The organism is Rhizobium sp. LjRoot30 (genome assembly GCF_964253915.1).
Classification (GTDB): Bacteria; Pseudomonadota; Alphaproteobacteria; order Rhizobiales; family Rhizobiaceae; genus Metarhizobium.
Genome location: NZ_CAXUSG020000011.1, coordinates 115,344 through 173,014, shown reverse-complemented (window position 1 = coordinate 173,014; position 57,671 = coordinate 115,344). Strand labels below are relative to the sequence as shown.

47 protein-coding genes (1 of these 47 only partly in view) are annotated in these 57,671 nt (G+C 62.5%); 26 read left to right on the top strand and 21 right to left on the bottom strand.

Annotated elements, in window-relative coordinates:
• A protein-coding gene (locus tag ACSQ3I_RS20970) for a helix-turn-helix domain-containing protein (RefSeq protein WP_436002047.1) crosses the window boundary here: on the bottom strand, positions 1 to 23 show its 5' portion. The gene continues 853 nt to the left of window position 1, outside the view; 23 of the gene's 876 nt are visible here — the first part of the coding sequence; its start codon is at positions 21 to 23; the stop codon falls past the left edge of the window.
• A gap of 189 nt (positions 24 to 212) precedes the next feature.
• On the opposite strand from ACSQ3I_RS20970, the gene ACSQ3I_RS20965 reads away from it, so the two are divergent.
• Both ACSQ3I_RS20965 and ACSQ3I_RS20960 read left to right on the top strand, forming a co-directional pair.
• Entirely contained in the window at positions 213 to 2,426 is a 2,214-nt protein-coding gene (locus ACSQ3I_RS20965) for a TonB-dependent siderophore receptor (RefSeq protein ID WP_436002045.1), read from the top strand.
• Positions 2,427 to 2,435: 9 nt separating this feature from the next.
• Entirely contained in the window at positions 2,436 to 4,031 is a 1,596-nt protein-coding gene (locus tag ACSQ3I_RS20960; protein WP_436002043.1) for an alpha/beta hydrolase-fold protein, read from the top strand.
• A gap of 112 nt (positions 4,032 to 4,143) precedes the next feature.
• Here the strand turns inward: ACSQ3I_RS20960 and ACSQ3I_RS20955 are convergent, their stop codons facing one another.
• From ACSQ3I_RS20955 to ACSQ3I_RS20940, 4 genes are all read right to left on the bottom strand, one after another.
• The gene (locus tag ACSQ3I_RS20955; RefSeq protein WP_436002041.1) at positions 4,144 to 4,440 is read right to left on the bottom strand and encodes a DUF2218 domain-containing protein; all 297 of its coding nucleotides are present in this window, start codon (positions 4,438 to 4,440) and stop codon (positions 4,144 to 4,146) included.
• Positions 4,441 to 4,483: 43 nt separating this feature from the next.
• Positions 4,484 to 6,832, bottom strand: coding sequence for a TonB-dependent receptor (locus tag ACSQ3I_RS20950; protein WP_436002039.1), 2,349 nt, complete (start codon positions 6,830 to 6,832; stop codon positions 4,484 to 4,486).
• Positions 6,833 to 6,945: 113 nt separating this feature from the next.
• Positions 6,946 to 7,872 carry a FecR family protein gene (locus ACSQ3I_RS20945; protein ID WP_436002037.1) on the bottom strand — a complete coding sequence of 309 codons (927 nt, stop codon included), beginning with the start codon at positions 7,870 to 7,872 and terminating at the stop codon, positions 6,946 to 6,948.
• Between the two features lie 155 nt (positions 7,873 to 8,027).
• Entirely contained in the window at positions 8,028 to 8,543 is a 516-nt protein-coding gene (locus ACSQ3I_RS20940; RefSeq protein ID WP_436002035.1) for a sigma-70 family RNA polymerase sigma factor, read from the bottom strand.
• A 414-nt stretch (positions 8,544 to 8,957) separates the two neighbouring features.
• On the opposite strand from ACSQ3I_RS20940, the gene ACSQ3I_RS20935 reads away from it, so the two are divergent.
• The 5 genes from ACSQ3I_RS20935 to ACSQ3I_RS20915 all read left to right on the top strand — a co-directional run bounded on the left by ACSQ3I_RS20935 (position 8,958) and on the right by ACSQ3I_RS20915 (position 14,859).
• The gene (locus ACSQ3I_RS20935) at positions 8,958 to 10,538 is read left to right on the top strand and encodes an ATP-binding protein (protein WP_436002033.1); all 1,581 of its coding nucleotides are present in this window, start codon (positions 8,958 to 8,960) and stop codon (positions 10,536 to 10,538) included.
• 6 nt (positions 10,539 to 10,544) lie between these two features.
• Positions 10,545 to 11,174, top strand: coding sequence for a response regulator transcription factor (locus ACSQ3I_RS20930; protein ID WP_436002031.1), 630 nt, complete (start codon positions 10,545 to 10,547; stop codon positions 11,172 to 11,174).
• A gap of 88 nt (positions 11,175 to 11,262) precedes the next feature.
• Entirely contained in the window at positions 11,263 to 11,631 is a 369-nt protein-coding gene (locus ACSQ3I_RS20925) for a response regulator transcription factor (protein WP_436002029.1), read from the top strand.
• Between the two features lie 190 nt (positions 11,632 to 11,821).
• Positions 11,822 to 12,856: an agmatine deiminase family protein gene (locus ACSQ3I_RS20920; RefSeq protein ID WP_436002027.1), complete on the top strand. Its 1,035-nt coding sequence runs from the start codon at positions 11,822 to 11,824 to the stop codon at positions 12,854 to 12,856.
• The gene (locus ACSQ3I_RS20915) at positions 12,853 to 14,859 is read left to right on the top strand and encodes an amidase (RefSeq protein WP_436002025.1); all 2,007 of its coding nucleotides are present in this window, start codon (positions 12,853 to 12,855) and stop codon (positions 14,857 to 14,859) included. The genes ACSQ3I_RS20920 and ACSQ3I_RS20915 overlap by 4 nt, the downstream gene beginning before the upstream one ends.
• A 337-nt stretch (positions 14,860 to 15,196) precedes the next feature.
• Here ACSQ3I_RS20915 and putA read toward each other — a convergent pair whose 3' ends face one another.
• Entirely contained in the window at positions 15,197 to 18,883 is a 3,687-nt protein-coding gene (gene putA / locus ACSQ3I_RS20910) for a trifunctional transcriptional regulator/proline dehydrogenase/L-glutamate gamma-semialdehyde dehydrogenase (protein WP_436002023.1), read from the bottom strand.
• A 169-nt stretch (positions 18,884 to 19,052) separates the two neighbouring features.
• Here putA and ACSQ3I_RS20905 point away from each other — a divergent pair, with 169 nt between their 5' ends.
• Positions 19,053 to 19,526, top strand: coding sequence for an Lrp/AsnC family transcriptional regulator (locus tag ACSQ3I_RS20905; protein ID WP_436002021.1), 474 nt, complete (start codon positions 19,053 to 19,055; stop codon positions 19,524 to 19,526).
• A gap of 25 nt (positions 19,527 to 19,551) precedes the next feature.
• Here ACSQ3I_RS20905 and ACSQ3I_RS20900 read toward each other — a convergent pair whose 3' ends face one another.
• Positions 19,552 to 20,463 (bottom strand): hydrogen peroxide-inducible genes activator, encoded by a 912-nt coding sequence (locus ACSQ3I_RS20900; protein ID WP_436002019.1) that lies wholly within the window; start codon positions 20,461 to 20,463, stop codon positions 19,552 to 19,554.
• Positions 20,464 to 20,617: 154 nt separating this feature from the next.
• On the opposite strand from ACSQ3I_RS20900, the gene katG reads away from it, so the two are divergent.
• Positions 20,618 to 22,792 (top strand): catalase/peroxidase HPI, encoded by a 2,175-nt coding sequence (katG, locus tag ACSQ3I_RS20895; protein WP_436002017.1) that lies wholly within the window; start codon positions 20,618 to 20,620, stop codon positions 22,790 to 22,792.
• Positions 22,793 to 22,837: 45 nt separating this feature from the next.
• On the opposite strand, the gene ACSQ3I_RS20890 is transcribed toward katG, so the two are convergent.
• A complete protein-coding gene (locus tag ACSQ3I_RS20890) occupies positions 22,838 to 23,941 on the bottom strand; it encodes a DNA topoisomerase IB (RefSeq protein ID WP_436002122.1) in 1,104 nt (367 codons plus the stop codon).
• Between the two features lie 665 nt (positions 23,942 to 24,606).
• Between ACSQ3I_RS20890 and ACSQ3I_RS20885 the strand changes: the two genes are divergently transcribed.
• The 5 genes from ACSQ3I_RS20885 (at position 24,607) to ACSQ3I_RS20865 (ending at position 28,132) form a co-directional block, all read left to right on the top strand.
• Entirely contained in the window at positions 24,607 to 24,999 is a 393-nt protein-coding gene (locus ACSQ3I_RS20885) for a GFA family protein (protein ID WP_436002015.1), read from the top strand.
• A gap of 149 nt (positions 25,000 to 25,148) precedes the next feature.
• On the top strand, positions 25,149 to 25,490 hold the full coding sequence (locus tag ACSQ3I_RS20880) for a YciI family protein (protein ID WP_436002013.1): 342 nt from the start codon (positions 25,149 to 25,151) through the stop codon (positions 25,488 to 25,490).
• A 133-nt stretch (positions 25,491 to 25,623) separates the two neighbouring features.
• On the top strand, positions 25,624 to 26,331 hold the full coding sequence (locus ACSQ3I_RS20875) for a FadR/GntR family transcriptional regulator (RefSeq protein ID WP_436002011.1): 708 nt from the start codon (positions 25,624 to 25,626) through the stop codon (positions 26,329 to 26,331).
• Complete coding sequence (locus ACSQ3I_RS20870) at positions 26,328 to 27,347, top strand: zinc-binding alcohol dehydrogenase family protein (RefSeq protein ID WP_436002009.1); 1,020 nt, start codon at positions 26,328 to 26,330, stop codon at positions 27,345 to 27,347. The genes ACSQ3I_RS20875 and ACSQ3I_RS20870 overlap by 4 nt, the downstream gene beginning before the upstream one ends.
• Positions 27,348 to 27,349: 2 nt before the next feature.
• Entirely contained in the window at positions 27,350 to 28,132 is a 783-nt protein-coding gene (locus ACSQ3I_RS20865; RefSeq protein ID WP_436002007.1) for an SDR family NAD(P)-dependent oxidoreductase, read from the top strand.
• Between the two features lie 37 nt (positions 28,133 to 28,169).
• Here ACSQ3I_RS20865 and ACSQ3I_RS20860 read toward each other — a convergent pair whose 3' ends face one another.
• On the bottom strand, positions 28,170 to 28,346 hold the full coding sequence (locus ACSQ3I_RS20860; protein WP_436002005.1) for a hypothetical protein: 177 nt from the start codon (positions 28,344 to 28,346) through the stop codon (positions 28,170 to 28,172).
• 222 nt (positions 28,347 to 28,568) lie between these two features.
• Between ACSQ3I_RS20860 and ACSQ3I_RS20855 the strand changes: the two genes are divergently transcribed.
• Entirely contained in the window at positions 28,569 to 29,540 is a 972-nt protein-coding gene (locus tag ACSQ3I_RS20855; protein WP_436002003.1) for a flagellin, read from the top strand.
• Between the two features lie 66 nt (positions 29,541 to 29,606).
• Here ACSQ3I_RS20855 and ACSQ3I_RS20850 read toward each other — a convergent pair whose 3' ends face one another.
• Positions 29,607 to 31,043: an aldehyde dehydrogenase family protein gene (locus tag ACSQ3I_RS20850; RefSeq protein ID WP_436002001.1), complete on the bottom strand. Its 1,437-nt coding sequence runs from the start codon at positions 31,041 to 31,043 to the stop codon at positions 29,607 to 29,609.
• 311 nt (positions 31,044 to 31,354) lie between these two features.
• Here ACSQ3I_RS20850 and ACSQ3I_RS20845 point away from each other — a divergent pair, with 311 nt between their 5' ends.
• Positions 31,355 to 32,248: a helix-turn-helix domain-containing protein gene (locus ACSQ3I_RS20845; protein ID WP_436001999.1), complete on the top strand. Its 894-nt coding sequence runs from the start codon at positions 31,355 to 31,357 to the stop codon at positions 32,246 to 32,248.
• 84 nt (positions 32,249 to 32,332) lie between these two features.
• On the opposite strand, the gene ACSQ3I_RS20840 is transcribed toward ACSQ3I_RS20845, so the two are convergent.
• On the bottom strand, positions 32,333 to 34,465 hold the full coding sequence (locus ACSQ3I_RS20840; RefSeq protein WP_436001997.1) for a TonB-dependent siderophore receptor: 2,133 nt from the start codon (positions 34,463 to 34,465) through the stop codon (positions 32,333 to 32,335).
• A gap of 325 nt (positions 34,466 to 34,790) precedes the next feature.
• Here ACSQ3I_RS20840 and ACSQ3I_RS20835 point away from each other — a divergent pair, with 325 nt between their 5' ends.
• From ACSQ3I_RS20835 to ACSQ3I_RS20815, 5 genes are read left to right on the top strand one after another with little or no spacing between them, the layout of a single operon-like run.
• Positions 34,791 to 35,786 carry an iron-siderophore ABC transporter substrate-binding protein gene (locus ACSQ3I_RS20835; RefSeq protein ID WP_436001995.1) on the top strand — a complete coding sequence of 332 codons (996 nt, stop codon included), beginning with the start codon at positions 34,791 to 34,793 and terminating at the stop codon, positions 35,784 to 35,786.
• Positions 35,783 to 36,826, top strand: coding sequence for a FecCD family ABC transporter permease (locus ACSQ3I_RS20830; protein WP_436001993.1), 1,044 nt, complete (start codon positions 35,783 to 35,785; stop codon positions 36,824 to 36,826). Before ACSQ3I_RS20835 ends, ACSQ3I_RS20830 begins: the two co-directional genes overlap by 4 nt.
• Positions 36,823 to 37,860: a FecCD family ABC transporter permease gene (locus tag ACSQ3I_RS20825; RefSeq protein ID WP_436001991.1), complete on the top strand. Its 1,038-nt coding sequence runs from the start codon at positions 36,823 to 36,825 to the stop codon at positions 37,858 to 37,860. The genes ACSQ3I_RS20830 and ACSQ3I_RS20825 overlap by 4 nt, the downstream gene beginning before the upstream one ends.
• Positions 37,860 to 38,687 carry an ABC transporter ATP-binding protein gene (locus ACSQ3I_RS20820; RefSeq protein ID WP_436001989.1) on the top strand — a complete coding sequence of 276 codons (828 nt, stop codon included), beginning with the start codon at positions 37,860 to 37,862 and terminating at the stop codon, positions 38,685 to 38,687. The genes ACSQ3I_RS20825 and ACSQ3I_RS20820 overlap by 1 nt, the downstream gene beginning before the upstream one ends.
• Positions 38,684 to 39,754 (top strand): DUF2218 domain-containing protein, encoded by a 1,071-nt coding sequence (locus tag ACSQ3I_RS20815; RefSeq protein WP_436001987.1) that lies wholly within the window; start codon positions 38,684 to 38,686, stop codon positions 39,752 to 39,754. The genes ACSQ3I_RS20820 and ACSQ3I_RS20815 overlap by 4 nt, the downstream gene beginning before the upstream one ends.
• A gap of 103 nt (positions 39,755 to 39,857) precedes the next feature.
• Here the strand turns inward: ACSQ3I_RS20815 and ACSQ3I_RS20810 are convergent, their stop codons facing one another.
• The 9 genes from ACSQ3I_RS20810 to ACSQ3I_RS20770 form a co-directional block, all read right to left on the bottom strand.
• Complete coding sequence (locus ACSQ3I_RS20810) at positions 39,858 to 41,354, bottom strand: aldehyde dehydrogenase (protein ID WP_436001985.1); 1,497 nt, start codon at positions 41,352 to 41,354, stop codon at positions 39,858 to 39,860.
• Between the two features lie 48 nt (positions 41,355 to 41,402).
• On the bottom strand, positions 41,403 to 42,530 hold the full coding sequence (locus tag ACSQ3I_RS20805; protein ID WP_436001983.1) for a zinc-dependent alcohol dehydrogenase family protein: 1,128 nt from the start codon (positions 42,528 to 42,530) through the stop codon (positions 41,403 to 41,405).
• Between the two features lie 51 nt (positions 42,531 to 42,581).
• A complete protein-coding gene (locus ACSQ3I_RS20800) occupies positions 42,582 to 44,078 on the bottom strand; it encodes a sugar ABC transporter ATP-binding protein (RefSeq protein ID WP_436001982.1) in 1,497 nt (498 codons plus the stop codon).
• A 1-nt stretch (position 44,079) separates the two neighbouring features.
• Positions 44,080 to 45,174 (bottom strand): strictosidine synthase family protein, encoded by a 1,095-nt coding sequence (locus ACSQ3I_RS20795; protein ID WP_436001980.1) that lies wholly within the window; start codon positions 45,172 to 45,174, stop codon positions 44,080 to 44,082.
• On the bottom strand, positions 45,174 to 47,294 hold the full coding sequence (locus ACSQ3I_RS20790; RefSeq protein ID WP_436001978.1) for an ABC transporter permease: 2,121 nt from the start codon (positions 47,292 to 47,294) through the stop codon (positions 45,174 to 45,176). The genes ACSQ3I_RS20795 and ACSQ3I_RS20790 overlap by 1 nt, the downstream gene beginning before the upstream one ends.
• A 91-nt stretch (positions 47,295 to 47,385) precedes the next feature.
• Positions 47,386 to 48,414, bottom strand: coding sequence for a sugar ABC transporter substrate-binding protein (locus tag ACSQ3I_RS20785; protein WP_436001976.1), 1,029 nt, complete (start codon positions 48,412 to 48,414; stop codon positions 47,386 to 47,388).
• Between the two features lie 51 nt (positions 48,415 to 48,465).
• The gene (locus ACSQ3I_RS20780; protein ID WP_436002120.1) at positions 48,466 to 49,389 is read right to left on the bottom strand and encodes an ABC transporter permease; all 924 of its coding nucleotides are present in this window, start codon (positions 49,387 to 49,389) and stop codon (positions 48,466 to 48,468) included.
• Positions 49,390 to 49,847: 458 nt separating this feature from the next.
• Entirely contained in the window at positions 49,848 to 50,789 is a 942-nt protein-coding gene (locus ACSQ3I_RS20775) for a LysR substrate-binding domain-containing protein (protein ID WP_436001974.1), read from the bottom strand.
• A 109-nt stretch (positions 50,790 to 50,898) separates the two neighbouring features.
• Positions 50,899 to 52,038, bottom strand: a complete 1,140-nt coding sequence (locus ACSQ3I_RS20770) for a CaiB/BaiF CoA transferase family protein (protein ID WP_436001972.1) — start codon at positions 52,036 to 52,038, stop codon at positions 50,899 to 50,901.
• A gap of 206 nt (positions 52,039 to 52,244) precedes the next feature.
• Between ACSQ3I_RS20770 and ACSQ3I_RS20765 the strand changes: the two genes are divergently transcribed.
• The 4 genes from ACSQ3I_RS20765 to ACSQ3I_RS20750 all read left to right on the top strand — a co-directional run bounded on the left by ACSQ3I_RS20765 (position 52,245) and on the right by ACSQ3I_RS20750 (position 56,577).
• Positions 52,245 to 53,105 (top strand): HpcH/HpaI aldolase/citrate lyase family protein, encoded by an 861-nt coding sequence (locus ACSQ3I_RS20765; protein ID WP_436001970.1) that lies wholly within the window; start codon positions 52,245 to 52,247, stop codon positions 53,103 to 53,105.
• Position 53,106: 1 nt separating this feature from the next.
• Entirely contained in the window at positions 53,107 to 54,465 is a 1,359-nt protein-coding gene (locus ACSQ3I_RS20760; RefSeq protein WP_436001968.1) for an MmgE/PrpD family protein, read from the top strand.
• 105 nt (positions 54,466 to 54,570) lie between these two features.
• Positions 54,571 to 55,725 carry an acyl-CoA dehydrogenase family protein gene (locus tag ACSQ3I_RS20755; protein ID WP_436001966.1) on the top strand — a complete coding sequence of 385 codons (1,155 nt, stop codon included), beginning with the start codon at positions 54,571 to 54,573 and terminating at the stop codon, positions 55,723 to 55,725.
• Between the two features lie 9 nt (positions 55,726 to 55,734).
• Positions 55,735 to 56,577: an FAS1-like dehydratase domain-containing protein gene (locus ACSQ3I_RS20750; RefSeq protein WP_436001964.1), complete on the top strand. Its 843-nt coding sequence runs from the start codon at positions 55,735 to 55,737 to the stop codon at positions 56,575 to 56,577.
• 45 nt (positions 56,578 to 56,622) lie between these two features.
• Here ACSQ3I_RS20750 and ACSQ3I_RS20745 read toward each other — a convergent pair whose 3' ends face one another.
• On the bottom strand, positions 56,623 to 56,850 hold the full coding sequence (locus ACSQ3I_RS20745; RefSeq protein ID WP_436001962.1) for a hypothetical protein: 228 nt from the start codon (positions 56,848 to 56,850) through the stop codon (positions 56,623 to 56,625).
• A 268-nt stretch (positions 56,851 to 57,118) separates the two neighbouring features.
• On the opposite strand from ACSQ3I_RS20745, the gene ACSQ3I_RS20740 reads away from it, so the two are divergent.
• Complete coding sequence (locus ACSQ3I_RS20740) at positions 57,119 to 57,322, top strand: cold-shock protein (RefSeq protein ID WP_436001960.1); 204 nt, start codon at positions 57,119 to 57,121, stop codon at positions 57,320 to 57,322.
• Positions 57,323 to 57,671 lie beyond the last annotated feature (349 nt).

Genomic DNA, 57,671 nt, shown 5'->3' with positions numbered 1-57,671 from the left:
TCGGGGAGGATCCTCTGTGGCATTGCGGTCATTTCCATGTCTGAAGCCATTGCCGCTTCCGGCCAAGCCTGCCGTTTGCGCGTAGTTTTTTGCCGTTTGCGCCAATGTCTTTGCGGTCGACAGCAACTCTATCCTAACCATATACATGAGGCCGCCAATCAAGTTTACCGCCTCCAGCCGAGGCGGATTATCGCATGATGGGGGCATCGGCTATGGCGCGTTCTTTCCTTTCCACCGGATCCTTGCTGGCGCAGCGGGCAGCGCTTGCAGCAGCGGTCAGTTTCATCGCGCTTTCGGCAGCCAGAGCCCAGGATAGCGACGGCGGCCAGGCGACGACGCTGGAAACCATCAACCTCAATGCCAAGGGCCAGGAAAAGGGCGGTGGCCCGGTCGACGGTTATGTCGCCAAGCAGAGCCGTTCCGGCACCAAGTCGGACACGCCGATCGCCAAGACGCCGCAATCGATCGCCGTCGTCGCCAAAGACCAGATGCAGGACCAGGATGTCGGCTCCGTGGCCGAAGCGCTGCGGTATACGCCGGGCGTCTTCACCGAATATCGCGGCGCCTCCAACCTGCGCGACGAAATGTTCGTGCGCGGCTTCTATTACGTGCCGCGTTATCTCGACGGGCTGTTCCTGGCCGGCGATCTTTCCTATGCCAAGGTCGATCCTTACCTGCTGGAGCGCGTCGAACTGCTTTCCGGTCCCTCCTCCGTGCTCTACGGCCAGGCAAACCCGGGCGGCCTCGTCAACATGGTGAGCAAGAAGCCAACCGACCAGCCGTTGCGCGAAGTGCAGGTGTCGCTCGGCACCGACAAGCATATCAGCGCCGGCTTCGACATCAGCGACAAGGTGCCGGGCAACGAGGATTTCGCTTACCGGCTGGCGGCAACCGGTCTCAGCCAGGATCTGCAGGAAAATCTTGCCAAGCAGCGCAGCTTCGCGATCGCGCCGTCCGTGACCTGGACGCCGGACGCCAATACGACGCTGACCGTTCTGGGCGGATACCAGAACGAGCCGGATGCCGGCTTCCGCAACTTCCTCGATGCCGCCGGCACGATCGATCCGATCGAAGGATACGGCTACGTTCCGCGCGACTTCTTCGTTTCCGACCCGAACTATGAACGGTTCCGCCGCGAGCAGGCCTGGATCGGCTACGAGTTCGAACGGGTCATCAACGACACGTTCACGTTCCGTCAGAATGCCCGCTTCCACTGGGTCGGCACGGAGCACCATACGCTGGTCTGGGGTTATGCCAGCCCCGATCCCGTCACCGGCTTCGACACGATCGTCAACCGCTCGGCAAGCGGCGGCACCGACAGCTGGCGGCAATTCGCCATCGACAACCAGCTGCAGGCCGAATTCGACACCGGGGCGGCGTCACACACGCTCCTTGGCGGTCTCGACTACCGGTATCGCACCCGCGACTACGAATGGGGCCGGGCTTCGGTGCCGAGCATCGACCTCAACAATCCCGTCTATGGTGGTTTCGATTATGCCTCGCTGACCCTTAACACCAGCGACCTGCAGGAGCTGACGGCAAAGCAGACCGGCATCTACCTGCAAGACCAGGTGGAAATCGGCAAGCTCAACCTGATGGCCGGCATCCGCTACGACTGGGCCAGCACCGACATCGACGACCGCCTGACCTCCAACAACGATCAGGCCTATGACGACGGCGATTTCACCTGGCGCGCCGGGGCGCTGTATCGCTTCGACAACGGCATCGCGCCTTATGTCAGCTATTCGACCTCCTTCGAGCCGGCACTGCAGATGCCGGAACAAGGACAGGCGGCGTTTTCGCCGACCACGGCCAGCCAGTTTGAGATCGGCGCCAAATATGCGCCCGAGGGCAGCAATACGCTGCTGACGGTCGCCTATTACGACCTGACACAGAACGACGTGGTGATGGGCGCCTGGAACGGCACGCTCGGGCGCAGCGTCTACTCCCAGATCGGCGAGATCCATAATCGCGGCCTGGAACTGTCGGCAAAAACCGAGATCCGCGACAATCTCTCGCTGATCGCCAGCTACAGCTACATCGACTCTGAAATCGTCGATTCCGTCACGGCGGGCGAGATCGGCAAGACGCCGGCCCGTATCCCGGCGCATCAGGCGGCCCTATGGGGCACCTATGGTTTCGACAGCGGCGCGCTGGAAGGCCTGACGCTCGGCGCCGGCGTCCGCTACATCGGATCGAGCTTCGGCAACAACACCGATACCTTCAAGGTGCCGGCCGTCACGCTGTTCGACGCCATGGCGAGTTACGATTTCGGTGCCGTCAACGCCGACCTGAAGGGGCTGTCGCTGCAGGTCAACGTCAAGAACCTTGCCGACAAGACCTATGTCGCCTCATGCGCCAGTGCCTATGCCTGCTTCTATGGCTCCGGCCGCAGCGTGGTCGCGACCCTGAAGAAAACCTGGTAAATGGCCTGAATGCGATTGCCGCTCCGTCTCCTGTCGTCCGCGATGTCCGCCTTGCTCATCCTCTCCGTGCCGCTGAAGGCGGACGATGCCTTGCTGTTGCCCATGACCCCGCGTCTGGGCCAGATGGCCGGTGGCGAGGTGGCGACCTTTACAACGACGGCAGGACGCAGCGACTACGTCACCGGAACCCTGCGGGTGACCGAGGGACGGTTTGATCTCGACCTCGTCACCTCAGACGGCGCCCACTTGCGCCGTCTGGCAGAGGATGCGAGCGGAGCGGTCGAATTCCGCTATGTCGAGGGTGAAACGCCGGGACAGTTGAAACTGACGGCACGCCGCACGGGCGACTATAGCCTAGAAATCCTCCAGCGCCTGCCGGTCTCCGAGCAAATTGCGACACCGGATCCGTTGCTGAGCCCGCAATTAACGACGCTCGCGGCGGATCTTTCGCAGGGCGGAACGACCAAAACCTTCTGGTCGGCCGTCGAGGCACACGGCACGCCGCTGATCGAGGATGCGGCCGACGGCCGGAAGATCGTCACCTTCCTGGCACGGGGCGCCAAGCGCAACGTCCGCCTGTTCGGGGCGCCGTCCGGCGACCATGAGGAACTGCAGCGCCTTGGCGAAAGCGATGTCTGGTTCAAGAGTTTTGTCGTTCCGAACGACACCCGGCTCTCCTACCAACTGGCCTTCGACGTGCCCGACGTACCGGGAACCGCCCGCGACCGGCGCATCGCCATCCTGGCGACCGCGAAAGCCGACCCGCTGAACCACCATCCCTGGCCGGCAGAGGCAATCGATGCCTACAGGCAGGAATCCCTGCTCGAACTCGCCGATGCCCCTGCGCAGCCCTGGCTGGCGGGCACGGACAACGGCCAAGGTTCCCTCTCCAGTTTCGAGGTGGAGAGCAAAATGCTCGGCAACCGCCGCACGATCAGCCTTTATCGCCCTGCCGGCTTCAATCCGGCCAATCCCGATACACTCCTGCTTTTTGTCTTTGACGCCAGCGAATACATGTCGAAAGTGCCGCTGCCGGCGATCCTCGACGCCATGATCGCCGCGAAGGCGATACCGCCGGTCGTTGCCGTGTTCATCGCCAATCCGGATCGGGAAACCCGGGCGCGCGAACTGCCCGGTAACGCTGATTTTGCGGATTTCATGGCCAGCGACCTGCTGCCACGAGTGCTGTCCGAAACCGGAATGGCGGCGCGGCCGGCCCGGACCATCCTTGCCGGATCGAGCTACGGCGGCCTGGCTGCCGCAACCGTGGCGCTGCGGCACCCCGAAAGCTTCGGCAATGTCCTCAGCCTCTCCGGCTCCTTCTGGTGGAGCCCGGCGGGAACGCCGCGCGACCGGCAAGAATATGTGGCGGCGACGCTGGCGGAAGCTACGGCGCCGAACTTGCGCTTCTTCCTCTCGGCCGGCCTGTTCGAGAGCGGGCCGCATCAAGGCACCGCCGGCATCCTCGAAACCAACCGTCATCTCCGCGACATCCTCGTCGCCAAGGGCGTGCCGGTGTCCTACCGCGAATATGCCGGGGGGCACGATTACGTCGTCTGGCGGGGTGCCATTTCGGACGGACTGAGCGCACTGTTCGGCCGCTAGAGCAATTCCAGCAAAAGTGCGCAGCGGTTTTGCGCCCGGAATTGCGTAAAAACAAAGAGGTAGAGCGTTTTCGCGTTTCGAAGAAAAGCGGAAATGCTCGAAACCAAAAGGTTCAGTCGGCCACGGCTTCCACCCAATCGAGGGATTCCAGCTTTTCGCGGAAGGCGAAGCGGATGAGGTGGCTTTCGATCACCGATTTCGTCTCCGCCAGTTGCGCCTCGTCGGGCGCCGTCGTGCGGATATGCAAGGCGTCGCCATCGGCCCTCAGCACGGCCGTGCCGCAGGAGAACCGGCATTCGCCCCAGGTTTCGCTGTAGGAAACATCGATGCGATGGGCGAAATGCTTGCACAATTGAACCAGGTACTTGCCGCCGCTTTCGGTCGGCATCACCGCATTGGCCGCGATCATCGGGAAAACTCCCGATGATCGTTGTCTTGATGGGCAAACCGCATCAGAAGGTTGCCTTCGCCGTCAGCAGGAAGGTGCGGCCCGCTTCGTAAAGCGGTGTTACCGTGCCGAATTCCTGGCCGTAGGTGGCCCGCTCCGCATAGGTCTCGTCGAAGAGGTTCTTCACGTCGGCGCGGAAGGTGAAGTGCGACAGGCTCGCCGGCTTGTATTCGGCGAAGATGTTGACGACTTCATACGCCTTGTAGGCCGGCGTATTAGCGGCCACCCGGTCGTATTCCGGCGCAATCTCGATATCGCCACCGATCGTCAGGCCCCAATCCTCAAAGGTGTGCGCACCGGTGATGGTGATGATGTCGCCGACAGGTGCGGCAAGGTAGTTGCCCGTATCGGAATCGGCCGGCGCACCGTCGACATCGACGTCGATATGCGCGTACTTCACCTTGATGTAGCCGTCGAGCCAGGCGTAACCCGCGCCGATCTCGAAGCCGCGCGATTCCAAATCGCGGGCGATGAGGCCGCCGGTCGCCGCCGGGCTGTAGCGGGCGATGCGGGCATCCTCGATATCGGTGCGGAACAGGCTGCCCTCGACGCTGAAGCCGGCATACTTGGCTTCCAGGCCGATCAGGTAATTGTCGGCGCTGACCGGTTCCGGTCCATCACCATAGGTCCAGGCCGGGTTCATGATGAAGGATTCGGCAAGCGGTATGCCGCCCCAGGAATGGGCGTAACCGGCCTTGGCCGTCAGGAAGTCGGTGATATCGTACTCACCGGAGATATTGCCGCTGAGGCCGCTGTTGCTCCAGTCGGAATCGTCGACACCGGTAAACCACTGGTGATCGGCACGGCCGCCGAAGGAAAGCCGCGTGCGCTCCCACGGCTCAAGCCGTGCCTGGGCATAGATGCCGACATTGCTGGCCTTTTCCCGCGCCGAATCCGAGAAGGCAAGTGCCACGCTTTCCGCATCCAGATTGACGCTGTCATTGTAGAAATCGACACCAGCGGTGATGCTGCCCATGCCGACGTCGAACTTGTTTTCGAAGCGGCCGTTGAAGCTGTCGGTTTCGCCGATCGTCGGGTATGTCACCGGCACGGTGCAACCGCGGCCCGGGCAGGCGTAACCCAGCGTATCGACAGTGTTGCGGCTGTAGGCGAGCACGAGTTTCGGATCCCACCAGCCTTCCGGCGTCGAATCCGTGTAGGTAAACACCGTGTTCTGCCGGTCGAGGCGATAATCGCGAACCCGCGGCTCCCAGGCCGGGCGGCCGGTGATGAAACCGACGTTGGCGCGGAACGGCCGTGCCGCCGCATCGTGGACACGTTCATGGCTGAGTTCGACGCGGTCGCCACTGTCGAATTCATAGGCAACCTTGCCGAGGCCGCTCAAAAAATCCGTCGCCGTACCGTTGACGAGATCGCCGTTGCCCGCCGTGAATTCATCGCCGCGTCCAAAACTAAAGGCACCGAGCATTTCGAAGCCGTCCTGCATGCCGTAGACGGAGGCGCCGGTCGTCAGCGTGTGGCTGTTGAAATTGTAGCTGGAGGTGACCGAACCGCCGAAACCGTCTTCCGTGAGCAGGTCGCGCACATCCTTGGTTTCGTAGTTGATGGCGCCGGCAAGAGCCCCCGGACCGGCATCAGCCGGCGCAATGCCGGCATCGACATCGACGGCCTTCAGCAGGCTGGGATCGATCAGGTTAGTGGCGCTGTGATGGAAGACCTTGTTGTTCTGGCGGCTGCCGTCGATGCTGACGGCAAGGTTGGTTTCCTCGACGCCGTGGACATAGACCTTTTGCGATGCGGGAAGCGAGCTGCCGACGGCGATTCCCGGCTCGTCGCGGAACACATCTGCTATGTTCGTCGGATTGGTGCGCTCCAGATCTTCCGAGGTGATGCTGACTTCGCCAATTCCGTCACCGCTGGTGCCGGTTCCATGCACCTGGATCGGCCTCAGGACCGTCGATCCATCCGTCACGACATCACCACCCGTCGCCGCCGCGGACGGCGAAGCACCCACCACTGCCGTGCCGTCACCGGTGATGCGGAAGGAAATGCCGGTGCCGGAAAGCAGCTGCGACAAGGCCTGCTGCGGCGTCAGCGAGCCACGCACCGCGCTGGCGGTCACGCCGCGCGACGTGGAAGCGGCAAGCGTCACCTGCAGCCCCGACTGCCGGCCGAAACTGTTCAGGGCGCTGGCGAGCGGCTGTGCCGGAATATTGAAATCGCGCGCGGCGCCAAGCCGCGATGTGGTCTCCTGCGCCATAACCGGCCGGACATTGCCCGCCGCCAAAGCGGAAACGCCGGCCAGCGCCACCGTCGCCAGCAAACGCGTTACAAAAAGTCGGCTCGTGCTGGTCTTCGAACCCCGTCCAGCGTTGCACCCCGGCAAAGTCATGTCGCCCTAGTCTCCTGCTTGTCCGCAGCGCCCCCTTGGCTGCGTCTCAGGTGTAAAGACGACCAGCTCGCTCATGTTTTTCACCAGCCAACGATTTTTTTCGCTTTCGGCCGTCAGAAATCGGCAAGCACGCGCAGATAGGGCGACACCGCGTGGACCTTGCCGCCATAAGGCTCGACAAGCGCGTGCAGGGCGCGGTCGGGATTGCTGAGGTCGTAGAGGCCGGTCACGCGCCGGGACGCGAGCTTGCGATTGGCCACCTTGATCCAGGCCGGGTGATAACGCTGCAACTGCTCGACCACCGAGGCAATCGTCACGTCGTTGACGAAAAGCCGGCCATTGCGCCAGGAGGCGATGTCCTCCACCGCGATCGTGCCCCTGACAACGGCGCCGCTTTCATGATCGACCACCGCCATCTCGCCCGGTGCCAGTTCGACCGCCCTGCTGGCCGCCGGCTCCGGGGAAAGGCTGACGATGCCGCGGGCAAGTTCCACGGTCGTCTCCTCGCTGGAAAGCTGCACGTCGAACGCGGTGCCCAGCACGGCAACCTCGACGCCGCCGGTATCGACCGTAAACGGCCGAGCAGGATCATGGGCGACGTCGAAAAACGCCTCGCCCTGCAGCAGCGTCACATGCCGCGACGATCCGGCGACCTCCACCTTGATGGCGCTGTCGGCGCCCATATCGACAACCGTGCCATCCTCCAGGGTGACCCGGCGGGTTTCGGCGGTAGCCGTCATATAGTCGGCCTGCAACCGGATCAGCAGTGATGGGGCGGCAAGCGCCAGCACCGCTGCAAGGGCCGCCGCCCCAGCGACCCATCTGCCGCGGCGCCGGGAAGTCGGCGGCGAAAACGTCACGACCTTGCGGCTTTGCCAGGAACCGGCATGCACGGGCGTCACTTCGCCAAGCACTTCCCAGGTTCGGCAGGCCTTCTGCCATGCCTCGGCATGGGCTGGGGATCGCTGCAGCCAGCGGGAAAACTCCGCCTCGACGGCCGGATGGCGCGCATCTTCCCGCAGTCGCAGGAACCAATCCATCGCCTCTTCCAAAACCACGCTGTCTTTGTCGTCCTGCCGTGCCAAATCGTACCTGCTTCGGACCTCGATGCCGCAAGCCGGCACTTCTAACCGAATTCTTCCCTTCTTCGTAGAGACGATCGATGTACTCTTTTTTTCAAGCGTGCCCGCTTTTTTCAGGAATTCACCGTGCCGATGGCCATCGCGATCTTGACCATGGCCGAACGGACGTGGCGATGGGCGGTGGCAACCGAGATGCCGAGATGCGCCGCGACCTCTTCCAGCGTCTGCCCGCCGAAACGATGCATCTCAACGGCGATCTGCACGTCTCGCGGCAGGGAGGCCAGCACATCGGCGGCAATACGAACCTCGTCGTTCAGGATCAGGGTCTGCTCCGGCGTCTCGATGGTTTGCGGCACGGTCCAGAAAGGCGGATCGCCGGCCTGCTCGCGGACCTCGATCTTGCGGCGCTTGAGGACATCGAAGGCGAGATTGCGAACGATGCGGTAAAGATAGGCAAGCGCCTGTCGTGCCGAATCGCCACTCGTGCGGTTTGGTGCAAAACGCAGATAGGCATCCTGCACGATATCCTCCGCCGCCTCGCGCGAACCGAGAATGCGCGCGGCATAATCGATCAGCGCCGAGCGATGCGCGATATAGAGTCCGTGCCGGATATCCGCGTCCGTGGTCATTCCCGACTGCCGTTGCCAGATGCGCGCTGCATGCACCCATCCCCGTTTCCATGATGTCATCGGAATAAACGCATTGAATTTGCTAGGCAATATCCAGCCTCCAGCCGTGCACACGGCACGAGCCAGAAACTGGTATGTTTTTCTCATCTTTAGTTGTTGATTTTGTTGGCAGCCTATCGGAGGGCAGGCGCAAGTGACGGCAACTGCCCGCCTGGAGGACGGTCGCTTTTTCGGCGGCGGAGTCACCAAAAAACCACAGCCGCTTCCCTGTCGCGCGTCAGGAGACCTGGCCTGCGTCGCACCGGACGATGGCTATCCACTTAAACCTTTGTATAGGTTGGAAGCATCAGCGTATGGATTACCCTGCGCGCATCACAAAAAATGCAAGGGCGGCAAGCTCTGTGGAGACCCTTGATGACTACGTTTCGTTTGACCAGGGAGGCACACGGCTCCCCGACCCTCGGCCATGACGTGGCTGTCGGGTTTGCCGCGCTGTTGCTGGCCGTTGCCGTTTTCTGGGTCGACACCTTCACGTCGATAGAAAGCGCGATTGCGGTTCTCTATGTCATCGTCCTGCTTTTGGCAGCCAACATGCTGACCAGACAGGGGATCGTGGTCGCCACCATGGTTCTCGCGCTGCTCACCACGGTCTCCTACCTGGCGACCCATGGGCTGGCGCCAGACCTTCCCGCCGTTCTGCGCCTTGCCGTCTCGCTTGCGGCACTTTTCATCACCGGCGCGCTGCTGCTACGCGACAGCCGTTCCCGCAGCGCCCTGCTGGCATCGAATACAGCGCTCCGCGATAGCGAGCTGCGATATCGCTCGATCTTCGAGCAAAGCCGCGTGGCACTTTGGGAACGGGATTATTCCCGGGTGCGGGCCTTCCTGATGTCGCTGAAGGCTTCGGGCGTCAGCAGCCTTGCCGGCTACGTCCAGGAACATCCCGATGCCATCGCCGATTGCATCGCCCTGACGCGAACCGTTGCCTCCAATCACGCCGCGCGGGAGCTTCTGGGAAACGTCGGCGAGGACAGCGCCTCGCATTCGACCCGCCAATACCTGGCACCCGACGATGCGACTTTTCTGGACCTGATGCAGGCGATCTTCGACCAGCAACCCTCCTTCGAAGGCAAGGGCAATCTGATCGCCGCCGACGGACAGACAAAACTGGTGCTGATGAGCCTGCGCCTGCCGGCCGACCCCGAACTGTTCGACCGTGTCGTCGTCGGCATGTTCGACATCACCGAACGCGAGCAGACCCAGAAGGCGCTTCTCGAAGCACAGGCCGAACTGACCCGGGCCGCCCGCGCCGCAACGGTCGGCGCGCTGTCTGCCTCGCTGGCGCACGAACTGAACCAGCCGCTCGGCGCCCTCGTCGTCAACGCCCAGACGATGCTGCGCTGGATCAACCGCGACCCGCCGGATCTCGCCGCGGTCGCCCGTTCGGCCGAACGGATGATCCGCGACAGCAAGCGCGCCAGCGACATCATCCACAACACGCGCTCGATGCTTTCCCACGAACTTCGCACCGCCGAAAAGGTCGATCTTGCCGAACTGATCCGGGAGACCCAGGCCCTCATGGAACACGATCTCAACCGGGAAGGCATTGCCGTCGACGTCATCTACGGCCGGGCAGCGCGAACGATCAGCGCCGTGCGCATCGAGTTGCAGCAGGTGCTGATCAACCTGATCACCAATGCGATCCAGGCCATGACTTTGCCGGGGACCACCAGGCGAAACCTGGTGATCGAAACCCGGCGGCAGGACGACAGTTTCATCTGCGTCTCCGTGCGGGACTTCGGCCCGGGCATACCGCCGGACGTCATGGCGCGGCTTTTCGCGCCGTTTTTCACCACCAAGCCGGACGGCATGGGCATGGGCCTGTCGATCTGCCGGAGTATCCTCGAAGCCCGGGGCGGCGAGCTTCTGGCGCGCAATCATGCCGATGGCGGTGCGGTTTTCGATATCGTCATTCCTGCCGGCGGGGAGATTTGAGGAAACATGGCCAAGCAGCCTGCAACCAATCCATCGGAACCCATCGTCTACGTCATCGACGACGACCCCTCGATCCGCGAGGCGCTGGTCGATCTTTTCCTGTCGATGAAGATCGCCACCAGCGCCTTTGCGGACACGCGGAGTTTTCTGGACAGTGCGGATACCAACCGCGCCGGCTGCATTCTGCTCGACGTCCGGTTGCCCGGGCTGAGCGGCCTGGACTTTCAGGGCCAGCTGGAGCAGGCCGGCAGCCGGATGCCAATCATCTTCATGACCGGGTTTGGCGACATTCCGATGTCCGTCAGGGCGATGAAGGCCGGCGCCGTCGATTTCCTGACCAAACCTTTCCGCGACCAGGACATTCTGGATGCGGTGACGATCGCGCTCGACAAGGACGCGCAGCGGCGGCAGGAGAACGCCGCCCATGACGCCGTCGTCAAGCTTGCCGGCAGCCTGACGCCACGCGAACGCGAAGTGATGACCGCTGTCGTCGCCGGCCTGATGAACAAGCAGATCGCCTTCAACCTTGGCATCAGCGAAATCACCGTCAAACTCCATCGCGGCAATGTCATGCGCAAGATGGAGGCCCGGTCCGTGGCCGATCTGGTGCGCAAGGCCGAGATCCTCGACGCGTAAAACCGCGACCTACACTCTAGTATGATGTTTTCGCGCCGCGGACGGGCGCATAACGAAACGATCAAGCCATTGCCAAGAGAATACGTCCGTGCCCCAGCCTCCCCTTATCGCCATCGTCGACGACGACCACGCCATCCGTGAGGCGCTGGACGACATGATCCAGTCCTGCGGCTATCGAAGCCGGCTGTTCGAGACGGCGGAAGATTTTTTGGCCGCAACGGACCGCCAGCAGATCGACTGCATACTTCTCGACGTCAAGATGCCGGGGCTGACCGGGCTGGAACTGCAGGCAATCCTCAACACCGACGCCACAAGGCCACCGATCATCTTCATGACCTCCTATCATGACGAGCGAACACGCAGGCAGGCCTTGGACGGCGGGGCCTTGGCCTTCCTCGGCAAACCCGTCGATTTCGAGAGCCTGATCATCGCCATGGAGCGGGCGTTGCGGAAGTGATGCCGCCTACTTATCGAGTGATCGACAGCCTCCCAGCGGCAGATCGACGGCGACAAAATCGACCTCCGCACCCGGCCGAGCCTTGACAATATCCGGATATGGAAATTTGATCAAATTCCTAGAAGCATGAAACCTGCGGGATTCGTGCAGTGAAAAGCCGAGTGAAGGCACAGGGATCGGGAGAGAAGACATGACGTGGACAATGCCGGCAGAAACCGCGCCTCAGGACCGCGTCTGGATGGCTTTTCCCCGGGAAAACCAGACCCTGGGCGACAATGCTGCCGAGCGTGAGGCCGGTTATGCGGCCTGGTCGGCCGTCGCCCATGCGGTCGCCGCCTTCCAGCCGGTGACGATGATCGTCGATCCTTCCGAAATTGCCCGTGCCCGCCGCATGCTGGGAACGGAGATCGAGATTGTCGAACGCGTCATCGACGATTTCTGGATGCGCGATTCCGGCCCGACCTTCGTGACCGCCGAAGACGGCTCGCTTGCCGCCGTGGACTGGATCTTCAACGGCTGGGGCGGCAACACCTGGACGAATGCCGCAAACGACCGCGGCCTTGCCCGCTTCATCGCCGGATTGATCGACGTGCCCGTCGTCTCCTCGCTGCTGGTCAACGAAGGCGGCGGTATCCATGTCGATGGTGAAGGCACGGTTCTGGTGACCGAGACCGTACAGCTCGATCCCGGCCGCAATCCGCAGGCCGACAAGGAACGCGTCGAAGCAGAACTCGCCCGCACGCTCGGCATCTCCAAGGCGATCTGGCTGCCGCGCGGCCTGACCCGCGACTATGAGGAATTCGGCACCCGCGGCCATGTCGATATCGTCGCGACGATGCCCGCGCCCGGAAAAATCCTGCTGCACGACCAGCAAGACCCCACCCATCCCGATCACGCCGTGATGCGGGAGATCCGGGCGTTGCTGGCTGGTGCTACCGATGCCAAGGGCCGGACGTTCGACATTATCGACCTGCCGGCGCCGGAAACGCTTTCCGACGCCCACGGCTTCGTCGACTGGAGCTACATCAACCATCTCGTCGTCAATGACGGCGTCATCGCCTGCAGTTTCGGCGAGGAGAAAGCCGATGCCCGCGCCCGCGACCTGCTCGCGGAAGCCTATCCGGGACGCCGCGTGGTTTCGGTCGATGCCCGCGAGCTTTTTGCCCGCGGCGGCGGCGTCCACTGCATCACGCAACAGCAGCCGAAAGCGGGAGCCGCAAAGTGAAAATCGTCGAAGCAACGATCAGCGACCTGCGCCAAGCTCTGGAAACCGGCGAGACGAGCAGCGTCGCCCTCGTCGCCGCCTATCTCGGCCGCATCGCCTATTTCGACCGGCACGGGATCACCCTGAATGCCGTGCCGATCCTCAATCCGGCGATGTTCGAAGAAGCACACGCCTCGGACCTCAGGCGCCAACGTGGCGAAAGCCTCGGACCTCTCGACGGCATCCCCTATACCGCCAAGAACAGCTACAAGGTGCGCGGCTTGACCGTCGCCTCCGGCTCTCCCGCCTTTGCCGATCTGGTTGCGACCGACGATGCCTTCGCCATCGCGCGACTGCGGGCGGCAGGCGCGGTGCTGGTGGGTTTGACCAACATGCCGCCGATGGCCAATGGCGGCATGCAGCGCGGCGTCTACGGCCGGGCTGAATCGCCCTATAACGCCGATTATCTGACGGCAGCCTTCGCCTCCGGATCCTCCAACGGATCGGGCACCGCGACGGCCGCGAGCTTTGCGGCCTTCGGGCTTGGCGAAGAAACCTGGTCCAGCGGCCGTGCGCCGGCGGCCAACAACGGGCTTTGCGCCTACACGCCGAGCCGCGGCGTCATTTCGGTGCGCGGCAACTGGCCGCTGGTGCCGACCATGGATGTCGTCGTGCCACACACGCGCACGATGGCCGACATGCTGGAAATCCTCGATACCATCGTTGCCGACGATCCGGAAACGCGCGGTGATCTCTGGCGCAGCCAGCCGTGGATCTCCATTCCCAAAACCTCGGAGACACGTCCCGCCTCCTACCCGGCGCTCGCCAAAACAGCGACGCTGGCCGGCAAACGTTTTGGCGTGCCGGCGATGTATATCAATGCCGATCCAGACGCCGGAACGGCGGAAAAGCCCGGCGTCGGCGGCCCGACCGGCCAGAAGATCGAGACCCGCGCCTCGATTATCGCCTTGTGGGAAGCGGTGCGCCAAGCGCTGGAAGCAGCCGGTGCCGAGGTGATCACCGTCGATTTTCCGGCCGTCAGCAATTATGAGGGCGACCGCCCCGGTTGCCCGACGATTGCGACCCGCGGTCTCATCAGCCCCGACTTCCTGACGTCAGAGATTTTCGACCTGTCAGTCTGGTCCTGGGACGATTTTCTCGATGCGAACGGCGATCCGAAACTGTCTCGGTTGGCGGATGTCGATGGCGACAAGATCTTTCCGGCGCCCAAGGGCAGCCTGCCGGACCGATATTTTGGTTTCAACGACCGGATCACCGAATACCCGGCCCATGCCCGCGCCCATCCCGTCACCGATCTCCGCCAGATCCCGCATCTGGAGGAAGGTCTTCGCGGACTGGAGGAAACCCGCCGTGTCGATCTGGAAGCATGGATGGATCGCCTCGGGCTCGACGCTGTCATCTTCCCGGCAGCGGCGGATGTCGGCCCGGCGGATGCCGATGTCAATGCCGATTCCGCGGCCTTGGCCTGGCGCAACGGCGTCTGGGTCGCCAACGGCAACCTGGCCATCCGGCATCTCGGCATTCCGACCGTGACCGTGCCGATGGGGATCATGGCCGACACGCACATGCCCGCCGGCCTGACCTTCGCCGGCCGCGCCTGGGACGATGAGAAGCTGCTCGGCATCGCTGCCGCCTTCGAGGCAACCGGCACCTACCGGCAGCCGCCGCTGCGGACGGCCGGCACGCTGGAGACCGCCGCCCGCTCTTCTCAGCCGGGCGCTGCGTCAGGCAAACTGACACTGGCGGTTTCGGTCGAGGCCGACAGCGCCGAGCGTGAAAAGCTGGTGATCAGCGGTGAGACGACATCACCTGCGCTTGTGTTGACGGTGGATGGTGTGCCGATCGAAGCCGTTGTCGATAACGGCCGCTTCCGCGCCGAACATTCGGTTGCAGTCAATCACTATTGCCACAGTGAATGGAGCGCCCCTTGGGGCCACATCGTCATTGCTGTTGCCGGTGATGGCCAAGCGGCTTTTGTCGAAACGCAGGGTGCCGAGGCATAGAATATTGCTAGAGGCTTCCATGCGGACTGCACGGTAAAGCCGCTTTAAGCGAGGTCAGTCGCGTCTGCCCCTCACCCCACATGCGTCAGGACCATCGCTTTTGGCCTGACGTCGACTTTCCCTTCTCCCCCGCGGGGAGAAGGGGGCCCGAAGGGTCGGATGAGGGGGGCAAGCGGACAGGTTTTACCGTGTGGCATCCCGCATCCTGCAGCCCCTCAATCATCTGCGATAACCCCGCAGCAAGCGGCGGAAGCGCCGATAGGCGGGGATGAGGGGCTTTCCGCAACCTGCCGGCCGAACAACGCCGGCCGGCATCGCTGCAAAGCACACTCGCCCCTTATCCGATGCTCATCAGGCTGGCATTGCCGCCGGCGGCGGCGGTGTTGATCGAGGTGGAAACCTCTTCCAGCAGCCAGTTGAGGCAATAGGCATCGGCGCCGGCCCGAATCTCTGCCGTGGATGCCGCCTGGGTGAGGACCAGCGGTCCGGGCAGGCCGGCGATCCGCCGGGTGGCCGCCAAAACGGTTTCCGCATCGCCTTCGATCAGGGCGCCTGCATAAGGGCCATCCGCCGCCCAGTCGGTCGACCACGACAGGAGTGCCTTCAGGCTTGCCGGCAAGCCTGCCATCGCCGTCTTCAGGCCGGAACCGGCATCGATGACCGGGATATTGCCGGTGGCCAGAACGCTGCCGAGTTGCGCGACCAGCCCGTCCTCCGTTGAGGGGACAAGAAGGATTTTCCCGCGCGAATGCAGCGCATAGAGATTGCGTTCGCCCACGGGGCCGGCCAACTCCACGTTCATGCCGAGCGCGCTGTTGCCGCCGAGATCGCGGATACGATCGGCCAACTCGTAGTTGTTGCGCTTGCGCAGCCACTCCGCCAGATCGAGCACGCCTGGATGCACATAGGTGGAGCTGTGCTGCGGCGGGATCGGCGGCGTCTGGACGAGGCGGCCGATATAAAGTGGCCCGCCGGCTTTGGGCCCGGTTCCGGAAAGACCCCGGCCGCCGAACGGCTGCACGCCGACGATCGCGCCGATGATGTTGCGGTTGACATAGATGTTACCCGCCTTCGCCCGGCTGGTGACATGCGCAATGGTTTCGTCGAGGCGGGTGTGCAGGCCGAAGGTCAGGCCGTACCCCGTGGCGTTGATGTCATCGATCAGCCGGTCCAGGTCGTCACGCTTGAAACGCACCACGTGCAGCACCGGGCCAAAAACCTCACGCTTGAGATCGGACAGCGACTGCAGCTCGATGATCGTCGGCGAGACGAAGGTGCCGCGCTCAGCTTCCGGCGGCAAGGCCACCTGTTCGACCTTGCGGCCGAGCGAACGCATTCTCTCGATATGCGCCTCGATGGTTTCCCGGGCCTCAGTGGTGATCACCGGACCCGTATCGACGTTCAGCGTATCGGTGCGGCCGATGCGGAGTTCCGCCAGGGCGCCCTTGAGCATCGTCAGCGTCCGGTCCGCGACATCTTCCTGCAGGCACAGGACACGCAGCGCGGAGCAACGCTGGCCGGCACTGTCGAAGGCCGAAGCAATGACATCGGCGACCACCTGTTCCGCCAGCGCCGAGGAATCGACGATCATAGCGTTCTGTCCGCCGGTCTCGGCAATCAGCGGGATCGGTTTGCCTGAGGCAGACAGGCGGCTGGACAGTTCGGCCTGGATCAGACGGGCGACCTCGGTCGAGCCGGTAAACATCACCGCCGCCGTTTCCCCGGCCGCGACCAGGGCTGCGCCGACCCGTCCGTCTCCCGGCACAAGCTGCACGGCGCCGGCAGGGATACCGGCCTCGTGGAGAATGCGGATGGCTTCGGCGGCGATCAGCGGCGTTTCTTCCGCCGGCTTGGCCAGCACCGGATTGCCGGCGACAAGGGCCGCCGCGATCTGTCCGGTGAAGATGGCGAGCGGAAAATTCCAGGGGCTGATGCAGACCACCGGCCCGAGCGGCTTGTGGCCGGCACCCAGCGTACGGCGGGCCTGCTCCGCGTAATAACGCAGGAAATCGATCGCTTCCCGCACTTCGGCAATCGCATTCGCCGCCGATTTGCCGGCCTCGCGGATCGCCAGGCCGATCAGGGCCGGCATGCGCGCCTGCATCAGGTCTGCCGCCCTGTCCAGGCAGTCGCCCCGTTCACGCGGCGACACGGCAGCCCAGACGGGTGCCGCCTCAAGTGCAAGACGCGCGGCCTTCGCCACGTCCTCGGCGTGGATTTCGGTGACATAGCCGACGACGTCGCTCAGATCCGCCGGGTTACGGACAGGACGTCTGTCGCCATCGCCCGAACCATCCGCCAGCATCGGTTCGGCCTGCCATTCTACGGCAGCACTTTCGCGCAGTTCGCCGGAAAGCGCCGCAAGCACCGTCTCGTTGGAGAGATCGAGGCCGGCAGAATTGAGCCTGCCCTTGCCATAGAGATCCTGGGGAAGCGAGATGCGGTCGTGTTTTGCGCCCGGAGAGGCCATGGCCTGCACCACCGCCACCGGATCGGCGACAAGTTCGTCCACCGACACAAGCGGATCGGCAATGCGGTTGACGAAGGAGGAGTTCGCACCGTTTTCCAGCAGGCGCCGGACGAGATAGGCAAGCAATGTCTCATGGGTGCCGACCGGCGCATAGATGCGGCACGGACGGTCGAGCTTTTCACGGCCGACGACTTCTTCGTAGAGCGGCTCACCCATGCCGTGAAGGCACTGAAACTCGTACTGGCCGACGCGGAAATCCGGACCTGCCAGCTGGTAGATGGCGGAAAGCGTCTGGGCATTGTGGGTGGCGAATTGCGGGAAGACGGCATCGGTGGCCGCAAGCAGCTTTCTGGCACAGGCGATGTAAGAGACATCAGTATGCACCTTGCGGGTGAAAACCGGAAAGTCTTCCAGCCCGTCGAGCTGCGCCCGCTTGATCTCGGCATCCCAATAGGCGCCCTTGACCAGCCGGACCATGATGCGCCGGCTCGACCGCCGGGCAAGATCGATGACGAAATCGAGTACGAAGGGGCAGCGCTTTCCATAAGCCTGCACCACGAAACCGATGCCATCCCAGTTGGCAAGCGCAGGATCGAAGCAAAGTGCTTCGAGCAGATCGAGCGACAGTTCCAGCCGGTCGGCCTCCTCCGCGTCGATGTTCAGGCCGATATTGTAGGACTTGGCGATGGCCGCCAGCGCTTTCACCTTCGGCAGCAACTCGCTCATCACCCGTTCGGCCTGCGAGCGCGTGTAGCGCGGATGCAGGGCGGACAGCTTGATCGAGATCCCCGGCCCCTCATAGATGCCGCGCCCGGCCGATGCCTTGCCGATGGCGTGGATCGCCGCTTCATAATCCTTGTAATACCGCTCGGCGTCGGCAGCCGTTGTCGCCGCCTCGCCCAGCATGTCGTAGGAATAGCGAAAGCCTTTCTGCTCCATGGCGCGGGAGCGCCGCAGCGCTTCCTCGATGGTTTCGCCGGTGACGAACTGCTCGCCCATCATGCGCATCGCCATGTCGACGCCGCGGCGGATGACGGGTTCGCCGCAGCGGGCGATCAGCCGCGTCAGTGCCGCCGACAGGCTGCGGTCGTTGACCGTCGAGGTGAGCTTGCCGGTGACGACGAGGCCCCAGGTCGCCGCATTGACGAACAGCGAACGGCCCTCGCCGATATGCGACTTCCAGTTGCCGTCGGCGATCTTGTCGCGGATCAGCGCGTCGCGCGTCGCCGTATCCGGAATGCGCAGCAGCGCTTCCGCCAGGCACATCAGCGCCACGCCTTCCTGGCTGGAGAGCGAATATTCATGCACCAGCCCCTCGACCCCGGACCCCTTGTGTTTTGCCCGCAAGGCCACGATGAGGTTCCGCGCCGTCTCGCGGGTACGGGCCGCAACATCCTCCGGCAGCGAGGCCTGGGCCAGGAGATCGTTGACGGCCTGCTGTTCCGGCTTGCGATAGGCGGCGGTGATCGCCTGCCGCAACGCGCTCTGCGCCCGGACCGGCGGGGCGAAAGCGGCAAAGATGTTTTTTTCGTTGTTGATCGCGGGTTCAGCCATTTCCATCACCATCCTTGCAGAAGGAAGCCATTGACACGGGTCTTACGCAAATCATCGACCTGGAGGAGATTGCGCGGCGCCACCATATTCGATTGCTGCAGCGAATTCTCACCATTATTCTGAATAAATCAGGACTTATCACCAAATAGACAGGCCAAGGCGCTACTTTATGTCCAAAACCAAACAGGAAAACAGTGAAATCGACACGATAGACAGGAAGATTCTCGATCTACTCGTTGAAAACGCTCGCATTTCCATCACCGAAATCTCCACCGCCGTCGGCCTTTCGAAAACGCCATGCGCCCTTCGCCTACAACGGCTGATCAGCGAAGGGTACATCGACGGCTTCCGCGCCATCCTCAATCCGAAGAAACTCGGCATGGATCACGTCGCTTTCGCCGAGGTGAAATTGTCCGATACCAAGGAAAAGGCGCTGACCGCATTCAACACCGCCGTCCGCAAGATCAAGGAAGTCGAAGAGTGCCACATGATCGCCGGCCGGTTCGATTACCTGCTGAAGATCCGGACTTCCGACATCAGACGCTACAGGGAAGTCCTCGGCGAAAAGATATCGAGTCTTCCCAATGTGGCAAGCACCTCCACCTCGGTCGCGATGGAATCCGTCAAGGAAAGCGGCCGCTGAGGCATGGCCTCAGCCGGCGTGCCGTTCAGACGGCGCCGGCGAGCTTGTGGTTGGCATGCTCCTCGCGGAGAATGTCGGCAATCTGCAGAAAGCCCTCGGCCAGCGGATTGGTTTTCCGCCAGACCATGCCGATGCTGCGCGACGGCCGCGGTTCATGCAGCCTGGCGACGGAAACCCGTGCGGAGGCCGTCTCGGTGCCGATGGCCATGCTGGGGATCAGGGTAACGCCGAGACCGACGCCCACCATCTGCACCAGCGTCGATAGCGAGCTTCCTTCCATCAGTTCACGCGCGACGGTGGGGGACATCTTGCAGAAAGACAGGGCCTGCTCGCGGAAGCAGTGCCCCTCTTCCAGCAAAAGCAGCCGCATTTCGCGCAGCACGTCCGAACCCGGCACCGGCTTGTTGCGGTCGCTCAAAGGCCGCACCAGCATGAACTCCTCGTCGAAGAGCAACTGTTCGTGCAGCGACGGCTCGGATACCGGCAGGGCGACAACCGCCACATCCAGACGTCCGGCCATCAGGTCCTCGATCAGTTTCTGCGTCACCGCCTCGCGTGGACGCGGGTCGAGATCGGGGAAATCTTCGGTCAGCCGCTTGATGAACGAAGGCAGCAGGTAAGGCGCGACGGTCGGGATCATCCCGATGCGCAGCCGCCCGGCCAGCGGACTGAGCGAGGCGCGCGCCAGTTCGCCCAGCTCGTCGATGGCGCGCAGGATTTCGCGCACCCGCGGCACGAAGGCTTCGCCGACGCTTGTCAACCGGATCTGCCGGCTGCTTCTTTCGATCAACGCCACGCCCAGCACATCCTCCAGTTCTTTCACCTGCAGGGAGAGCGCCGGCTGGGAGATGGCGCAGGCTTCCGCAGCCCTGCCGAAATGGCCGTGCTGGGAAAGCGCGTCGAAATAGCGGAGGTGCCTTATAGAAATCGAACTCATAAGTTATTCCTATCGATGTCATTAGAAAATACAAGTTTTCTTTATGCAAAGAGTGATTTATACGGTTGTCGCAGGGCCAGACTATGAGCACGGCAGGGGGATTCCGGCAGCCGGGTCAGTGCCAGATCATTCGCAAGCGATGAAAGGAAGAGAAATGGACGGTAACAACGTGAAGCCGGCGGGCAAGTGTCCCGTGATGCATGGCGGAATGACCTCTTCGGGGTCTTCGGTCACGAATTGGTGGCCCAATTCGCTCAATCTCGACATCCTGCACCAGCACGACACCAAGACCAATCCGCTCGGCAAGAACTTCAACTACCGCGAAGAGCTGAAGACGCTCGACGTCGAGGCGCTGAAGAACGACGTTCGCGCCCTGATGACCGACAGCCAGGAGTGGTGGCCGGCCGACTGGGGCAACTATGTGGGCACGATCGTGCGCATGACCTGGCACGCCGCCGGTTCCTACCGCATGACCGACGGCCGCGGTGGCGCCGGCACCGGCAACCAGCGCTTTGCACCGCTGAACTCGTGGCCCGACAACGCCAACACCGACAAGCCACGCCGCCTGCTGTGGCCGATCAAGAAGAAATACGGCAACAAGATCAGCTGGGCCGACCTGATCGCGCTCGCCGGCACCATCGCTTATGAGACCGCCGGCCTGAAGACCTTCGGTTTCGCCTTCGGCCGCGAAGACATCTGGCATCCTGAAAAGGACGTCTACTGGGGTGCCGAAAAGCAGTGGCTGGCGCCGAGCGACAACCGCTACACCAGCGTTGCCGACCCGAAGACCCTGGAAAACCCGCTTGCTGCGGTGCAGATGGGCCTGATCTACGTCAACCCGGAAGGCGTCAACGGCCAGCCCGACCCGCTGAAGACCGCGGCGATGATGCGCGAAACTTTTGCGCGCATGGCCATGGACGATGAAGAGACCGTGGCGTTGACCGCCGGCGGCCATACGGTCGGCAAGGCGCACGGCAATGGCGACGCCAGCCTGCTCAGCCCCGATCCGGAAGCTTCCGACGTCGAATTCCAGGGCCTCGGCTGGATGAACACCACCAAGCGCGGCATCGGCCGCGACACCGTGGTCAGCGGCATCGAAGGCGCCTGGACGACGGAACCGACGAAGTGGGACAACGGCTTCTTCCAGATGCTGTTCAAGCATGAATGGGAACTGCGCAAGTCGCCGGCAGGCGCATGGCAGTGGGAGCCGGTCTCGATCGCCGACGCCGACAAGCCGGCTGACGTCGAGGATCCGTCGATCCGCCACAACCCGATGATGACCGACGCCGACATGGCGCTGAAGGTCGACCCGATCTATCGCGAAATCTCGCTGCGCTTCATGAACGACCAGGAGGCTTTCTCCGACGCGTTCGCCCGCGCCTGGTTCAAGCTCACCCACCGCGACATGGGACCGAAGGCCCGTTACTTCGGCCCGGACGTTCCTTCCGAGGAACTGATCTGGCAGGATCCGGTTCCGGCCGGCAACACCAGCTATGACGTCGTGGCAGTGAAGGCGAAGATCGCCGCTTCCGGCCTCTCCCTGTCCGACATGATCGCCACCGCCTGGGACAGCGCCCGCACCTTCCGTGGTTCGGACATGCGTGGCGGCGCCAACGGCGCGCGCATCCGTCTCGCACCGCAGAAGGATTGGGAAGGCAACGAGCCGGCCCGCCTCGCCCGCGTGCTTTCGGTGCTTGAGCCGATCGCTGCGGCAACGGGTGCCAGCATCGCCGACGTGATCGTTCTTGCCGGTAATGTCGCCGTCGAGCAGGCTGCCAAGGTTGCCGGCTTCGATGTCACCGTGCCCTTCGCAGCCGGCCGTGGCGACGCCACCGACCAGCAGACTGACGCAGCCTCCTTCGACGTGCTGGAACCGATCCATGACGGTTACCGCAACTGGCTGAAGAAGGACTACGCCGTCAGCGCCGAAGAACTGCTGCTCGACAAGACCCAGCTTCTCGGCCTCACCGCTGCGGAAATGACCGTCCTGGTCGGCGGCCTGCGCGTTCTCGGCACCAACCACGGCGGCACGGCGCACGGCGTGTTCACCGACCGCGTCGGTGCCCTGACCAACGACTTCTTCGTCAACCTGACCGACATGGCCTACAGCTGGAAGCCGGTCGGCAATGGTCTCTACGAGATCCGCGACCGCAAGACGGGTGCCGTGAAGTGGACCGCGACGCGTGTCGATCTGGTCTTCGGCTCGAACTCGATCCTGCGTTCCTATGCCGAAGTCTACGCCCAGGACGACAACGCCGAAAAGTTCGTCAACGACTTCGTCGCTGCCTGGACCAAGGTGATGAACGCCGACCGTTTCGACATCGCCTGATCGAAGCGTTCGATCTCAAGTGACAAACGAGGCCCGCTGGCAATGTCAGCGGGCCTTTTCCGTCTTCGACGTTGGCCCCGAAGTTTCGCGGGACGTCAGCCAGTGCAGCACGCGGATCTCCTCCTCGTCCATCCATTCCAGAAGCCGCTGGCTGCGGGTTTTCCTCAACCTGTTGATCCCGGCAAGCTTGCCCGCGCGAAAATCGTCGAACACGGCGGGATGAATGTAGGAGGAGCGGCAGACGGCGCGGGTATTGACCAGTTTCGCGGCCACCCCATCGATCGCCTCGTTGATCTGCTGGGCGATGGCCCGCTCGGACGGTCCGACCTCAAGCGGCGCAAGGGCGGAAACGGCCATGCAGGTCGCTCCCCAGGTGCGGAACTGGCGTGAGGTAAAATCGTCGCCGGCGGCTTCCCTGATATAGGCATTAACGTCGTGCGACGAGATCTGCCGGCAATCGCCACCTTCGCACACATACTGGAAGAGTTGCTGGCCGGGCAATTCCTGCAGTTTTCGCACGACATTGGCGATCCGCCTGTCGCTGTAGACGAGGTTCCATTGCTTGCCGGACTTTCCCTTGAAACGGAAACGGACGCTGGAACCAGTGATCGTCACGTGGCGGTTTCGCAAGGTCGTTAACCCATAGGAGCCGTTGCTTTGCGCATAGGTGCTGTTGCCGATGCGGATGTAGAGATTGTCGAGCATCCACACCACGGTTGCCAGCGCCTTTTCCATCGTCAGCCCCCGGATGCGTAGATCGCTGTCGACGCGCTCGCGAATATCGGGCAGGCGGTGGGCGAAATCGGCGAGCCGCTCGAACTTGGCCCGGCCCCGCTCGGCATGCCAATCCGGATGGTAGCGGTATTGCCGACGGCCCCGGGCATCGTTGCCGACGGCTTGCAGGTGCGACAGGGGATCGGTCGAGATGATGACGTCGGTATAGGCGGGCGGGATCGCCAGGGCGTTCAAGCGGGCAATTTCGGAATTGTCCTTTATTCGCCGCCCGCCCGGCATGAAATAGGCAAAACCTTTCGCCGCCGGTTTGCGCGTGATGCCCTCTTCGAGGCTGCTGCGATAAACGAGCCCTGACGTCAGCTTGCCTTGCGCCGCCGCCGCCGCAATCCTGTCTTTCGGGATCATCTGGTTCATGCCGTCATAAACCGGATTGCCGGGCACGCGGTTCCACGCCGCGGCACAAACAAAAAGCGGAAGGCAGGCCGGGACACCCGCCGTCAGCCCCGTCAGGATTTAACGAAGGCAAGCAGATCCGGGTTGATGACGTCGGCATGCGTGGTCAGCATGCCGTGCGGAAACGGTCGCGCCGGCCAGCAACATCTGCCTGCGGGAAACCGTCATCTCGAGCGGACTGTCAGACATCAAAGTTCTTCCTTGCGTTGAAACCCTGCCGACCGACGGGTGGGCGCTGGTTCCCCTGCCTTCCCATCGCGGAAAACCCGGATCTGCAGCCTTCGCGGCACTCGTCGAATGCAAGGAGGGTAGTCGGGATAGCGGGCGTAGCGACATTGCCGACTGGGTTAGGCCGGCCCATACGTTGGTGTAGTTATGCCGGTCCGGAAAACACAGTAGGTTTTGGTTGTCGCTTCGGTTCCCCCCTCGCCGAGGCACGGATGGCTTGCAAAGCCGTCGGGCTTCGGCTCCCCCTCCACCGAAGCCGCGGACCCCGCCCGGTCCGCCCAAAGGCCGTCTCCTTCTGCCGGGAGACGGCCTTTTCCGTTCGGCACTGGCGGGACAATTGCGACGCCGACACCGCTCGTGGTACATATCCGTTGGCCCGGCTTTGGAGGAGACGCGGCATGGATCGGTTCACTGGCGGCTGCCGCTGCGGCGATGTGCGCTTTGTCGCCTCAGGAAAACCCTACAGGGTCGGCCTGTGCCATTGCCTCGATTGCCGCAAGCATCACGGAGCGCTGTTTCATGCATCGGCGATCTTCCCGGAGCAGGCGGTGGCAATCGAAGGAGAAACACGCGATTACGCCGGACGGTTTTTCTGCCCCCGTTGCGGCTCCCCCGTCTTTGCCCGCACCGGGGACGAAATCGAAGTCAACCTCGGCTCCCTGGATGCGCCCGACCAGCTGACGCCAACCTATGAACTCTGGACCATAAGGCGAGAATCCTGGCTGCCGCCGTTCCCGTTGTCACGGCGATACGACCGGGATCGCGAGTCCGAGAGCCGCTTCGAGGAATAGGCTGCCTTTACGACCCGCCTGCGGGTCCGGGAATTCTATAGGATTCTGCGCGTCGATTTGTCCGGCGCGATGTCGACTTCCGATCGATCCGTTCGTCCTTGCAACGAGGGCAAAACAAAGTTCTGCCCATTCCTGCCGCAGGAGGCTCCATGACACAGTACCTTGTCGCCATTCATCACCCCGACGACTACGATCCATTCGCTGAAGAAGATCCCGTGATGGAGCGGGATATCGACCTCCTCAACGAGGAAATGGTCGCCGCCGGTATTCGGATTTTTGTCGGCGGCCTGCAGCCCGTCAGCCGCGCCAAGTCGCTGCGCACACAGGGCGATGGCACCGTCCTGGTTGCCGATGGACCCTATCTGTCAACGACCGAGCATGTCGGCGGGTTCTGGGTGCTGGAGGTCGCAAGCCTCGACGAAGCCCTGGCTTGGGGGCGCAAGGCGGCTATTGCCTGCCGGGCGCCGGTCGAGGTGCGTCCTTTCTTCTAGGAACAACTCCTCGGTGGGCGGCGGCGAATAGCTGACGGTCCTCAAGAAATGGTCCGGTTGCGGCGCTCTCGACAGCTGGAATACCCTGTGCTACTCCAAATTATGGTCCTATTGTTGGACCAAAGGAGTGGATGTGAGCAGAACAAGCGCAGTCGAGAGCGTCGTCGAGGCGTTGCGCACGGAAATCCGGCAGAACCACAAGCCGGGTGACCTCATGCAGAACGAACGGCAGATCGCCGAGCGGCTGGATGTCAGCCGCAACACGGTGCGCGAGGCGCTGATCCATCTGGAAGCCTTCGGGATCATCGAAAAGACCCAACGCGGCCCGCGCATCTGCGCGCCCGATGTCAGCGCCGTCTTCCACATCATGGACCAGTATTTCGACCGCAGCCTGAAAACCTGCCAGGACCTGCTGAATTTCCGCCGCATGATGGATGTTGGCGCGTTGCCACAGGTGTTGCAGCGGATCACCGACGCCGATCTGGCACTGCTTGAACGACATGTCGAGCATATGGACCGGGCGCTGACAGCGCATGAAGCGGCGTTGGCCGATTTCGCCTTTCACAACGAGATCATCCGCATTTCCGACAACAGCGTCGCGATGAAGCTCTACACGGCGCTGACGCACACGCTGGTCTTCTACATGGAGATCGGCAAGAGCAACCCCGCCAACAGCGAAAGAACCGCCGCGGCCCATCACGCCATCATTGCTGCGCTGAAGGCCCGCGCGCTCGACGCCGCCACGGCAGCGCTCTCCGACCACTACGATTACAGCGAGCGGAACCTGCTCCTGGCGTTCCAGAAGAGCGCACCGCAACCAACAGGCATGGAAGACACATGATCAAGGCACTGCAGATAGAGAAAGAAAACGTCACGCGCTTTCACAGCATCGAGGCATCGGCGCTTGGAGAAGGCCAGGTGCGGGTTTGCGTGCGCCATGTCGGCCTGTGCGGCAGCGACCTCAATACCTTCAAGGGATTGAACCCGCTGGTGCAGCTGCCGCGCATCCCTGGCCATGAAATCGGCGGCGAGATCCTTGCGGCCGGCCCCGGTGTCGATCCGGCCTACCGGCCCGGCCGGCGCGTCATCGTCATGCCCTATACCAATTGCGGTCGCTGCTCCTCCTGCCGCAAGGGCCGGCTCAACGCCTGCCGTTACAACAAGACGCTCGGCGTGCAACAGGATGGCGGCCTGGCCGAAGAAATCGTGCTGCCGGCTGAAAAGCTGATCCTGAACGACACGCTGCAACCACGACATCTGGCGCTGGTCGAACCGCTTTCCGTCGGTTTCCATGCCGTCGACCGCAGCCGGCTCGTTGCGGGTGAGACGGTCGCGGTTCTCGGTTGCGGCATGATCGGCATGGGCGTCATCATCGGCGCCGTTGCGCGCGGCGCCCGCGTCATCGCCATCGATCCGAGCGAGGAGAAGCGCAACCTCGCGCTGAAATTCGGCGCCTGGCGCGCCCTGCCCGCCGGCGGCGAGGAGCTTGTCCGCGCGGTCAACGAATTGACGGAAGACGACGGCGTCGATGTCGCCTTCGAGGCGGTGGGATTGCCGGCGACGTTCACGCAGGCGATCGAACTGGCCGGCTTTGCCGGGCGTGTCGTCTATGTCGGATACTCCAAGGCGCCGGTCACCTACCAGACCCAATTCTTCAACCTGAAGGAACTGGACATCATGGGCTCGCGCAACGCGACATCAGGTGATTTCCGCGCCGTCGTCGCCCATCTCGAAACCATCGGCGACGACGCCGACCGGCTGATCTCGAAGGTCTTCCCGTTCGAGGACGCCGAACAGGCGCTTCCCTATTGGGACGGCAATCGCGACATCCTGAAAATCATCATCGAACGGACCTGACAATGACGAACCTTTCTCCGACACCGCTGGAACAGGCCTTTGGCCTTGCCGGCAAACACGCCCTCGTCACCGGCGGCGGCAGCGGCCTCGGCCTGGCGATCGCCAAGGCACTGGCCGCGGCCGGCGCCAAAGTCACCATCGCCGGCCGGCGGCTCGAACTGCTGCAGCAGGCTTCCACAGATATCGGCGGGGATGTGCACGGACTGCAGTTCGATCTCCGCGACACCGCCTCCATCAAGGGCTTTGCCGCCGATGTCGAAAGGCTGCGCGGTCCGGTGGACATTCTCGTCAACAATGCCGGCAACACCATCAAGAAGCCGTTCGAGGAACAGACGATCGAGGATCTCGACGGCGTGTTCGACGTGCATGTCCGCGGCGCGCTGGAACTGACACGCCACATCATCCCCGGGCAGGCCGCCCGCGGCGGCGGATCGGTCATCTTCATCGCCTCGATGACCTCGTTCATCGGCCAGCCCTATGTCATCGGCTACACCACCGCCAAATCGGCGCTGACCGGCGTGGTTCGCGGCCTGTCGGCGGAATATTCCAGCCGCAATGTCCGGGTAAACGGCATCGCGCCGGGCTGGATCGACACGGATCTGTTTCGCGCCGCAACCTCGAACGATCCGGCACGCTACAACAAGATCATCGGGCGCATCCAGATGGGCAAGGTCGGCAAGCCGGAGGATATCGGCTGGGCTTCGGTATTTCTATCTTCCGCGGCGGCAGGTTATGTCACCGGCCAGACCCTTGTGGTCGACGGCGGCGCGCTGATCGGCTTTTAGTCGTCGAGAGCCCGGAGGGCTGGCTTCGGCAAGCCCTTCACTCTGGAACGGCGTCGGGGCCTGGCGATGAGGTCGCCGTCCGATCGGCTTCGTCATATCCGAACCAAAGTGCATCCAGAATAGCCAGCGTTGCCTGAATGGTCTGCGCACGCGTTTCAGCATCCGGAACGGCGTCCGGCTCCTGGTCGACATATACGGAAATGGCCATGTTCATTGCCGGCTCTCATCCTAACGCAGTGATGCTTTGTCAAAAACATCACTTGAGCGGCGAGCAAGCAAGGACAAAATTGGATCCGCCGCGTTACGTCTGTAACTTTTATGTGAAGAGGTTCGGCTTGAAAAACGGACTGCAAAAACCAGTGATCTGAAATTAACCTTTCGTAAACCATAAGGAAAATATCGTAAGAATCAGTAAAATCAAATATATAGCGATAAAATGGCTTCGATCCTTACGAATTCAGCCGCAATATCGGCACTGAATGTCCTGCGCAGCGTCAACACCGATTTTCAAAACGTCCAGCAGCAGGTCTCGTCCGGTCTGCGCGTAAAAACTGCCTCCGACAACGCCGCATACTGGTCTATCGCAACAACGATGCGTTCCGACAAAAAGGCCCTTTCGGCCATTCAGGACGGATTGGCGGTCAGCGCCGGAATTCTCGACACTGCTTATACGGGCATGTCCAACGCATTGGATGTGATGGACGAAATCAAGGCCAAGCTCGTCACGGCACGCGAGCCGGGCGTCGACAAACGCAAGATCAACACAGAGCTGGATCAACTCAAACAGCAACTGCTGTCGATCGCGGCGTCCTCTTCCTTTTCCGGACAGAACTGGCTGTGGATGGACGACCCGTCCGATCCAGCCCAGAACGGTGTCAAAAAACTGCCCGCCTCATTCGTCAGAGACAACAACGGCAATGTCTCCATCAAGCACATCGAGTTCGACATGACTGCCGTGTTTGACACCGACCATGTCTTCTATCTCGTTTCCGATGGCGGGTGCGACGGCATCATCACCAATTCCGGCTTCGCGACACAGCAGGGTTTTACGAATGACTGGGTTCTCGTCAGCGGCCGTAACCATACGGGGCACCCTGAAATCACGCTCACCGATACGACGCCATACGAACACATCGAGGAGATGACGACGGTCGTGGAGCTGATGATCGGTCGTATGACCGATGTCGCCTCGATGTTCGGGGCGCTGTCGGGTCATGTTTCCCGCTCCAACGAGTTCCTATCCGACTTGAGCGGCACCATCGAGCGCGGCATCGGCAGACTGGTGGATGCCGACATGAACGAGGTATCGACGCGTTTGAAAGCTCTGCAGACGCAGCAGCAGCTCGGAATACAGGCGCTGCAGATCGCCAACACCAACGCTGACAGCATCATGCAATTGTTCAGCTGACAAAACGATGGACCCGCAAAGCGGGTCCATCCATCTCGTTCCAAATCGGTGCCGGTGGCAGCCGGATCAGTCGGCCCAGCCAGAGATTGCCTTGCTTTCGAGGAATTCCTCGATGCCCCAGACGCCACCCTCACGAGCGCGGCCCGACGCCTTGACGCCGCCGAAGAAGGAGCCGGCAGCGCGGGCCTGGCCGTTCATTTCGATCATGCCGGCCTTCAGCTGGAGGGACAGGCGGTTGCGGCGCGAAGCGTCCTGGGTCTGGACATAGCTGGTAAGACCGTACGGCGTGTCGTTGGCGATATGCACCGCCTCTTCCTCGCTGTCGAACGGCATGATCGCCAGCACCGGTCCGAAGATCTCCTCACGCTCGATCGTCATGCCGGGCTTGACGTCGGCGAACACCGTCGGGCGGACGTAATAGCCGCGGTTGAGATGCTGCGGCAGGCCGGGGCCGCCGGCAACGACACGGCCGCCCTCTTCGATGCCCTTTTCGATGTAACCCTGGATCTGCTCCCACTGGCGCTTGTTGACCACCGGGCCGATATGGTTGCCGTGCTCGGAAGCGGGGCCGACGGTGATCGAGTTTGCGACGTCTGCCGCAATCTGCACCGCCCGGTCATAAAGCGGACGTTCGACGAGCATGCGCGACGGCGCGTTGCAGGACTGGCCGGAATTCGACATCATGTGGCGAACGCCGCGTTCCACGGCCGCATCGTCAGCGTCGGCAAAGACCAGATTGGCGCCCTTGCCACCAAGTTCGAGCGTCACGCGCTTCAAGGTCTCGGCAGCTGCCTTGGAAATGGCGCGGCCGGCGCGTGTCGAGCCGGTGAACGAGATCATCTCGACATCCGGATGCGACGACAGGCGCGTACCGACGCCGACACCGTCGCCATTGACGAGGTTGAACACGCCCGCCGGAACGCCGGCGTCATGCACGAATTCCGCAAACAGCATCGAGGACAGCGGCGCTTCCTCGGAAGGCTTGAGCACGCAGGTGCAGCCGGCGAGCATCGCCGGGATGACCTTCAGCGTCACCTGGTTCATCGGCCAGTTCCACGGGGTGATGAGACCGACGACGCCGATCGGCTCCTGTGCCACCATGTTGCCCGGCGAACTGGAATTGAGCGGCTTCAGCCACTGGATTTCGTCGAAGGCGACGAGGAAATTCTTCAGGTGCCAGTCGAGGCAGCCCGCCTGGGCGGAGAAGGAGAAATCGATGGGCGCGCCCATCTCGATCGAAATGGCTTCGGCCATTTCCTGCCGGCGCCGGTCGAACTCCGCGAGAATCGCCTCGACATACCGCTTGCGCTCCGCGGGCGCCGTCGCCGCCCAGCTCGGGAACGCGGCCTTGGCCGCGCTGACCGCCGCATCCGTGTCTTCATCCGAACCGAGGGAGATCAGAGCGCAAGGCTCTTCCGTCGACGGGTTGATGACGAAATAGTCGTGTTTCTTGATCGGGTCGACCCACTGGCCATTGATGTAGAACTGCCGCTTTTCGAACATGACGCTTCCTTTGCTCTGCTCCGTGCATACCGCTGTTTCGACGGATGCTTGCTTTTAACAGATCAGAAAGCAAGTGCGAGCGGTTTGAATTATTTTGATGATTGCTTTCTCGAGACAGACAGGCTTCAGCCTGCCCGGTTCCACGAGCGGGTTTGCCGGCGCAGCGGGTCACGCGCCTTGTCAATCGACAAAAACATGATTATAATAGTCATATTATATTCGGGGTTTGACTTGGTTTGAACCCCGGGACTAACTGCTTCCGGCGACCTCCGGGCGTAATCATTGATGCCAAGCAAGAGTGGAATATAAGGTTGAGTTACTGGCACTCCATGGATTGGCATACGGAAGGCATCAAGGTCGTCGCGCCGGTAAAATGGCGTCGTTTCGACGGGATGGTCGGTGTTTTCTGGGAAGCGGAGAGCCAGTCCGGCGCCAAGGGATATTACCTGGCGGACGATCCGCGCATCATGATCTTCTTTAACGACGTTTCGTCCCGCGTGCAGATTTCCAACCAGGACGGCGAGTTCTCCCGCCATTCCCGCCCGATGACGCGTGCGGTCTATGTGCCCGCCGGCATGCCGATGTGGACGACCAGCAAATCCAAGCACCGGTTCTCGCACCTCAACCTGCATATGCACAAGGACCGGCTCTTGCGGTTCCTGTCGCCATCCGTCGGCACGTCCGCGGCGATGACGGCCTTGCGCCGGCCGGTGGAAATCCAGGATCTCGGCGCCATCCAGACGCTGGCCGGCCTGCTGGTCGATGAAATATCCGAGCCGTCCAAACATGCCGTCTACGGGGAGAACCTCGTCGGCAGCATCGTCACCGGCCTTCTCGACATTCCCGACGACGACAGCAAGACCGCCAATGGCCGGTTGACGCAGGCACAGATGAACAAGCTGCTGACCCGCATCGACGTCCACGGCGACTATCGGATGACGATTGCCGAGATGGCCTCTACGGTCGGGCTCTCGGAAAGCTGGTTCGCCAACGTCTTCAGGCAGACCACCGGCAGCACGCCACTGCAATGGCAGCTGGCCAAGCGCATCGACCGCGCCAAGAAACTCTTGCTGGAAAGCAATCTTTCCGTCGCCGATATCGCGGCACAACTCGGCTTTTCCGATCAGGCGCACCTGACGAAGACGTTCCGCCAGATCGCCGGCGACACACCCGCCGCCTGGCGCCGGATCCAGCAACTGCTGTGACCGCAATCGCGGTACGCGGCAGATACCCTCGCATCGTGACAGAATAAGTCCCGCCCGCAACGGAGTGCGGACGGGACGGGTCGATTACCAGGTCTGGCGGATCGTTGCGTAGACCGCGCGGCCCGGATTGTACCAGTCGGCGCCAAAGCCGCCGTACGCCACGTGCTTCTCGTCGAACAAGTTGCTGACATTGACTTCGAAAGCGGTGTTCGGCCGGATCTTGTAGCTGAAGGCCGCATCGAAAGCGATGTTTGCGCCGGTCGACTGGGTGTTGGCGTCGTTGAAGTAATAGGCGCCCGAGACACGCGCTCCGAGGCCGAAATTCATGTCGCCGCGCATGCCTTCGCCGGGAAGCATGTAGTTCACCCACAGCGAAGCCAGGTGGTTCGGCACGAAGGACAGTTCGTTGCCCTCGTTGCCGCCCGTGCCGTTCTCGACGATCTCGGACATCATGTAGGAGTAGGAGGCAGTCAGGCTGACATTGTCGGTCACCTCCGCCTTCGCCTCCAGATCGACGCCGCGAACCCGGACTTCACCAATGGTTTCCTGCATGTTGGTCGCCGGGTTGGTGCGGGTGATATTGGTCTTGGTCAGATCGTAGACCGCAGCGCTGAAGAGGGCGGGAAACGCATCAGGCCGATATTTCACGCCGGCTTCCCACTGCTCGCCGCGCTCGGGATCGAGGGTCAGCGAGGGCGGCAGCACGGATTCGGCATAACTCACATAGGTGGCAAACTCGTCGGTGAACTTGTAGGTCAGGCCGGCGCGCTTGGTGAGCTCGCTGAGATCCGCCTCGGTCGTCGTGCCGCGGAGGTTGTTGGTCTGCTCGAAATCGAGCCAGTCGTTGCGCAGGCCGATGCTGGCGATCAGCTTGTCGGAGAAGGTCAGGTCTTGCTGGACGTAGAGGGCCTTGGTCTTCTGGTCGTTCTTCAGGCTCTGATAGAGCGGAACCGATGCCGGTGCGCCCGAATAGACCGGGTTCATCCAGTCAATGCTGGGTGCCGCGCCGTAAAAGCTGTCATTGGTCGAGTTCAACGCATTGTATTGCACACCGACCAGGGTCTTGCTGTCGATCGCCTCGAAGCTCGTGTCATATTGCAGCCGGGCATCGATGATGAAGTTTTCGGCCGAACTGTCGTTGCCGAAATAGTCACGCCTTGCAATCGTCGAGCCATCGGTCGGCGTCGCGGCGATGTAGGCGTAGCCGAAATTGCTCTTGCCGTCGCTGTAGCGCGCATTGGCGCTGAAAGTCAGGCCGGAACCGAAATCGTGGTCGAACATGACGCTGAGCGTATCGCGATCGACGTCGCGGTAGTTGTAGTCGGGTTCGCCGAAGAAGCGGCTTCTTTCGAAGTCGGAGCCCACCGGATGGCCACCGCCGCCGGCGACGCCATCGCGGTCCAGATGGTCATAGACGACGCTGAGCGTGGTCATGTCCGTCGGGCGCCAGGTGAGGCCGCCCATCAGGAACTTCTCGTCGTCCTGCGAATAATCGTATTCGTCGTCGGCTTTGCGGATCTTGCCGGTCAGGCGATAGGACAGCGTATCGTCTTCGGTGATGTTGTCGCCGAAATCGAAACCGCCTTCACGGCGGCTAAAGGAACCGCCGGTGAGGAAGGCTTCGCCGAAACGCTCGCTCTTCGGCAGCTTGGTGACGTAGTTCACAGAACCGCCCGGATCGGAAACGCCGAAGATGGTCGAGCTGGCGCCCTTGAGCACCTCGACGCGCTCGAACGCATAGGGTTCGTCGCGGATCGCGCCAAAGGGGTCGCCGAGCGTCAAGCCGTCACGGTAGATATAGGCATCGAAACCGCGGATCTTGAAGTAGTCGAAACGGTCGTCCGAGCCGTAAAAGTCGGTCGCAACGCCGGAGGTGTACTGGATCACCTGCTCGACATCCTGGGCACCGCGCTGCTGGATTTCCTTCGAGGTGATCACCGAAACCGATGCCGGCGTGACGAGGATATCCGTCGGGATCTTGCTGCCGCTCGTGGTCTTGGTCGCGACGATCGACTTCGCGTCGTTATCGACGTCGACCCGGCCGCTCTTTTCCTCCAGGACGATCGGCTTGAGCGCCGTGTCGGAGCCTGCCGCAGCCTCCTGGCCGGAGGAAAGGCTCGGGGCGAAAGCGACAAGCGCCGTACAACCCAGCAGGACCGCATTCCGGTAGCGGATGGGGGGCTGTCTCCGATGACCGCTTGTTCTTTCGATATCCATGTTCACGTTCCATAAGTTAAATAGGATTATTTCGGCGTCTGGCCGGCGCCGAGTTCGGGGACCGTCGCGGCACACGCGTTGCCGGCCGAGCCACACCAACGGAAGTTCGTCTCCCGACACTGGCGGCCGCCATCACCACGGTTTGATTGTCCCCGGCCCTGTTCTTAACTTGAGCGTTGGCATCCAGTATTGTAGATTTCCAGCGTTTTGTAGGATCCAACGGAAATCTCAACACAGTCCACCGCCAGCGCGGCATTCCTGTTGACGTCGCTTAATGAACCTGAGACTGGAGGTCCACTTAAAAACGTCAGGCAGGGTTTGCGCAATGCTGCGGTTCATTTTTTCTGTCATGCAGGTGGCGGCATTCGTCTTGGCATTTGCATCCGGCAGCGCCTCGGCAGGCGACGAGACGACCTATCCCATCGTCATCAAGCATGCGCTCGGCACGACGATCATCGAGAAGAAGCCGGTGCGGGTGGCGACGGTCGCCTGGGCCAATCACGAAGTGCCGCTGGCGCTCGGCATCGTGCCCGTGGGTTTTGCAGCAGCCAATTTTGGCGATGACGACGGCGACGGCATCTTGCCGTGGGTGGCCGAAAAGCTGGTGCAACATCCCGCTGAAAAACCGGTCCTGTTCGACGAAGGCGACGGCATCGATTTCGAGGCAGTCGCCGCGACCGGCCCGGATGTCATCCTGGCCGCCTATTCCGGCCTCAGCCAGGCCGACTACGATACGCTGAGCCAGATCGCTCCCGTCGTCGCTTATCCCGAGGCTCCCTGGTCGACGGACTGGCGCGAGATGATCCGTTTCAACAGCCTCGGCCTCGGCATGGCGACGGAAGGCGAGGCGCTGATCAAGAAGATCGAAGCCGACATCGCCCAGACGGTGGCCGGCCATCCCGAACTTCACGACAAGTCGGCGATGTTCATCACCCATCTCAACGCCTCGGATCTGAGCGTCGTCAATTTCTACACGACGAACGACACGCGGGTGAAATTCTTCGCCGATCTCGGCCTCAAGGCGCCCAAGAGCGTTACGACGGCCTCGGTACCGGGGAAATTTTCCGGCTCGATCAGCGCCGAGCGCATCGATGAATTCGACGATGTCGATATTCTCGTCACCTATGGCGACCGCAAGCTGCTCGATTCGCTGGCCGCCAACCCGCTGACATCGCGGATGCCTGCCGTCGGCAACGGCGCGCTTGTCGTCCTTGGCCGCAACCCGGTCGGCACCGCGGCCAATCCGACGCCGCTTTCCATTCCGTGGGTGCTGAAGGACTACGTTGCCCTGCTTGCGGAGGCGGCCGGAAAATCCCGATGAAGGACGCCATGCCGCTGCCCGCCCGCAGACCGGCCATTCCGGGGCGGTCGAACCAGAATCGCAGTCTGTTTCTGGCGGGACTGGTCGTGCTGCTTGCGGCGTTGTGCGCCCTGTCCGTCACGGTCGGAACGCGCGACGTTGCCTGGGCGGATATTCTTGCAGCGCTGTCGGGGAAGCTCGAAACGATCGGCCAGGCAGCCGTGGCACTGCGCATCCCGCGCACCGTGCTCGCCCTGCTCGCCGGCGCGGCGCTCGGCCTCGCCGGGGCGGTCATGCAGGGCGTGACGCGCAATCCGTTGGCCGATCCCGGCATTCTCGGCGTCAACATCGGCGCTTCGCTTGCCGTCGTCATCGGCGTTGCGTGGTTCGACATGACGTCGGCCAACGCCTATATCTGGACGGCAATCCTCGGCGCCGGATGCACGGCGGTGTTCGTCTATACCATCGGCTCGCTGGGGCGCGGCGGCGCCACGCCGCTGAAGCTGGCGCTTGCAGGTGCCGCGACATCCGTCGCCTTCGCATCGATGGTGATTGCCGTGGTGCTGCCGCGCGGCGATATCGCCGGCGGCGTCCGTTCTTGGCAGATCGGCGGCGTCGGCGGAGCCACCTTCGACCGCATTCTCCCCGTCCTGCCGTTTCTGCTGGCCGGCTTTGCTATCAGCCTCCTGTCCGCCAAAAAACTGAATTCGCTGGCGCTGGGCGACGAACTGGCGGCCGGGCTTGGTGAACGGGTGGCCTTTGCCCGCGCCTCGGCCTCGTTCGGCGCGATTCTGCTCTGCGGTGCCACAACGGCGGTGTGCGGACCTATCGGCTTTCTCGGCCTGGTCGTGCCGCATCTCAGCCGCCTGCTCTCCGGTGTCGATCACCGTTGGCTATTGCCGCTGTCGGCGCTCGGCGGTGCCAGCCTGCTTCTGGCGGCCGATATCCTCGGCCGCATCATCGCCCGGCCGGCCGAACTCGATGTCGGCATCGTCACGGCCTTCCTTGGCGCACCCTTCTTCATCTGGATCGTCCGGCGGCAGAGGGTGCGGGAACTATGACCAAATCCGCCGCCACTCTTCGCCGCATCGCCGACAATCGCAGCCGCCGCGGCAGCCGACGTATACTGGTCATCACCGCCCTGCTGGCGCTCGTCGGCGCGATCTTCTCCCTGACGCTGATGCTTGGCCAGTCGTTCACGCCGCCCGGAGAAATTCTCCGCATGCTGTTCGGCGACAGCCTGCCGGCGACGGTCTTTACCGTCGGACAATTGCGGTTGCCGCGCGCCGTGCTGTCCGTGCTTGCCGGGCTGAGCTTCGGCCTTGCCGGCGCCGCCTTCCAGACCATGCTGCGCAATCCGCTCGCCAGCCCCGATATCATCGGCATCAGTGCCGGCGCCAGCGCGGCGGCCGTCTTCGCCATTGTCGCCCTGTCCCTGAAAGGGCCGCTGGTATCGATCTTCGCCGTGACCGCCGGCCTCGGCGTCGCGATGATGGTCTACGGCCTTTCCTTCAAGAACGGCGTCGCCGGCACGCGACTGATTCTCGTCGGCATCGGCGTTTCGGCCATGCTGGAAAGTTTTACCGCCTACATCCTCTCGCAGGCGCCGGCCTGGAACCTGCAGGAAGCGATGCGCTGGCTGACCGGCAGCGTCAACGGCGCCCAGATCGGCCAGGCGCTTCCGCTTTTCATGGCGCTGGTTATCTTCGGCGGCCTCCTCTTGAGCCGCGCCCGCGATCTCGAAGCCTTGCGGCTCGGCGACGACATGGCGGCAGCGCTCGGCGTTCGTGTTGCCGGCACGCGGGTTCTGGTGATGATCTCGGCCGTCGGCATGATCGCCACGGCAACGGCGGTAACGGGGCCGATCGCCTTCGTCGCCTTCCTGTCAGGCCCGATCGCCGCCCGCATCACCGCAAACAGCGGGTCTTCGCTGATCCCGTCCGCCCTGATCGGCGCGCTGCTGGTGCTTGCCGGCGATTATGCCGGTCAGTTTCTGCTGCCCAGCCGCTATCCGGTCGGCGTGCTGACCGGTGCGCTCGGCGCCCCCTACCTGATTTTCCTCATCGTGCGCGTCAACCGCATCGGAGGTTCGTGATGACTGTCCGCTCCCTTACCGCCAACAGGCTTTCGGCCGGTTACGGCGACACCGACATCCTGCAAGGGCTGGACCTGGCAGTGCCGCCCGGCAAGATCACCGTGATCGTCGGCGCCAATGCCTGCGGAAAATCCACGCTGCTGCGCGTCATGTCCCGCCTGCTGTCGCCCAACCGCGGCGAAGTGTTGCTCGACGGCAAGTCGATCCACCGCACGCCGTCCAAGGAACTGGCCCGCACCCTCGGCCTGCTGCCGCAATCGCCGATCGCGCCCGAAGGGATCACCGTGGCCGACCTCGTCAGCCGCGGCCGGCATCCGCATCAGGGGCTTTTTTCGCGCTGGACACAGCGGGACGACGAAGCGGTGGCCAACGCCCTGACCGCCACCAAGATCGTCGACCTCGCGGAACGGCCGGTGGACGAACTCTCCGGCGGCCAGCGGCAGCGGGTCTGGATCGCCATGGCGCTGGCGCAGGAAACGGACATCCTGCTGCTCGACGAACCGACGACCTTCCTCGACATCAACCACCAGGTCGAAGTCCTGGACCTTTTGACGGATCTCAACCAGTCCCGCGGCACCACGGTCGCCATGGTGCTGCACGATCTCAACCTTGCAGCACGTTATGCCGACTATCTCGTGGCGATGACCGAAGGGCGCATCCATATTGCCGGCAGGCCGGAAGAGGTGCTGACGCAGGAAAACGTGCGAAAGGTCTTCGGGCTTGAAAGCCAGATCATCCCGGACCCGACCTCGGGCCGACCGATCATGTTGCCCATCGGCCGTCACCGCATGAAAACACCAACAGATCTCAAGGAGGAACGGTCGTGAACACAGTTCAGACATTCAAAGTTTCGGGCGTCGCTCTGCCGAAGGATGCCGCAAGCATGCTCGACGAGATCTGCGAGCATTTCATCGAGCATGGCGATGTCCAGCGGGACGGCAATCTTGCGTCGATGACGAGCAAGGCCGGGCATGCAAACATCCGGCTGCAGGACGGCAAGCTGTTTATCGAACTGACCTCGTTCTCCGAAATGCTGCTGCAGATGAGCCGCACCAGCGTGGCCGAACACCTGTTCTATTTCGCCGGCGAGGACCCGCTGGAGCTGACATGGTCCGAGCCGGCATCGGCGCAGATGCTGCCGAACCTCCATGAGATTACAGTGGTTTCCGCCGAGGATGTCACGCCGCATATGCGACGGGTGAAGTTCACCTGCGCCGATGTCACGCCGTTCATCGGCGGCGACATGCATGTGCGCCTGCTGGTTCCCCCGAAGGGCCGCACGCCGGTCTGGCCGGGTTTGAAGGAAGATGGCCGGGTCGCTTGGCCTGAAGGCGAGGACGAACTCCTGGTACGCGTCTACACCATCCGCGCCATCGATGTGGAGCGCCGCGAATTGTGGGTCGATTTCCTGCAGCACCCGGCCCCCGGCATCGCCACACCCGGCGCCGATTTCGCCCGGGATGCACAGCCCGGCGAAAAGCTGGCGCTGCTTGGCCCCGGTGGCGGCAGCCTGCCCAAGGCGGAGAAGATTCTTTTGACCGGTGACGAAAGCGCGCTTCCCGCCATCATCCGCATCGCCGCCGAAGTGCCTGTCGGTACGCGGATACAGGCGATCATCGAAGTGCAGGATGCGGCGGAAGAACAGCCGCTGTCCTCGGCTGGTTCGCTCGATGTCCGCTGGCTGCATCGCGTCGACTACCCGGCTAACTCCACAAGCGTACTCGCGGACACCATCAAGGCGGCAATCGTCGCTGCCGATGACGATACCTTCGTCTGGGTCGCATGCGAAAAGGACGATGTGCGCGCCGTTCGCTCCCTGCTGAAGGCCCGCAAGCATGACCGGGACAAGATGTATGTCGCCTGGTACTGGGAGCGGACAACCGCGAGCGAATAGGCTTCGCGGAGCGTAACCCGGCAAAACCGAGGCCGCCATTGGCGATAACCGCGCCGCTTCCATGCATCGCGGTTACTACCTGCCGATGTAGCGTTCACCGGCCTCAGCGCATTACGAACGGGTTCGGCACGTCCTTGTTGAAGGCGAGCCAGACGCTCTTGGTTTCGAGGAAATCGTAGATGGCGTCCTGACCGCTTTCGCGCCCGACGCCGGAATTCTTGAAACCACCGAAGGGCATCATGTAGGAGACGGCGCGGTAGGTGTTGGTCCAGACCGTGCCCGCCCTCAGGCGTTTTGCCGCGGTGAACGCCCGCGCCATGTCGGAAGTCCAGACACCGGCGGCCAAGCCGTAGGGCGTATCGTTGGCCATCTGGTAGGCCTCGTCGTCCTCGGTGAAAGGAATGACCGAAAGCACCGGGCCGAAAACCTCCTCCTGCGCAATCCGCATGTCGTTCCTGACGCCGGTGAAGACGGTCGGCTCGATGAACCAGCCGTCCCCGCATTCCGGCCGGTCCGCCGGCTTGCCGCCCATCGCCACTTCGGCGCCTTCGGCCTTGGCCATGTTGATCATCGACAACACACGCTTGAACTGCGTCTGGGTGGTGACCGGGCCGACCTGCGTGGTCATTTCCATCGGATCGCCCATGCGCGCCGTCTTCGCCAGTTCGAGGAATTTTTCGAGGAATTCATCGTGGATCGACCTGTGTACGAGCAGCCGCGAGCCGGCGATGCAGGTCTGGCCGGTGGCGGCAAAGATGCCGGAGACCACGCCCTTGACGGCATTGTCGAGATTGGCATCCGGAAACACCAGTTGCGCCGACTTGCCGCCAAGCTCCAGCGTCATGCGCTTGAAATTGCCGGTCGCCTGCTGGGCGATGCGGCGGCCGGACACTTCGCCGCCGGTGAAGGCGATCTTGTCGATGCCGTTATGGGTGGAGATCGCCTCGCCGACATCCTGGCCGAAACCGGTGATGACGTTAACGACGCCCTTGGGAAAACCCGCTTCCTCGACAAGCCGCATCAGCTCCAGCGTCGAGGCGGAGGTGAATTCCGACGGCTTGATGACCAGGGTGCACCCCGCCGCCAGCGCCGGCGCCAGCTTCCAGGTCAGAAGCAGCAGCGGGGAGTTCCACGGCGTGATCGCCGCGACAACACCGACCGGCTCGTGGCGGGTGTAGGTGAACATGTCCGGCTTGTCGATCGGCTGCACGGCGCCCTCGACCTTGTCGGCCATGCCGGCGAAATAATAGAACCATTGCGGCATGTAGCCGACCTGGCCGCGCATTTCGGCATAAAGCTTGCCGTTGTCCTGCACCTCCGTCGCCGCCAGATGATCGGCATCGCGGGCGATGAGATCGCCGAGACGGCGCAACAGGTGTCCGCGCTGGGTGGCGTTCAGCTTCGACCAGTCACCGCTATCGAAAGCACGGCGAGCGGCGATGACGGCGCGGTCGACATCGCGTGAATCGCATTTCGGGATCTTCGCCCAGACTTTTCCGGTGAACGGATCGAAGGATTCGAACGTCTCTTTCGATGACGCCTCGGTCCATTCGCCGTCGATAAAGCAGCGAAAATCCTTGATACCCTGGCTTCTGGCCATGTCGATAACTCCATATGTCTTGGGCGTGCCGGCAGCGCGCTGCCGTTTTCAGGTGAATTCGACGATCTGGCGAACGGCAGACCCATCCGCCAGCCGATCGAAACCTTCATTGATGTCGTCAAGCGGCATGCGATGGGTCAGTAACCGATCGACCGGCAGCTTGCCGCGCTTGTAGAGCGCGAGGAAACGGGGAATGTCGCGGGAGGGCACGCCGGAACCGATATAGCTGCCTTTCAGCGTCCGCTCCTCGGCCACCAGCGTCACCGCCGGCAGGGAGAGCATCGCCTTGGGATTGGGCAGGCCGGCGGTGATCGTGGTGCCGCCGCGCCGGGTGATGGCATAACCGAATTCGAGGGCCTTGACGGAACCGGCAAATTCCAGCGCCGCCTCGACGCCGCCCTTGGTGGCTTCCTTGATCTTGCCGACGATGTCAGGATCGTCGGCATTGAAGGTGTGCGTGGCGCCAAGCTCCCTGGCAAACTCCAGCTTTGAGTCCAGCCGGTCCACCGCAATGATGGTTTCGGCCCCGGCTGCAGCCGCGCCGATCAGTGCGGCAAGCCCGACCCCGCCCAGGCCGATCACAGCCGTGGAGCCGCCGGGTTTGACGTCACCGGTGTTGAACACGGCACCCGCACCGGTCAGCACGGCGCAACCGATCAGGCCGGCAATGTCGAGCGGCACGTCCTTCTCAACCTTGACCAGCGAACGACGCGACACAGTCGCGTATTCGGCGAAGGACGAAACGCCCACATGGTGATGGACCTTTTCGCCATGCCGCGACAGCCGGCTGACGCCGCCGAGAAGTTCGCCGTGACCGTTCGATGCCGCGCCCGGTTCGCAAAGCGCCGGCCGGCCCTCGGCACAGGGCGAGCAATGGCCGCAACTCGGGACGAAGACAAAAACGACGTGATCGCCGGGTTTCAGATCCTCGACATATTCGCCGACCGCCTCGACGACACCCGATGCCTCGTGCCCCAGCACCATCGGAACCGGCCGCGGCCGGTTGCCGTCGATCACCGAAAGGTCGGAGTGGCAGAGGCCGGCAACGGCGATCTTGACTAGCACTTCGCCCGGCCCCGGCCCGTCCAGCTCGACCTCCTGTATCTTCAGCGGCAAGGTCTGCGCATAAGGGCGTTCAAGCCCGATTTCTTCCAGAACGGCCGCTCTGATCTTCATGTCTTTCCCTCACTCTTTCAGCCTCACCGGCCGTTTTATCGTTTCGGCCGCTCAGTGGACCGCCGCGTACATGATCTTCTCCTCCGTCGCCTCCTCGGTGGAGAATTCCTCGACCACCCGGCCTTGTCGCGACACAAGGATGCGATCGGCCAGATTGAGGATTTCCGGAAGGTAAGAAGAAATCACCACGACGGCGAGACCGGCATCGGCGAGTTCGTTGATCACCTGATGCAGCTCGGCGATGGCGCCGACATCGACGCCGCGGGTCGGTTCGTCGAAGATCACCAGCTTCGGTTTCTGCACCAGCGCCTTGGCGATCACCACCTTCTGCTGATTGCCGCCGGAAAGCTCGATGACGCGGGCATTGCCATCGATCGCCTTGACGTTCAGCCGCTTCGTCCAGTCCTTGGCGAGTTCCATCATTTCCGAATGGGACACGACAACGCCGCGATTAAGGTCGGAGGACAAAAGGTTCATGTAGATGTTTTCGGCAATCGACTTGGTCTCGAAGAAACCTTCGATCTTGCGATCCTCCGTCACGTAGACGATGCCGTCCTTCACGGCCGGGCGCGGCACGCGGTAACGCACCGAGCGGCCGTCGAGGCGTACTTCACCGCCATGGAAGAAATCGCGCTTGACCACGCCGGAGATGATTTTCGCCGTCTCCGTGCGGCCCGAACCGATCAGGCCGAAAATGCCGGTGATCTGCCCGGAATAGACCGAAAACGAGGTGTTGCGCACCATTTTGCCCATCGACAGGTTCTGCACCGACAACACTTTCTGGCCGTAGGGACGCGCCTTGCGGCTCTTGTCGCGGCTGTAGAGTTCGGCCGAGAGCGAGCGGCCGACCATGGACGAAATGATCTTGTCGCGGTCGAAATTTTTTGCATCGTCGGTGATCACATGCTGGCCGTCGCGCAGGATAGTGATCCGGTCGGAAATGGCCAGCGCCTCCTCCAGCGCGTGGCTGATGAAGATGATCGAGACGCCCTCGCGCTTCAGCCGGTTCACCAGCGAGAAGAAATGATGCTTCTCCTCCGGCGTCAGCGTTGCGGTCGGTTCGTCGAAGATGATGATCCGCGCCTTGTGATGCACGGCGCGGGCGATCTCCACCATCTGCTTCTGCGCCGCGCCGAGCTGCGAGACGTACATGGTCGGATCGACGCCGAAATTCAGCGACTGCAGGAATTGCTGGGCGGCGATGTAGATGCCGCGCAGGCGGTTGAGGAATTTTTCGTTGCCGAGATAGATGTTCTGCGCCACCGTCAGGGACGGCACCAGGCTGGTTTCCTGGAACACCATGGCAATGCCGTTGTGCAGCGCTTCGGCCGGGCTGCCGAAGGTCATCGGCTGGCCGTTGAAGATCACTTCGCCCTGCGTCGGCTCGTGGACACCCGCCATGATCTTGGTCAGCGTCGACTTGCCGGCGCCGTTTTCGCCAAGCAGCGAGTGGACCTCACCCGGCATCAGGCTGAAGCTGACATTGCGCAGGGCGGCAACGCCATGGAACTCCTTGGTGACGTTCTTGAGTTCGAGAATGGGGCTCATGTCAATTTCCCTGCATGCCGAGATCGACGGCGATCACCTCATCGCCGCCCTTGCTGGTGGCCCAGAGCTTGCCGCCCGCTTCCACGGCCGAGGTAATGCCATGCCGCCGGCCGCCGGCGCGGCTGTGGAAACTGCGAAGCGGCACGAAATCGGCCGTCAGTTCGATGACGAGGCCGTAGGATCGTGTTGGCGCCCAGGGTTTCAGGATGCCCATCTGCTTGAGCGCGCCACCTTGCATCGGCTCGCGGAACGAATAGCCGCTGCGCAGCGCCGGGGCGATCCAGAATTCCGGTGCGACCTCGGCCATCATCGCCTTGCGATAGATATCCTCGCGCAGCACGAATTCGATCAGCTGGCTGCGCGGCGCAAACACCGAGAGCCAGTAGCCCTGCCGCGCCGAGCCACTGATGCGGGCGGGATAACCAGGCAGATCCTCCATGACCTGACCCAGCATCCTGCCGCTGGCGTCCAGCCGGACAAGCCGCTTTTGCCAAGCTTCGCTGACGACGATATTGCCATCAGGCTCGACAGCGATGCCGTTCGGAAAGCCGAGCCGGCTTGCCAGCATGGTCGCCTGCCCGGTTTTGGGATCCAGCCGCCAGACGGAGCCGGCCCGCTCGCCATCCAGCAGATCCCGCTGCCAATTCTCCAGGTCGTTTTTCGAGGAACCGACCGCGACGACAAGCGAACCATCCGGCGAAAAGGCCATGGCCGCGACATTGATCAAGGCCTGGGTGCCGGACGAAAGCCCTGCGGCTTTTCCGCCGGCCGTATCGTAAAACGCAATCCCGGCCGTTGTCGCGACAGCCAGCAACCGGGCTTCGGAAGCGGCAATTGCCGTCACCCTCGCACCGGCGTCCAGCAGCGTGGCCCCTACCCCGCCGCATGCCGGCTGGTGATGAAGCGTCGAACCGCTGGAGTAGACCAGCCCGGCCTTCGTCGCGACGAGGTTGTCGGGGGTTTTCGCATAAATACCGACCGGCGCTTCTTCCAGCAGGTTGTTGGGTTTCAGCGCACCATCCAGCGGCGGCACGGTGACGGCGGCTTCGCCGCGGCCGAGGAAGCGGTCGACCCAATTGCGCAGAGCATTGGCCATCACGCCCTCCCCCAATAATTCTGGTAACCCGACCAGCCCGTATCCCGTCCCTCGAGCCTGATGCGGCCGATGCGGTTGTTGGTGATGCCGCCGAGATAGAGGTAGCCCTTGTGCTCGCGCATAGAGGTGATCATCGGATGGTTTTCGGCGCCTTGATCCCACAGGGTTTCCAACACTTCACCCTTGTCGTCGAAGCGGATGACGCAGCCGATGTTGAGGTTCGGATAGAGCCATTGGTCGGGGGCGATACGCCTCGCCATGCGCTTGCGGAAGCCCGGCATGCGCAGCGCAACATCCAGCGCCGGCGAACGCATGCCCATGATCGCTGCCCAATAGGTGCCGTCGGATGCCCGGTTGATGTTGTCGGGGTAGCCGGGCAGCCGGTCGAGCACACGTTCGACCCTCCCGGCCTTCGGCCCGTCGATATAGAAGCGGCTGATGCGGCAGGCCCAGCTTTCTGCAAACAGGATCGACTGGCCGTCCTGCGCCGTGCAGATGCCGTTCGGGAAAATCAGGTTGCGCAGCACCGTCTGCGTCCGGCCGGTTTTCGGATCGAAGCAGATGATGCGACCGTTGCCGCGGCTTTCCAGCGCATCCACCGGCCAATCATGCATTTCGTAGCGGATCGTCGCTTCCGAGAAATAGATGCGGCCATCCGGCGCGATGTCGAGGTCGTCGGCGAGACGCAGGCGGGAATCGTCGACGACGGAGAGTTTCGACCGGTTGGTCTCGTCGGTCACCTTCGTCACGGTGCGGCTGCGGTCGATCTTGTAGAGGCCCATGCCGCCGACGCAGACGAGCAGGCTCCTGTCCTTGTCCCAGCTCATGCCGAGCGGCGCGCCGCCGATATGGGCGTAGACTTCATGCGTCTTGTAATCGGGCGGAGCAAAACGGACGATGTCGCCGTGGCGAGTGCCGCAATAGAGGTAGTCGTCATCATCGAGGATGACATCCTCGGGGGATTCGACATCGGCCAGGCCGATGATTTCGACATCCTTCAGCCGGTCGTTGAGCGCGAAGGCCGAGCCGGAATCGGCGCTGGTGGAAGCAGGCTCCGGCAGTTCGATATAGGTAGGCGAGACATAGACCTTGTTGAGCAGCTTGTCGCGGTTCTTCAGCCAGCGCACGTCGACGAACACGGCGAAGATCAGGGTCAGGCCCAGCACCATCGGCCCGGAACCGGAATTGAGGCCGAGGCGCAGCACGCCGTTGGTCATGACCAGCACGATGACGGCGCCGATCAGCGCCTTGACGATCGATCCGCGCCCACCGCCGAGGCTGTTGCCACCGAGCACGGCGGCCGTCAGCGCCGAAATCTCCAGCCCCATGCCGGTATCGGTGCCGGCGCCGGAAAGACGGGCGGCGTAGAGCACGCCGGCGAGGCCGCAGAGCATGCCGGAGATCGTATAGGTGGCGCAGACCGTGCGGCGCACGGACAGGCCGATATTGTGGGCCGAGCGGCGCGAGCCGCCGATGGCCATCAACCGCCAGCCGGGCCGCGAGCGCGTCAAGAGGATATGGCCGATGATGGCGACGAGGATCAGCACGCAGAAGGAAAAAGGAATGCCGAAGAAACCGCCGAGGCCCATCAGATCCCAGGCATCCGACTGGTAAAAACTCATCGACATCGCCTGGGCGTATTTCAAGAGCAGCATGTCGACGACGGCGCGCACGATGATCAGCGTCACCAGCGTGGTGAGAAAGGCGCGCAGCCTGAGATAACCGACGAGAATGCCGTTAAGCAGGCCGACCGAGCCGCAGATCAGGATGACGGCGGGCACGGCCGCCCACACCGACCAGCCGGCGAGATTGAGCAGCGCCAGCGTCATGAAATTGCCGAGCGCAAAATTCGAGCCGACCGACAGGTCAATGCCGCCGACGACGATGACGAGCATCATGGCGATGCAGACGAGAGCGAATTCGCCGAGCTGCCGCGAGGTGATCGACAGGTTGCTGCCGCTGAAGAAATTCGGGATCAGCGAACCGAAGACGAGGATGACTGCGATCAGCACCAGAAAAGGAATGGCGTTGTCGATCCACTTCTTCGAGAGGATTTCTCCGATGACGTGGTCGGGAATGAAGCGGTATCTCAGCTTTGTAAGGGTGTTCGCCGACGCCAAGGCCCGCCTCCATGCTTTATGATCAATAAAAATCGAAAGGTTGGAAAAGCACGGCCGGCATTCCGCCAGCCGTGCGATGGTTATGATCGGATCAACGGAGGATCTTGGCGTATTGTTGCGGATCCCAGCAGGTGCCGGCCTGCACGTCGTCCTTGATCATGACGCGCGTCGGCGAGTAGATCTGGGTCTTGATGACGCCGGCGCCCTGGTTGTTCTGCAGCGCCGTGGTGATCGCCGTCCAGGCGTCGCGGCCCATGCCCGGTGCGTTGTAGTTGATCGCAGCGGAATAGGTGCCGTCCAGCAGGCCATCGCACATGCTCTGCGCCCCGCCGCCCGAGGTGATGAAATAGACCTGGCCCTGCTTGCCGGCCTGCTTGATCGCAGCACCCGTGCCGATGCCCTGGCCGTCCCAGACGTCGATGACACCGCAGAGATCGGGATGCTGCTGCAGCGCCGTCTCGGTGATGGCGCGCGCCTTGGAGGCATCCCAGTCGGCCGCCTGGCTGGAGACGATCTGGATTTCCGGATGCTCATTGAACACCTTCATCATGCCCTGGACCTGGTAGTAGCTGACACCGCCGGTCAGCACGCCCTGGACGATCGCCACCTTGTGGGAGGTCTGCGTTTCAGAGCCGCACTTGGCCAGCATCATGTTGGCGGCCTGCTCGCCCATGGCGATGAAATCCGGGCCGACGAAGGCATCGGTCTGCACCGCGCCCTGCATGTTGAGCTGCACCACGACGATGCCTTCGGCATTGGCCTGTTTCAGAAGCCGTGCCAGCGACTGCATGTCCGGGTTCTGGGTGACGATGACGTCCGGATGCTCGGCGATCAGCGCCGTCATGCCCTGCGCCATCGCGTCGGTGTTCCAGTTCGGATCCTGCGAGGAAAAGCTCATGCCGTAACGCTCGGCTTCCGTCTTGACCACGCCGCCCCAGGCCTGGGCCAGATCGAAGCCGATGGAGATCGGCAGATAGGCGATCTTCTTGCCGGCCAGCGCCGAAAGCGCCGGCGCACGATAGGGATCGTTCATGTCGTCGTCGGCGTATACAGCCGTTGCGCCGATGGTAAAGGCGGCAAGCGCCGTCGCCGCAAGTCTCATCAAACCAGTCTTACCCATGTTCCACTCCTCCTTGTCACATCTGTCTGGTGATCTTGTTTGTCTGTTCGGTCAGATGTCTCCCTGCTGGCCCGTCTGCTCGTCGCGCGGATTGACGATGCTATCGACGACGATGGCGAGCAGCAGGATCAGGCTCTTGATGACGTTCTGAACCGTGTACTGGATGTCCATGATCGTCATGCCGTTCATCAGCACGCCGATCAAAAGCGTGCCGACGATGACGTTGCGGACGTTGCCGCGGCCGCCCGACAGGCCGACGCCCCCGAGCACGACCACCAGGATGACGTCGTAGATCATGTTGGAATTGACGATGCGGGTGTTCATCGCCTCGACCGAGGTGGCCGTGATGATGCCCGCGACGAAGGCGATGCCGCCGGAAAGCACGTATTGCAGCACCAGCATTGGCCGCACGGCGATGCCGCCGATGCGCGAGGCGGCCAGATTGTCGCCGATGGCATAGACGAAATTGCCGATCTTGGTGAATTTCAGGAACAGGAAGACGACCAGTGCCATGGCGGCGGCCACGACGATCGGCATCGGCACGCCGAACAGCTTGCCCTGCCCCAGCGTGACGATCCAGCCCATGGTTTTCGGCATGTAGACGACGTCGGTGCCGACGATCAGATGCGCGCGGCCGAAACCGTAGACGAAGGTCGCCATCGCCAGGGTGGCAAACAGCGGCGGGATTTCCGCATAGGCGACCAGGACGCCGGTAAACAGCGCCACGCCGAGCGCAAACAGCAGGCCGGTGGTCAGCGCCGCGTAGACCGGCATGCCCTCGTGGATCAGCTGCATCGACCAAGCAATCGAGATCGCCATCGTCGCCACCAGCGACAGGTCGATGCCGCGGCCGAGCACGACGATCAGCATGCCGAGACCAAGAATGCCGAGCACGGCAACACTGCGGATCAGCGACAGGATGTTGTTGGCGTCGAGAAAATTGTTGAGCGTCAGCGAAAAGGCGAGGAAAAGCATGACCGTCAGGATGAAGACGATCTTTTCCTGATTGAGATAGCGGAACAGTTTTCGAGCGTTCACGACCCACGTCCTCCCTGACATTGCCGAAGACCGCTTCCCGGTGGCCCGCCGGCAGATTTGCGGCTGGCGATGGGAGCAGATGCTTCATGTGGTTTCATGGACACGCGAACCTGAAACCAGATCCGCACCCCTCCCGGCGCAATGTCCAACCAACTGAAATTTCAAAGGAAATCTCCGCTGCTGGAAAGAAACTATAACAGGCGGGCGTATTAATTAAATTATCAAATTGCGTTAAGCTCCATATAGGGATGTTATAGCAATGACGCCTGCGCGAGGCTGCATCGGCTGGACCGGCATCGCCATACCGCACCACCGACCAGCTTGCCGCCAGCGCGGGGAAAACTGCGGTTAACTGCTTACATTTTCATGGTTCTTGGCCGAACGGCCGATGCGATTCAGCGCAATGCCGTGGCGCCGCTCCACTGGCCGGTCGCCGCAAGTTCGAGCAGCGTTTCGCGGCACAGTGTTTCGATGGCGGAAACGGCATTGGTCATCGGCCGGTCCGCCGGATGGACCAGATGGACGTCACGCTTCAGTTCCGGCTTGCTGATGCGCCAGGAGCGCAGCCGGCCTTCGCGAACCTCGCGGGCGATGGCATTGAAGGGCAGGATGGAATAGCCCATGCCCTTCTCCACCAGCTCCTTGATGTTGCCGTAGGAATCGACGTCGATGACCGTGTTGAGATCGAGGTTGTTCGAGGTCGCCTCGCGCTCCAGAAGCTCGCGCAGGCCATGGTTGGCGCTGGGCAGGATCAGCGGCAGCGGCGCGACCTTCGCCAGCGCCAGCGGGCCGAAAGGCGGGGTCTTGATGCCCTCCATCGGCGTGGCGGGGCCGAGCAGGCAAAGCTCCTCCGTCAGCACCGGATAGGAGGTCAGGACACGGTCTTCCACCGGAATGTAAAGGACGGCGATATCGATGCGGCTTTCGCGGATCCATTCGGTGATGAAGCCGCTCATTGCCTCGGCGATACGCAGCTTGATCTTCGGATAGCGCTTGCGCGCGGCGATGATCAGCGGAACCGAGAGGATCTGGCTGATCGTGCCCGGCAGACCCAGCCGCACTTCGCCGGCGGGTTCCGCCTCGTGACCGCGGATTTCCTCCTGGGTGATCGCAAACTGGTCGATGATGATGCGGGCGTTGCGCAGCAGGATTTCGCCGGCCTCCGTCGCCATCACGCCCTGCGGGCTGCGAAACAGAAGCGCGGTTCCAAGATCGGCTTCCATGTTGCGCACATGCAGGCTGAGCGCCGGTTGCGCGACGTTCAAGGTCGCGGCCGCCTTGGAAAAAGACCCTTGTTCGACGATCGCAACGAAATACCGCAACTGACGAAGATCCACGCACCCCTCCAATATTCTTTTATAGCCACATGAAGCAGCTTCGTTTTTTATTATAGTGGGAGCGGGATCGCAGATGTCAAGAATACAAGCCGTCTATCGGGCCTGCCAATTACTGCGCGGCACGGACAACGGAAAATTCCTGCCGGATCGATGCTGTGTGTTCGCCAAGCGCCGGAACGGCGCCGAAGGACGGGATCACGCCATCGGCAAGCGCGCCGGGCGCCATGAGCCGGACGGGACCTGTCGGCGTATCCACCTCCATGTAGCGGTTCTGCGGATGTTCGGCGACATCCTCCAGCGTGCTGACGCGACCATAGGCGATACGGGCGGCGTGCAGGCGCGTCGCCATTTCATCCCGGGAAACGGCCGCAAAAATCGGCACGATGGCGGCGTCCAGCGCCTCGCGGTTTTTGACGCGGTCGCTGTTGGAGGAGAAGCGCGGGTCGGTCGCCAGATCCGGCCAGCCGAGCACCTCGCGGCAGAACATCGCCCACTCCCGTTCGTTCTGGATCGAAAACAGCACCGACTTGCCATCGGCGCAGGCATAAGAACCGTAAGGCGCAATCGTCGGATGGTTGAGGCCACTGCGTGCCGGCACCTTGCCGCCATATTGAAACTGCAGATAGGGCACGTTGATCCAGTCCGACAACGCATGATAGAGCGACACGGCGATATGCCGGCCCTCGCCGGTTTTTTCACGGGCGAGAAGCGCCTGCAGCACCGCCTGCGTTGCGGTCATTCCGGCTGCGATGTCGCAGACCGAAACGCCGACGCGGGCCGAACCATGCTCGTTGCCGGTGATCGCCGAAAGGCCGCTTTCGGCCTGCACCAGCAGGTCATAGGCCTTGAGATCCTTCAGCGGCCCCTCATCGCCGTAACCGGAAATCGAACAGGTGATCAGGCGTGGAAAACGCTGCCGCAAGCTCTCGGCGCCGAAGCCCAACCTGTCGACAGCGCCAGGCGCCAGGTTTTGGATGAACACATCGGCGCGGCTGACCATGGTCATCAGGATCGCCCGGTCCTCCTCCTGCTTGAGATCCAGGCAGACGGATTCTTTGCCGCGGTTCAGCCAGACGAAATAGGCGCTTTCGCCGTGCACAAGATGGTCGTATTCGCGGGCGAAATCGCCTTCCGGCCGTTCGACCTTGATGACGCGGGCGCCGGCATCGGCAAGCTTGCAGGAAAGATAGGGCGCGGCAACCGCCTGTTCGACGGACACGACCAGCACGCCTTCAAGATCTGATTTCATTGTCCTGCCAACCGGTTTTCGTTACGTCAGCGCCGACTTACCTCAGCCTGTCCGTGCAGCATTGCCGATTTTTGCCATCACTTCAAATAACACTCTAATGGGATGGCCATACAGGAAAGTTATCACATTGCGGACCGCGCATATATGGGCAGACTATATGCGTGCCATCAAAAATATATTGGCCTGAGGAGGCGCAAGCACGGAAAATGGCCGCGTTTCCACCGACGCATCGGATGATCATGCCGCAAGGATTTGCAAACCACGCCCTCTTTCTCTTCGTGCCCGCCGACCGGCCGGAACGCTTCGCCAAGGCCGCCGCATCCGGCACTGAGGCCGTGATCATCGACCTTGAAGACGCCGTGCCGGCGCATGCCAAGGACAGTGCCCGCGACGGCCTGGGGCCGGCGCTACGCGACGCAGCCATTACCGCGCCAGTCTTCATTCGCATCAATGGAACGGAAACCAGTTGGCACGGTGGAGACGTCATCACGGCGGCTACCCTACCGATCGATGGCGTGGTGCTACCGAAGGCGGAAAGCGCTGCCGGTATCGCCAATCTTCGCAAACGCCTGCCGGAAAATATGCATGTCATCGCCATTGTCGAATCGGCAAAAGGCCTTGCAGCGGTGGACGAAATTGCCACGGCAGCCGATCGCCTCGCCTTCGGTTCCATCGATTTCGCCGCCGATCTCGGCTGCGCCCATGAACGCGAAGCCCTGCTTTTCGCCCGCAGCCGCATCGTCCTCGCCGCCCGCCTGGCAAAAACGCCTGCGCCGATCGACGGCGTTACCCTATCGATCAACGAGACGACCGTTATCGAGGATGATGCGCGTTATGGCGCCTCGCTGGGTTTCGGCGGCAAATTGCTGATCCACCCCAGGCAGATCGAGCCGGCCCGCAAAGGCTTTGCGCCTGGTACCGACGAACTTGCCTGGGCGCTTCGGATCGTAGAGAGCGTCGAGGATGGCGCAGCGCGGGCGGTGGATGGCGCCATGGTCGACATGCCGGTTCTTCTTCGTGCCCGTCAGATCGTCCGGGCGCATCAACGCTTCTCGAATGGATCCTGACATGACCGGCATCACCCAAACCCTCTCCCGCTACGTGGCGGATCTCGACTATGCGGATCTGCCGCCGGAGGTGCCGGAGCGGGCAAAATACCTCGCCATCGACCTGATCGGCAGCATCGTCCGCGCCGGCAGGCAAGCGGATTCGACCGCCAGCCTGCTCGGCATGCTGGCGCGGCTGGGTCTCGATGCGCCCGGCCATTCGACCGTATTCGGTTTTCAGCGCCGCTACATCCCGGCGACCGCCGCCCTGCTGAACGGCGCACTCGGCCATTCGCTCGATTTCGACGACACCCATTCCGACAGTTCGCTGCATCCGAGCGCGCCGGTCGTGCCCTCAGCATTGGCGGCGGCCGAAATGACAGGCGCCTCCGGCAAGGATCTCTTGGCGGCCATCGTCGCCGGTTACGAAACCTGCTGCCGTCTCGGCAACGCGCTCGACCCGACGGCGCATTACGCCCGCGGCTTCCACCCGACGGCAACGGCCGGCACATTCGGGGCGGCTGCTGCGGCGGGCAAACTACTAGGCCTCGATGCCGCCGGGATCGCCTCCGCCTTCGGCGTGGCGGCAAGCCAGGCGGCCGGTTCGCTGCAATTCCTCGTCAACGGCGCCTGGAACAAACGATACCAGGTGGGTGCGGCAGCCATGAACGGACTGATCGCCGCCACACTTGCGCGCGAAGGGTTTATAGGCGCCGCCGATGCCATCGAAGGCAAGCATGGCCTGCTCGTCGGCTATACGGGCAATCCCCGGCCGGAACTGGCGGTCGCCGCGCTCGGCGGCGTCTACGAGACGATGAAGATCGGCATGAAACCCTATCCCGCCTGCCGGTATACGCATGCGGCGGTCGACGGACTGCTGGCGCTGCGGCGCGAACATGGCTGGAGCCCCGCCGATATCCTTTCCGTCGAGATCGGCCTGCATACCAACGGCATCGTGCTCACCGGCGCCCCGCTGGATGAAAAACGCCGGCCGAAGACGGTGGTCGACGGGCAGTTTTCCATGCCCTTCGCCGCCGCCGTGGCGCTCTGCAAGGGCAGCTTCGGTTGGGACGATTATGCCCTGCTCGGCAATCCGGACATCGAGGCGATGACAACCCGCATCGACGTCAGGCGCGACGAAAGGCTGGAAGGCCTGCGCCATCCCTTCGGCGCCACCATCGCCGTCCGCACCGCCACCGGAACCATAGAACGCACCATCCCCGACCCCTCCGGCGAACCGGATACCTTTCCGGCTAAGGCGGATGTCGAGGCGAAGTTCATGACGCTTGCGACACCCGTTCTCGGCAATGCCGCATCGGCCCTGTTCTCCCGGCTATCCGGTGTCGAAGGGATCGGCGACATCCGCGATCTCGCCGGCTAGGGCCATATATATTCCCTATAAGGCGCCTCACCAATCTGTATTTGTGGTTATAGCCTTCAATCCCTAGACTCTGTCTTGCCTTCATCCCCAGAGAAAGGAAAAGACGTGCCTTATCAAGATTATGCCGAAATTCGTGCGGAAGTGGCGAAGCTTTGTGCCGGGTTTCCGGGCGAATACTGGCAGAAGCTTGAACGGGAGAGTGCCTACCCCAGCGAATTCGTCAACGCGCTGACGCAAGCCGGCTATCTCTCGGCCCTCATTCCGGAAGAATATGGCGGGTCCGGCCTGCCGCTTTCGGCGGCGGCGGCAATCCTGGAGGAGGTGCAGCGATCCGGCTGCAACGGCGGCGCCTGCCATGCGCAGATGTACATCATGGGCGCCATCCTGCGGCACGGCAACGACCAGCAGAAGCGCCAGTACCTGCCAAAGATCGCCACCGGCGAACTGCGCCTGCAGGCCTTCGGCGTCACCGAACCGACGAGCGGCACGGACACCACGTCGCTCAAGACTTTTGCAAGACGAGACGGCGACCACTACGTCGTCAACGGCCAGAAGATCTGGACGTCGAGGGCAGAATATTCCGACCTGATGCTGCTTCTGGCGCGCACCACGCCGAAGGAACAGGTCACCAAGAAGACCGATGGCCTTTCCGTTTTCATCGTCGACATGCAGGAGGCGGCCAAATCCGGCATGACGATCCGGCCGATCCGGACGATGATGAACCATGCGACGACGGAGGTGTTTTTCGACAATGTCCGCGTTCCGGCAGAAAATCTTGTCGGCGAGGAAGGCAAGGGTTTTCGCTACATTCTGTCCGGCATGAATGCCGAACGCATCCTGATCGCCGCCGAATGCATCGGCGACGCCAAGTGGTTCATCAAGAAGGCGAGCGACTATTCCAAGGAGCGGATCGTGTTCGGCCGGCCGATCGGGCAGAATCAGGGCGTCCAGTTTCCGATTGCCCGCGCCTATGCCCAGATGCGCGCCGCCGAACTGATGGTCGACGAAGCTGCCCGCCTGTACGAACAGGGCGAAAACTGCGGCGAAGAGGCAAACATCGCCAAGATGCTGGCGGCCGAAGCCTCCTGGGCGGCGGCAGAGGCCTGCGTACAGACCCATGGCGGTTTCGCCTTCGCCGAAGAATACGACGTCGAGCGTAAATTCCGTGAAACCCGCCTCTATCAAGTCGCGCCGATTTCGACGAACCTGATTCTCAGCTACATTGCCGAACATGTGCTCGGCATGCCGCGGTCCTATTGAGGAATAGCCATGACCGACGTCGATATCGACTATCTGAAAAGCTGGATAGGCCGCGAGCGCAGCATCACCGACATCATCACGCCGCGCCTCGCCAGCAGCCTGAATGCCGTGCTGGATATCGACAAGCCGGTGGCGCCGGGCAAGCCGGCACCCGTCGGCATTCACTGGTGCCTCGCCCCCGACATCGCGCCGATGAGCCAGATCGGCCCGGACGGCCATCCGGCCCGCGGCAGTTTTCTGCCGCCGGTGCCATTTCCGCGGCGCATGTGGGCCGGCGGGGAACTGAGATTTTCAGGCGATTTTCGCATCGGCGACGAGGTGGTGCGCCGCTCGACGATCGAAGACGTCGTGCTCAAGACCGGTCGCAGCGGCGAGATGATCTTCGTCACCGTGCGTCATCACTATTCGACACCGCGCGGGGAGGTGCTGGACGAGCGCCAGGATCTCGTTTTTCGCAAGTTGGAGGCGGCAGGTTCCGCCAACCCGCCCGCAGCGGCGGCGGCACCACAAACCGCCGTCCACACACGCAAGATCGAGGCGAACCCCGTCCTGCTGTTTCGCTATTCGGCCATCACGTTCAACGGCCACCGAATCCATTACGACGAACCGTACGTCAAAAACGATGAAAACTATCCGGGACTGATCTTCCATGGGCCGCTGCAGGCAAACCTGCTCCTGGATCTGGCGACTGAATTGCGAAACGGCGAGATCCCGCAGACGTTCGCCTTCCGGTCGGTCCATCCGCTGTTTGCCGGAGGCAGGGTCTCGCTGAATGCGCGCCCGCAGGAAACCGGCACGTCGCTCTGGGTGGCCGATCAGGGGGGCGGCGTAACGATGATCGCCAATTGCTGACATGTCGCCAGGAGTTTTGCGGCCGGCGCGGGCGGCATTGAGGGTTTAGGGCGCGGTGGGGCCGGCAATGCCGATTTCTTCGGACAACAGTCTCAGCAATTCATCCCGGTCCTTGATGCCGAACTCGTACCAGTCGATCAGGGAGCGCGCCTTGGCAACGCCGTCGTCACTTGTGATCGCGACGCCGTTCTGTTCACACCAATCCAGAAGGATCGACTTCAGGAACATCATCGTTTCAGACGTCAGGGCCTCTTTCGGCCAAACTGTCAGCATCCTGCATCCCCCAATTGACGGCATCATAGAGCGCTCGGCCGGGAAAGGCTGTCGCAAGATGGCAACAATGGCGCCGGATGTCCGGACATGTCGCCTTCACGGGAGGAAACAGGCTGCCGACGGGAACCTGGGAAGGCCGCAAGACAGCTAAAAAGTGTGCGAACGGCCACGGAAAGGCAACAAAAAGGCAAAGGGAAGTTGCGAAGGCGCCCGCTGATGAATAAACTGCGCCCGCGGCATGTAAGCCGCTTAATCAACGAGGACGATAATGGCGACCGGTACGGTAAAATTCTTCAATCAGGACAAGGGCTTCGGCTTCATCACGCCAGAAAACGGCGGACCGGACGTATTTGTCCATGTGTCGGCGCTGCAGGGCGCAGGCTCGCTTCGGGACGGACAGAAGGTCAGCTACGACCTCGGTCAGGACCGCAAGACCGGCAAGTCGAAGGCGGAAAACGTCAAGTCGCTTTGATCGACAGGATTACAGGATGACACATCCTCGGACCAGCGCCCCGACAGGGGCGTTGGTTCGCCCTCAACGAAAAAGACGATACGCACACCCCGGAACAGGACGCTGCGAACGTCGATAACGTGAGACCGAAACGGCATATGCCACCCGGCCCACGCTCCTCCCGCTGATTTCGAGCACGCGCGGGATCGATGCTGCGATTGCCCGAAAGGGCAGACCGAAGCCATGCCTCGGCCGCGCACAAACCCTCAAAACACAGCCTGCCGGATGTGATTCGTGTGGCGATCACGCTTCCCTTGCTGGGTTGCGATGTTCCTGCTGGCTGCCCCCTTTATCCGGTCATCTCGTTTTT

Coding starts and splice junctions, on each gene's coding strand:
- ACSQ3I_RS20965 (WP_436002045.1), top strand. CDS start 213: ATGGCGCGTTCTTTCCTTTCCACCGGATCCTTGCTGGCGCAGCGGGCA.
- ACSQ3I_RS20960 (WP_436002043.1), top strand. CDS start 2,436: ATGCGATTGCCGCTCCGTCTCCTGTCGTCCGCGATGTCCGCCTTGCTC.
- ACSQ3I_RS20955 (WP_436002041.1), bottom strand. CDS start 4,440: ATGATCGCGGCCAATGCGGTGATGCCGACCGAAAGCGGCGGCAAGTAC.
- ACSQ3I_RS20950 (WP_436002039.1), bottom strand. CDS start 6,832: ATGACTTTGCCGGGGTGCAACGCTGGACGGGGTTCGAAGACCAGCACG.
- ACSQ3I_RS20945 (WP_436002037.1), bottom strand. CDS start 7,872: ATGGATTGGTTCCTGCGACTGCGGGAAGATGCGCGCCATCCGGCCGTC.
- ACSQ3I_RS20940 (WP_436002035.1), bottom strand. CDS start 8,543: ATGACCACGGACGCGGATATCCGGCACGGACTCTATATCGCGCATCGC.
- ACSQ3I_RS20935 (WP_436002033.1), top strand. CDS start 8,958: ATGACTACGTTTCGTTTGACCAGGGAGGCACACGGCTCCCCGACCCTC.
- ACSQ3I_RS20930 (WP_436002031.1), top strand. CDS start 10,545: ATGGCCAAGCAGCCTGCAACCAATCCATCGGAACCCATCGTCTACGTC.
- ACSQ3I_RS20920 (WP_436002027.1), top strand. CDS start 11,822: ATGACGTGGACAATGCCGGCAGAAACCGCGCCTCAGGACCGCGTCTGG.
- putA (WP_436002023.1), bottom strand. CDS start 18,883: ATGGCTGAACCCGCGATCAACAACGAAAAAAACATCTTTGCCGCTTTC.
- ACSQ3I_RS20905 (WP_436002021.1), top strand. CDS start 19,053: ATGTCCAAAACCAAACAGGAAAACAGTGAAATCGACACGATAGACAGG.
- ACSQ3I_RS20900 (WP_436002019.1), bottom strand. CDS start 20,463: ATGAGTTCGATTTCTATAAGGCACCTCCGCTATTTCGACGCGCTTTCC.
- katG (WP_436002017.1), top strand. CDS start 20,618: ATGGACGGTAACAACGTGAAGCCGGCGGGCAAGTGTCCCGTGATGCAT.
- ACSQ3I_RS20890 (WP_436002122.1), bottom strand. CDS start 23,941: ATGAACCAGATGATCCCGAAAGACAGGATTGCGGCGGCGGCGGCGCAA.
- ACSQ3I_RS20885 (WP_436002015.1), top strand. CDS start 24,607: ATGGATCGGTTCACTGGCGGCTGCCGCTGCGGCGATGTGCGCTTTGTC.
- ACSQ3I_RS20880 (WP_436002013.1), top strand. CDS start 25,149: ATGACACAGTACCTTGTCGCCATTCATCACCCCGACGACTACGATCCA.
- ACSQ3I_RS20870 (WP_436002009.1), top strand. CDS start 26,328: ATGATCAAGGCACTGCAGATAGAGAAAGAAAACGTCACGCGCTTTCAC.
- ACSQ3I_RS20865 (WP_436002007.1), top strand. CDS start 27,350: ATGACGAACCTTTCTCCGACACCGCTGGAACAGGCCTTTGGCCTTGCC.
- ACSQ3I_RS20860 (WP_436002005.1), bottom strand. CDS start 28,346: ATGAACATGGCCATTTCCGTATATGTCGACCAGGAGCCGGACGCCGTT.
- ACSQ3I_RS20855 (WP_436002003.1), top strand. CDS start 28,569: ATGGCTTCGATCCTTACGAATTCAGCCGCAATATCGGCACTGAATGTC.
- ACSQ3I_RS20850 (WP_436002001.1), bottom strand. CDS start 31,043: ATGTTCGAAAAGCGGCAGTTCTACATCAATGGCCAGTGGGTCGACCCG.
- ACSQ3I_RS20840 (WP_436001997.1), bottom strand. CDS start 34,465: ATGGATATCGAAAGAACAAGCGGTCATCGGAGACAGCCCCCCATCCGC.
- ACSQ3I_RS20835 (WP_436001995.1), top strand. CDS start 34,791: ATGCTGCGGTTCATTTTTTCTGTCATGCAGGTGGCGGCATTCGTCTTG.
- ACSQ3I_RS20830 (WP_436001993.1), top strand. CDS start 35,783: ATGAAGGACGCCATGCCGCTGCCCGCCCGCAGACCGGCCATTCCGGGG.
- ACSQ3I_RS20825 (WP_436001991.1), top strand. CDS start 36,823: ATGACCAAATCCGCCGCCACTCTTCGCCGCATCGCCGACAATCGCAGC.
- ACSQ3I_RS20820 (WP_436001989.1), top strand. CDS start 37,860: ATGACTGTCCGCTCCCTTACCGCCAACAGGCTTTCGGCCGGTTACGGC.
- ACSQ3I_RS20810 (WP_436001985.1), bottom strand. CDS start 41,354: ATGGCCAGAAGCCAGGGTATCAAGGATTTTCGCTGCTTTATCGACGGC.
- ACSQ3I_RS20805 (WP_436001983.1), bottom strand. CDS start 42,530: ATGAAGATCAGAGCGGCCGTTCTGGAAGAAATCGGGCTTGAACGCCCT.
- ACSQ3I_RS20800 (WP_436001982.1), bottom strand. CDS start 44,078: ATGAGCCCCATTCTCGAACTCAAGAACGTCACCAAGGAGTTCCATGGC.
- ACSQ3I_RS20795 (WP_436001980.1), bottom strand. CDS start 45,174: ATGGCCAATGCTCTGCGCAATTGGGTCGACCGCTTCCTCGGCCGCGGC.
- ACSQ3I_RS20785 (WP_436001976.1), bottom strand. CDS start 48,414: ATGGGTAAGACTGGTTTGATGAGACTTGCGGCGACGGCGCTTGCCGCC.
- ACSQ3I_RS20780 (WP_436002120.1), bottom strand. CDS start 49,389: ATGCTTTTCCTCGCCTTTTCGCTGACGCTCAACAATTTTCTCGACGCC.
- ACSQ3I_RS20770 (WP_436001972.1), bottom strand. CDS start 52,038: ATGAAATCAGATCTTGAAGGCGTGCTGGTCGTGTCCGTCGAACAGGCG.
- ACSQ3I_RS20765 (WP_436001970.1), top strand. CDS start 52,245: ATGGCCGCGTTTCCACCGACGCATCGGATGATCATGCCGCAAGGATTT.
- ACSQ3I_RS20760 (WP_436001968.1), top strand. CDS start 53,107: ATGACCGGCATCACCCAAACCCTCTCCCGCTACGTGGCGGATCTCGAC.
- ACSQ3I_RS20750 (WP_436001964.1), top strand. CDS start 55,735: ATGACCGACGTCGATATCGACTATCTGAAAAGCTGGATAGGCCGCGAG.
- ACSQ3I_RS20745 (WP_436001962.1), bottom strand. CDS start 56,850: ATGCTGACAGTTTGGCCGAAAGAGGCCCTGACGTCTGAAACGATGATG.
- ACSQ3I_RS20740 (WP_436001960.1), top strand. CDS start 57,119: ATGGCGACCGGTACGGTAAAATTCTTCAATCAGGACAAGGGCTTCGGC.